Here is a 54,735-nt window from a genome sequence, read left to right as displayed (position 1 = left end):
GAGGAACAGTTCGCGCCGTGTTTTGCGTTTCTTGATAGTGTATTCGGCTTCGGCGAAGGTCAGTTGGCTCATGATTGAATCTGTGTATGTTGGAAATGGGGTAAATTATGCCAGACTGGAGCAGTTTTTCAGAGGTTCCCTAACATCCAGCTAGTTCTGTTTAACAAGCTGAAATAGCTAACTTTCTTATCAGTGTATTTGATTTCAGCTAGCGGAAACGATCATAAATTGAGCCATTTTGTCGAAATTTCGCTGCATCCCTCCAGCCATAAAAATAGGCTATTCGGGAAATATGGAGCTAAAAATAACTTGATTCATTGATTTAGGCAGGTATTTTTATAGTTTGAAGCTAAATCTTCCAAACAATCGCTCAGGATCTATATGCGCGCCTTTGTCACCGGCGGTACCGGCTTTCTCGGTGCCAACCTGATTGAACGGCTGATTGAGTGCGGCTGGCAGGTCACAGCCCTACATCGCCCCGAATCCGACACCCGACTGGCGCATAGTTTTGGCGCGGAGCTGGTGGAAGGCTCTTTGACAGACATCAATTCCCTGCAGCGGGCAGTGACGGAAAATATCGATGCGGTATTTCACCTGGCCGCCAATACCAGCATGTGGCGGGGCGGGCAGGCCCAACAGTGGCGCGACAATGTGGAGGGCTCGGCCACTCTGGCGCGGGTGGCGCGGCAGAAAAACGCCGGGCGAATGATAGTGACCAGCTCCATCTCCGCCTATGGCTATCAGAAAAACCCTATCGATGAGCAGAGTCCACAATTGGCTGATGATCCTCGCCACGGCTACCTCTACACAAAAAAAAGGGCCGAAATCGCCGTTCGCAAAGAGATAGAGCAAGGGCTGGATGCGGTTTTCCTGAACCCCTGTGCCATAGTGGGCAAGTACGATGTGACCGGCTGGGCGCAGACTTTTCTCCTGATGGCCGGAAACCGGCTTCCCGGGGTACCGCCCGGCAGTGGCTCTTTCTGTCATGTGGCGGAAGTGGCACAGGCGCATATCGATGCTTTTGCCCGGGGGCGCTGTGGGGACAATTATATTCTGGCCGGCATCGACGCCAGCTTTCTGGAGTTTTTTGCCACCATCGCCCGTTTGCTGAACAAGCCGGAACCAAAACGCACCACACCTGCCGCCGCAATTTACGGGCTTGGCTGGCTATCCGATCTTGTGTCGCGCTTTACCGGCCGCGAACCGGCGATAACCCCCGAGAAAGCCACACTGGTCAACCGCTGTCTTATCGCCCGCTGCGACAAAGCGCGCCGCGAGCTCGGCTATAGCGGCGACGTACCTCTCGAAACCATGTTGCGCGAAAGCCGCGACTGGCTGCTCACACGGGGCCTGTTGCCGTCTGACGAAAACCAAACCGTGAAGGAGACCTCTCATTGAATCGGGGCAACATCATTTTTGTCCTGGTAATGCTGCTGCTGGTTTTGCAGCTGATCCAGCACTATTTTTTTTCCGCCGGACAGTGACCGGACCCAACTGAAGGGAGATGACTCTTTGGCAGATAAACGCTGTGGCTGGTGTCTGTCCACGCCTTTGTACCAACAATACCACGATGCAGAGTGGGGTCGTCCGGTAACTGACGATGCCACCCTGTTTGAATTTTTGCTGCTTGAAGGGGCCCAGGCCGGTTTATCCTGGATAGCGGTGCTCAACAAGCGGGAGGGTTACCGCAAGTTGTTCGACCATTTTGACGCGGAGAAAATCGCCCGCTATACGCCGCGTAAAATAGAGCGATTGCTGCAGAACCAGCGTATCATCCGCAATCGTCGCAAAGTGGAGTCGGCGGTTGGGAATGCCAGAGCCTACCTGGCCCTGCGCGATGCGGGTACCAGCCTGGCGGACTTCCTGTGGCAGTTTGGCGACGGGCGCGTCAAGGTGAACCGGTTTCGCAGCCTTGCGGAGGTACCCGCGTCCACCCCGGAATCCGATGCCATGAGTCGCGCTCTCAAGAAAGCCGGCTTCAGTTTTGTCGGCTCCACCATTATGTACGCCCATATGCAGGCCACCGGTATGGTGAACGATCACCTGGTCACCTGTCCCGGTCACCGTCGCTGCAAAGAGGAAGCGAGGGCAAAAAACCTTCTCTGAGTCGCTGCAGGAACTGCGCAACACAGGGGGCAATCGCTGGTCCCGGGATTCCTTCGCCTCGACGCAAGTGCCTTGCACAGCCCCGGCTTTGGGTCGACGTCAACCCTGTTTCATGTCAGAGTAGCCACGTTTTTCCGTGTGCACAATTTGACCGAGATACACCCATGCTTAAAGAACTGCATAGCCCCTTGATCCCCAGTCTGCTCGCACTCGCCATCCTCAGTGGATGCCAGGGTGATGAGGTTGCCCAAAACAGCAACGCTGTACCGGCTGAGAGCACCCTCGTCGCCGAGACTACCGCTGCGATGGATCCCGCCGCAGAGAGCAAACGCTTGACCAAATGGCTGGACGAGCGTTACGAGGAGCAGTTGCAGTTCAGCCCCATACAACTCAGCTATCTGGGCCGCAAGGAGAAGTACGACCAGATCGACGATATGAGTGAGGCCGCGGAGGCCCGCCGGCTGGCCTGGTATGGCAAGACCGTCGAGGACCTGAAGCGGGACTTCGACTATAACGAGCTGTCGGACATCGGCAAGGAATCCTACGATCTGTGGATTTTTCAGTACAAGCAGGCCAAAGCCGCGGAACCTTTTAAACGCTATTCCTATTTCGCCGGTGAGCTGGGTGGCCCGGAAGCGGACCTCCCCACCTTCCTGATCAATATTCACAAGGTCGATTCCGAACAGGATATGCGGGCTTACGTGTCCCGTCTCGACGGTATCTCGCGGGCCATGGAGCAGTTGCTGGAGCGTGCCAAGCTGGCCGCCGCTGACGGCATCCGTCCGCCGCGCTTCGCCTACGATCTGGCCATGGAGCGGGCACAGAAAGTCATTACCGGAGCACCGTTTCAGGGCGAAGGCGATTCGCCGCTGTATGCCGACGCCAAAGGCAAGATCGAAGCGCTGAAAAAAGACGGCAAGATAGATGAGAAGACCGCGCAAGACCTGGAAGTCCAGGTGCGCAAGAGCCTGATGGAGCGGTTCAAGCCGGCTTACGATGCGTATATCAGCTGGGTACAGGAGGACCGCGACAATGCCAGCGAGGAACCCCAAGGCGTATCCAGCCTGCCCAACGGCAAAGCCTTCTACAACAACCGCCTGGCCAATTACACCACCCTCGACCTGACTGCCGACCAGGTCCACCAGATTGGTCTCGACGAAGTCGCCCGCATCCGCAAGGAGATGGAGGCCATCAAGGAGCAGGTGGGCTTCGAGGGCAGCCTGCAGGAATTTTTCACCTTTGTGCGCGACGACGACCAGTTCTATTACCCCAACACGGACGAGGGCCGCAACGGCTACCTGAACGACACCCGTGCCTTCCTCGGCCAGATAGAGCACAAGCTGCCGGATTACTTCGGCATACTGCCAAAAGCCAAGCTGGAGGTTAAGCGGGTGGAGCCATTCCGCGAAGTGGACGGTGGAGCCCAGCACTACCAGCCCGGCACTCCGGACGGTTCGCGTCCCGGTGTCTACTATGTGCACATGTCGGATATGAGCGCCTACTCGAAAAACGATATGGAGACCACTGCCTATCACGAGGGCCTGCCCGGTCACCATATGCAGATCTCCATCGCCCAGGAACTGGAGGACATTCCCCAGTTCCGCACCCAGGCCTTCTTCACACCCTACATCGAGGGCTGGGCACTCTACTCTGAAAAACTCGCCAAGGAGATGGGTCAATTCCAGGACCCCTACAAGGACTTTGGTCGCCTGACGGCGGAGATGTGGCGGGCCATCCGCCTGGTGGTGGATACCGGTCTGCACGCAAAAGGCTGGTCCCAGGAACAGGCGGTGCAGTACTTCCTCGACAATGCCGCGGTCCCCGAGAGCGCAGTGCGGTCCGAGGTGCGCCGTTACCTGACTCTGCCCGGCCAGGCCACCTCCTACAAGATCGGAATGCTCGAAATTCTCGAACTGCGCGACAAGGCCAAGAAAACCCTCGGCGACAAGTTCGACATTCGCGGTTTCCACGACGCCGTCCTGGGTGGCGGGGCATTGCCGCTGCCGATGTTGGAAGAGCGGGTAAACCACTGGGTGGAAAGCGTACAGCAGTCCTAACCCCTCCCATACCTGCAAGCATAAAAAGCCGGGGTTTATCACTCCGGCTTTTTTTGTGCCCCCTTTTGTCTTTTATTGTGTGCGCCGTTAGCATCCGCTTATTAATCAACAATGGAGTCCACTGTCATGAAGCAAACTCTGGCCTTATCGCGATTCGGCTTTGCGGCCACCCTTATGCTCGCCTGCGGCACCGCAACCGCGGCCGATGTGATCCTGGACCGCATCGACAGTGACCGGCAGGCGTTCCGGGTTGTGCGCCTGGCCGGCGACCTGCACCACCCCTGGGCAGTGGCGCAATTGCCCGATGGCCGCTTTCTGGTGAGCGAGCGGCGGGGCAAACTGGCGCTGGTGGAAGGCGACAAAGTGCAGTATCTCCAGGGTGTGCCCGAAGTATCCGCACTGGGCCAGGGCGGACTGCTGGACGTGGTGCTGCACCCGCAATATGGGGACGGTGAGCACGACTGGATATACATGACCTTCTCCAAGCCCGGAAAAGGCGGAACCGCCAGCGCCGTGGCCCGGGCGCGCCTGGGGGATGGCACCCTGACGGATTTTGAGGAGGTCTTCGTACAGAATCGTTTCTCCACCCCCGGGCGCCACTACGGTTCGCGCCTGGCGTGGCTTGCGGACGGCACCCTGCTGATGACCATCGGCGATCGCGGCGTGGAACCGCCGCGGGCCCAGGATATCAACGACCACGCCGGCAGTGTGCTGCGAATGACCGAAACCGGTGCCGTGCCCGATGACAACCCTTTTGCCGGCGATGTGCCCGGGGCGGATGAACTCTACAGTTTTGGCAACCGCAACATTCAGGGGCTGACCGTAACCGCCGACGGGCATATCTGGGCCAGTGAGCACGGGGCCCTGACCGGAGACGAGCTGAACCTGATTCAGGCCGGTGTCAATTACGGCTGGCCCAAGGTCACCCGCAGCAAGGACTACAGCACAAAGGAACCCATTGGCGTACCGTCTATGGCAGGTGTGCGCGATGCGGAACTCATTTACGACGGCCGTTTCGCCCCCTCGGGTCTGGACCAGGTGGAGAGTGAACAGTTTTCCAGTTGGAGCGGCGATTTGCTGGCGGGCGGCCTCGGCAGTGAAAAGCTGCTGCGGGTCGCGCTCGATGGCAAACAGATAAAAGACTCCGAAGTCCTACTGCAGGGACAATTGGGGCGTATACGGGATGTGCGCCAGGGCCATGATGGTTATATTTACCTACTTACCGACCGCACCGACGGCGGTCTCTATCGCCTGGAACCGGTCGAATAATTAAAACCACAGCCGTCAAAGGGAGGCTAACTGTGAAAAAACTGCAGTTTCTGCTGCTGGGTTTGCTAATGGCCGTCGCTGGCGTTGCCAGCGCGGAGCCCACGGATATCGTGGTGCGGGCCAAAGCCAGGGATGCCAAATTTATCGGCACTTCCATTGGGGGGGCCATGGTGCGTATCCGCGCGGCGGACACTGGCGAGCTGCTCGCCGAAGGCCTGACCCGGGGCAGCACCGGCAGTACCGACAAAATCATGCGACAACCCCACCGCCGCTTCGAATCCTTTGCCGAGGGCGCGGCGTCCTTCACTGCGACACTGGACATCAGTGAGCCAGTGTTTATAACCATCGAGGTGGCCGCACCCTATATCAAGAAGCAGGCCCGGGTGCTGTCCCAGACCCAAACCTGGCTGATCCCGGGCAAACCGATCGACGGAGATGGCATCACTGTGGAAGTGCCGGGCCTGATCGTGGATCTGCTGAGCCCGCAGACCCACAGGTACACCAGCCCGGACGAGGCTCCGTTCGAGATTCGCGCCAATGTGGTAATGATGTGCGGATGTCCCATCACGTCCGGGGGACTGTGGAATGGCGAAACCCTGGAAGTCGCGGCGATGGTGCAAAAAGATGGAACCCCTTTCGGCACAATTCCAATGAAAATGGACGGTGACAACACTTTTACCGCGTCGCTGCAAACCGATGGCGCCGGTGTCTATCAATTGCTGGTCTACGCCTATGACCCGAAAACCGGCAATACGGGTGTCGACCAGGTGAGCTTTATCGTGCGCTAGCACAACCCAGTGAGGATACTTCCAGCGGGCCCGACCACCAGGGCGGGCGGGGCAAGCCACTGTTTGTTAACCCGGCAACTGAATAGATTCGCGGGTTAATGTGATACAGGAAAGCGAGGGCCTCCAAGTAATTGGCTAGGCTTAGGGGATACTCAATACCCCAGTGGAACAGTGCCATGAAAAAACTGGGCCCAGAGGCCCTTCAACGCGCTCACAGACCTGAAAATATCGCCGCTCGGCTGCGGCAGCCTCCGCCCTCGCCAAAAATCTCCGACTTAGTACTGGGTGCCATCGACGGTTGCGTGACCACCTTTGCGATTGTCGCCGGTGCTTTCGGTGCCGGTTTCTCCGCGACCGTAGTGGTGGTTCTAGGCCTGGCCAACCTGCTGGCCGATGGCTTTAGTATGGCGGTAAGCAATTACGAAGCGGTGGACGCCGAACTCGCCCATGCGGAAGCTGCGCGACGCACGGAGGAACAGCATATCCAACTGGTACCGGAAGGGGAGCGCGAGGAAATCCGACAGATCTTTGCCGCCAAGGGGTTTCACGGTCAAACCCTGGAAAAAATAGTCGCCACCATCACCGCTGACCGGCGCCTGTGGATCGATACCATGTTGAGCGAAGAGTACGGAATAGGGCGCTCCCGCAGCAGCCCGCTGGGCTCCGCCCTGGTGACTTTTTTCGCATTTGTCACCGTCGGCGCTATGCCGTTGCTCCCCTATTTCCTGTCCACAGCAACACCCCGGGAACAGTTTCTCAGCAGCTGCGTACTGGCCGCCGCCATGTTCTTCCTGACCGGTATGTGCAAGAGCCTGGTATACGCAACCAATGTTGTTACCGCCGGCCTCAAGACGCTTTTACTGGGCGGCGCGGCGGCTGGGTTGGCTTACCTGGTCGGCTTTCTGGTACGCGCGGCGGTACCCGCGCCCATCTGAGCGGCAGCAGTGGTTCAGCTGTCTTTCACTCCCTGCCGTTGGAATCCCATTGGCAGGGCGCGTTTGACGGAGCCTTTGCAGCCTCAGGTCGGTATGACTCCCCCTATCAATAACGGCCAACTGCACGTTTAGTCAGAAGAGGCCACAAGTACCCAGCTCCTGGTTACAGGAGCAGGGCACCTGTGGGGCCTTCAATATTGAAACCCTCAGCCCCGGCAGCAGAAAAGGCTATCAGTGAACCGGTGCCAATTCGCGCAAAATACCCGCCACTGTGGGCGCCTCGTCGATATTGATCTCCGCGTGCAGACGCTGGCCAGTCTCGGCGGCGCTGATCAGTCCGCGCACATGGTGCATCTCTGTATCCACCACCAGGCAGTCCTTTTGCCCATCCCGGCGCATAGCCCCCAGTACTTCGCGGATCCTGCTTTTAGACACCTGTTCGTAGCTGAGCATTTTCAGTTGACTGCGGGGACGCATCAGGTCAGCAACCGTCAGCTCATCCCGCTTCATGCCCGCCGCCACAAATTGCATGACACGCTGGGAACTGATGTCCTCCGCAGTCAGCAAGCCGCTAAAACGGCCCTCATTATCAACCACCAGCACCGTGTTCAGGTGCCCCGCCTGCATCACTTTTGCGGCATCGGCGGCGGCCACGGACGGGGTCAACAATGGCGGATGGTGATCTTTGAAATCCGTGACAAAGCTGAGTGCGGGGGAATCCAGGGACAGTTCGCTGAAATTCTCCGGGTAAACCAATTGATCAAGGTCTTCAAGTTGTAAAAAATCCAGGTTTTTCATGGCGTTAACTCACATCATTCGATTCTGCGACCTAAGCGTCGCTCCGACAGCGCGCACAATGGTTGCCAACGGTGGGGAACGCCACCGCGCGGCTGCTGTGTGTTTAGATGGGGTTACGCCAGGGGAGGAGCCCTGATGGCCTTGCTGCCCCGAGTGGCGGGCAGGGTGGGGCGGTTATAAGGGAGAGTATATGGACAGAATTTGCAGGGGCGCTGGAAGCTGAAAACAGTGGCCGGAGGGCTGTCCTCAACACCCTCATTGCGGGGGGTGGACCGCTCTTCGGTCTGCTGAGAGCCTGTGTAAGCGATTGTGTCCCGCGAGTCGAGCAGGCCCGTCTCCGCGCGCACCGCGTCAACCATCAGCAGCGATTGCGATACCAGGAGTAAAAGGAGCCAACTTCGCATGAAAGCTTTCCTACAGTGCAGGGGAAGAGACCTGTGACAGTAGACTGCAATTGCCCTTGCAGGGTTCCCGCCCGGCCATCACCCAGGGTGCGGTGACATCAGCTTCATAGTTACAAACATCTTGCGCCTTTTTCCTCCCACCGTCCAGTTTCCACCCCTGGCGTTTCTTGAACAACAACGGAGACTTGGTCATTTCACAAGATCATCAAGTCGGCAACTCTATAAATTTCCGGGTTAATAGTGACCGGTAACTTGCTACAGAGTGCTTTCCTTCAAGTTTGTCGTCCACTCCCAGGATAATGACTCGCCGGTCGGCGATAATAGGCGAACAGGTCCTCGCTTGGTCACTAGTTCATCCACACGATAGGTGGCAACGAAGTGAGCAAGGCAAGCGCCACTTTTAGCTGCAGCCCTTCCCTTGTATTTCTCCAACCGTTATCTTCACAGACTGGATGCCCCACCATTGAGGGTGGTGCCGAACGCTTTGAGTTCCGGTAACAGGTATGGGGTAATCCGAGTAGTGCCGGCTGGCAACTTCTGAGCCTTTCTGTGCCAGCGATACGAGTGTGCACTGAATGCTATCGAAAGAGATGTATCGCAATTGTTGCGCCCTTGAATCCGTACACCAAATAAAAAATCAATCATTTGGCCAGCGGCCACCTGGCCAGGTCCGAACAATGAAGCCACTTGCAGCTGCTATCTGAACTGCGCACTTAAAATAAAAGCAAATATAAATACCCAATACGCAGTCCCCATTAAATTACCCAACATATTGGTTGGTGGCGATACCTCTATTGCTTCCGGGCCAGCCGTACGCAATCTATCGCTTCGTATCAGTCGCGTATTACCCGTGCAATCGCTGTCGTGGTGCGCTACCGCCAGAACAGATTTAGGAGAATCCTATATGCATATGGGAAAACTCACGCCATTGATTTTCGCTGCACTAATCACTCAGCCGGCGTTCGCCCAACTGCTCGACAAATCGCTGGTAGATGAAAACAACAACATTAAGGCCCCGGGCGGTACCATCGGAAAATCATTACAGGGACAAATTGGCGCAGGCCAGGGTGCCGTCGATATCCCAGGGTCATCCATATATTTGATCAAACGTGATCCCGCCCGCTCGATCAGGCGGGGGCGTCAGCTGTTTCAGCGCAAATTCTCAATAGCAGAAGGTGTCGGGCCGCGCGTCAATCCACCATCGAATGGGGACGTTACCCAGATGCGGGCACTGGGCGCCGGGCTGGCCGACAGCTGCGCTGCCTGCCACGGCAGACCCAGAGGGGCTGCCGGATTTGGTGGCGACGTGGCCACCAGGCCGGACAGCCGCGATGCCCCACATCTGTTCGGGCTTGGACTTATGGAGCAATTGGCCGATGAAATGACTGCCGAATTGCGCGCTATAAGAGCCATGGCAATCGACGAAGCCGTCAACGGCGTGCCAGGAGAAACTTTTGTCGAAGCAGACTTCGAGGGGGGCACCGACGGCTTCCAGTTCGTGGATGACCCGTTTGGCACCAACCAACCTGGATATAGTTCCGGTCAGCTGTCCGTCGACGGCACCGATACACGCGCGGTTACGGTTTTGGGCGGTATCGACGATGCGTTCGTAACGGGTATGTCGGGTGGCTGGTCCACCACCTTCACCTTGACCGCCGCCGCTGAGGTGGTCTTTGACTTTGACTTTCGATTGATCCAGTCGTCCGAATATGAAAGCGATGAGGTCTCCAACGCAATTATCGCTATTGACGGACAGCAGACGGTACTCGCTTCCTTCACCGGAAATGGCAATGGCGGTGGGGACATGAATACCGGCATTACTAGCAGATCAATCAGCCGGACCCTGTCCGCAGGACAGCATACGGTGGTGCTGGGTGGCTCCAATACTAAGAAGACCTTCAATGACGAAGTCACTTTTATCAGCTATGGCCGGGCAGCTGTGTCCATCCCTGCCAGTGGCCCCGGCACCGTTACCAAGGATCTGTTGGCCAAAAGTGTGGAGTTCGGCTCCATCACCGCCTTCGCGGATGGCAGTCTGGACACCAGCGGTGTAGTGGGAGTCAACAACGACCTGCGTATCCGCCCCTTCTTTGCCCAGGGCGGCACCGTATCCATGCGTGAATTTATTGTCGGCGCTTTCAACGATGAAATGGGTATGCAGACGGTGGACCCGATCCTTTGTGCCGTCACCGACCCGGCGAATCCCCAGGCCATGCTCAGTCCGTCCGGTTTCCTGTACGATCCCGCCGCAGACACTTTTGAGAGACCCCCAACCTGCAGTACCGGTGCCGACCCGGACGGCGATGGCAAAACCAACGAAGTAGACGCCGCACTGCTGGATCATATGGAGTTCTACCTGCTGAATTACTTCAAACCCGGCCAGTACAAAACCAGCGCCAGAACCCAGGCCGGCAGCCAGCTGATGGACGATATAGGCTGTACCGGTTGCCATACGCGACAACTCACCATCGACGCCGACCGGCGTGTGGCCGATGTGGAAACCCAGTACGACCCCTTCCGGGGCATTTTTAACAGTTTGTTCTCCACCGCAAGCACCAGGTTTTTTCAGGTGGATGACGGCGACCTCTATCCCCTGCTACTGCCGGAGGAGAATCCCTTTGTGGTGGAAAACTTTTTCTCCGATTTAAAGCGGCACGATCTCGGCCCGGCCTTCCACGAACGGGAATACGATGGCACCAAGGTAACCCATTTTGTAACCGAGCCCCTGTGGGGCGTTGGTTCCACCGCACCCTACGGGCATGATGGCCGCAGTATCAACCTGGACCAGGTTATCAGGCGCCACGGGGGTGAAGCGGAGCTTGCCAGAAACGCCTATGTGGGACTGTCGGAGGACCAGCAGGCACAATTGCGCGAATTCCTGCAAACACTGGTGCTGTTTCCCCCGGACGACACTGCCTCCAACCTGAACCCCGGCAATCCCGGCACCAGTAATCCCCAGGATCCAGCGGAACATGGCTCCATCAACCTGGGGGCATTGTTTCAAATACCAACTGAAGGGGCGGAATAACAAAGGAAGTTTATCCCCTGGAGTCCGGGGTTGGGTTTTTCACCAGCCCCCTGGTAGCTGTCAAATAACTGAGCGGGAAGCGGCGTCCGCCGCTTCCCGCTGGGCTTGACCTTTAGTGGGCCCATGAGGCTGCCTGGTGCCCATTCATCCGGCAACTTATCTGGCCGCCGGGTGACTTCTAAAGTCCGTCGGGACCACAACTGTCCTTGAGGTAGGCAATCATCGACTCATACAGGTTTTTTTGATGGCGGTAGAAAAGAGTGTTGCTGAAGTGGTCCGCCCCCTCCAGTTCCACATATTCAAACGACTTGTTGGATTTAGCCAGAGCCTGGCGATATTTCTCCGCATGCTCCGGGGGCACACGCTGATCCACATCCCCGTGTATCAGCAAAATGGGTATATTGACCTTGGTCACCTCCTCCAGGGGGGACAGACTGTCATCCCACATGCGCAGCTGTTCTATCTTGCCCGCGCCGCGTAACCGCGAGCGATAGTAATTGACCTGCATTTGGTTATCGGATACCGCCGCACCGGCAATGGCACACTGGTAAATCTGTGCTTCCCTGCTCGCGGCAACAAGGGCGGCATAGCCACCGTAGGACCAGCCGAAGATCGCCAACCTTTCCGGATCAGCCCAACCCTGGTCTACCAGGTACAGCATACCGTCGTCTTTATCATCCTGCATCTTTTTGCCACCCTGGCCGCCGTCCATAAAGGCCGACTGGTAATGCTCCAAACCCAGGCCGCGGGAGCCACGATACTGGGGCTGCAACACCAGGTAGCCATTGTTGGCTAGCATCTGCGCCCATTCGTCGTACAGGGCCAGTTCAGACACAAAAGGGCCCCCATGGGGCATCACTATGGCCGGAAATGGCGGCTTGCCGTTGGGGATAGTCATATAGGCGGGTATAATGCGGCCGTCTCTGGCTTTATATTTGATATAGCGCACATCCGCCAGCCGGTCCGCCTCCAGCAATGGTTGGCGACTGCCGAGTTTGGTCAGCTTGCCCCTGTGAAGCAGGTAATAGGTACCCGGATCCCGGGGTCCGACATTGTAGATGGTGAGGCTTTTGCCATCCCGGGAGCGGCTGTTGATTCGTACATAGTGGGCGTTGGGAACCACCTGTTCCAGCTGTTGTTGGGTCGCCATTTCCACTTCGTCAAAGTATTCAACTTCCACATTCCCCGCCTGGTAAACCACGCCGACTACACTGTCGGCGTGCCGCCAATCATTGCTGTGAAAGCGCACCCCGGATACATCCACATCGCTGCGCCGGTATACAAGTTCGCCAAAACTATTGGAATCTAGATCGAATTCCCATAAACCCGCCTTGTCATCGCCATTGTGGGCCACTACAAACAAAGTCGACGGGTCCTCGGTATCGAAACCGGATACCGTGAAGGTCTCGAAGGAGTCTTCGCTCTGGCGATAAAACTCATTCCATCTGGCCAGGTCCGTCAGGCGCTGGTACCAGACGAACTCACCCTCGCCGATATCAAAGCCGCGCGCCAGCCAGGGATCGCCGTCGCCGTCAAACTCCATTTGTCCCATATCCAGCTTGCCGCGCAGCAACAGCTTTTTGGTCCCGGTCTTTACATTTAACTCATAGTAGGTGCGGGGCCGGAAAGCGGCCTTGAGTTTGCTTTTTTCACCACCGGGGAGATAGGAAAAGACAATGCGGTTCTCTTTGCCCGGCAGTACATTCTCAATTTCCGCACCAAGTTGGTCGTATTTTTTAAGTTTCTGACGCTTGATATCCACTGATGCCAGCAAATATTCATAGACCCCCTCATTGAAGCCCTCTATTTTGTCGCGTACCTTTTGGCGCAGTCGCATTCCCAGTACATCATTACCAACCCAGAAGAATTGTTGAATCTCCATGGGATCCGAGTTAATTCGATAGGGCTCCCCATCGAGTTTATCGGTCCGATAGACTTCAATAATCGGGTCGCCATCCTTGGTGGGTATTTTCATCAGGGCAACATGGTTGCCATCGGGGGAAATCGCCACATTGCTGATCACATGGCGCAGGGCCCAGTAATCCAGTGGATAGGGCTTGTCCTCCATAGCTAAAGCTGTAAAGCCAAGCAGCGCCCCAACTGTCAGCAGAAAGTATCTTCCTAGTTGCATAATCCTTTCTCAATCAAACCAGACGTTTATCACAACCATCGATAGAAACTAGCGAAAAAGCCCGCAAAAGCGGGCTCTTCAGTACTTGTTGTCAACTAAAAGTTTCTTTGCAGGTTCAGGAATAGAGTGCGCCCCTGCAAGTCATAGCCATAGCCTATAGGGGTATTGTTGACGGCCAGTATCTCATTGCCATCCACCTGGGGCGGTTCCTTTTCGAACACATTATTCAGGCCCAAACCCGCGGTCCAGTTGTCACCGTAATAATACAGCGAGACCGAGTGAACCACATAGTCGTCGGCAAATCCTATATCCCGGCAGTCAACCCCGCCTTGTGCAGGACCCACACAGCTATCGGAAGGCTCTCCTGTATCGGCGCTATCGAAAATATCGTTGAACTCGTCGATATCAGTGTCATCCTGCTCTACATTACCGATATATCGGGAAGTCCAGGTAAAGCGATAGTTATCGTATTCCACCCGGAATTCACCGCGCCCCTGCCAGCGAGGAAAGCCAAATGTACCGGTAAATCGGTCGATATCCGCTACCCCTTCATCATCGATATAGGTGAGGGTACGCTCCAGAACCCGGTTAAAGATCAAATTGGCGGACAGATCCAGAGGCGCACCAAACAGCGTAACCGGTTGTTCATAGCGCAGGTTGTAGTCTATGCCCCGTGCGATTTCACTGTCGCGGTTAACAAATGCCGCATCAATGAAGTCAAGGAAGCCATCAGCACCACGCACCAGCTGGGAGCAGAAAGCACTGGTTCCTTGCACATCGTTATAACAGTCATTAACCAGGAATTGGGCCGAAGGCTCGATAATGGAGTTTTCAATCTCTATATCATAGTAGGTCATGCCAAATGTCAGATTAAAATCATCAAAAAACGGCTGCTCATAGGAAAAGCCGACGGTAAAGGATTCGGAGGTTTCCTCTTCCAGGTCGAGACTTCCCCCTTCCCCCACTTCTACGCTATATGTGTTAAAACCGCTGTTTTCAAAGTTGGTGGGGTCAACTCCGCTGGCGCGACAATTTGCCAATACATAGTCCGCTCGGTTGTCCAGTTCAGGTATATAGCCTCCCGTACGCGGATCCAGCGCTCTATCTGGAATTAAACAGGGATCGAAGACCCCACCAAAGCCGGTCTGGTTTCGCAGAAAATTTTCCCGCAGATTCGGTGCGCGGTAGGAGGTGCCATAGGTGGAGCGCAATAGCAATGAATCTACCGGGCGATAGGCCAGCTTGGTGGTATTGGTCCAGGCGCCGCCGTAAAGCTCGTCTTTGGTATAGCGGGCAGACACGTTGGTTTTTAACTCCTCAGCTAAAAACCTGCCCGCCAGTACTGGAAGCTCTATCTCCACATAGGCTTCGTTGGTGTTCTTGTTGCCGGTGGCGCCACCATCGGAAAAGAAACCAAAAAACAGGCCATCCCGCGCTATATCGTCCGGCAGGGACTTGATGCGGTCATTCCGATGTTCCAGGCCCAAACCGAGGATCACATCCCCGGCGGGCAGGGTCAGTACCTTGCCGCTCGCGTAGGCGCTGAAAATCGTCTGGTAGTAGCGGGTATCAAAGTCCCGGCTATCGAACAAATAATCCCGCTCCGCCTGAGTGGCGAAGTCGCCGATTATCCCCTGGTAGAGAGAATCGGCAAACATATCCACCGGTACGCAGGTGCTCTCGCCAGGCAGGGGTGTGCAGATAAAATTGCCGGGATTGTCCGGGTCCTCGATAGTGGTTTCCAGCGACTGATCCAGACGATCTTCGCGAATACCAATACGGCTGGCTTTGCCGTCCGACTTGGTCAAAGAAGCCGCAAGCTCAAAGGACCAGTCAGACAGAGTGCCCACGTTCAGCATCGGCAGGTCACCGCGGAGGCCAGTCACAAACCTCAGCTGCGCAACCTCCACATTCGTCCGATTGCGATCACCCTGTACCGCCACTACCGGCCGTATGCGGAGCGGCCCCAGGGCGCCGACCAATTGGCCATCTTCTTCCGGAGTGACACCGTATGCGTCCACATACTGGGCAACAAAATTCGGGTTGGTCATCAACGCATCCCAGGCTAGGCCACAGTCGACGCCCCGCACCCCATCCGGGTTGCAGATGCTGAAAGGGTTGTCCGCCGGCACCCAGGGGAACAGCTGGGGCGGTCCGGAATCGATAAAATTCTCGCGCTTGGCGTAGAGGGTTTCAAAGAAGGGGGTCAGGTTGAATTCACCATCGAAAGTATACTCCCCATAGGCCATAAAGCTGCCGCGCTCCCGCTCCGGCAGCAGATGGGAAAACAGATCCCGGCCGTTGAGATCGTAGTCGTGAAAATTGATATCGGTAACCCCGTCGCCATCGCCGTCCACGCCAAACGCGCTCGAGAAGTTGGTCTCGGAGAAGCCCGGCCAGCCACCATTGCTGCTGCCGGGTGTGGAGTAGATGCTACCTCCAATTACCGTCGGCACTATCACCCTTCCAGTCAGTAGCCCGCGCCCGCAACCGCCGGTCTCCATACCATAGACCTCCCTATCGAAGGCCTCGTCGGTATAGATTCTGCCATCGGTGCCGATTTCACGGTTGACACTACAGCCGTCGGTCCACTCGCGGTCTGCCAAAGTCACTGCATTGGCGCGAAAATACTCCAGCCCCATGCCGATAAAACCGCGATCGAAGTTCTCACCCCAACTAAAACTGAGAGTGTTTTCTTCCCCCGCACTTTGTTGGGGCTTAACGCTAAACACCTCGAAATCCACACCTTCGAAGTCCTTTTTCAGGATCACATTTACAACGCCTGCGACCGCATCCGAACCATATACCGATGAGGCACCATCCAGCAGCAGGTCGTACTGTTGTACCAGCGACGCCGGTATCAGGTTGAGATCCGGCGCAACCGGTGCACCCTCCACGCCCGCCGGCGCCAGGCGGCGCCCATCCAGTAACACCAGAGTGCGCCCGGCACCGAGACCGCGCAGATCCACGGTGGATGCACCGGGACCGTTATCCAGTACAAAGCCGGCAAAAGTCAGGTCTATCTGCTGGCCAGTGGCGACGCCACTGGATTGTAAAATCGTGGAGGTATCTATGGCTCCGGCCTCCCGGGCCCCCTCCGCATCAATGATCTGAAGTGGCGCAATACTGGAGAAAGTATCGCGCCTTAGCCTGGAACCGGTGACCACCACCTGCTCTATATCACCATCCTGTATAGTGTCGGCCCCCGTCGATCCCTGCAGTTCAGCGGTCACCTCCTCTTCACTTAACGCGGTTCCTTCAGTCTCCTGGGCCAAGGCCCACGGGCTGAGCACCACCACAAGCACCGCTGTGGAGACACTCGTCAAAAACGGTAGTGTTGCGTCGTTATCTGATTTTTTCCTGATCATTTTCACCAACCCTTTGGTTTATTTGTTTTGTGATAGAGGTACCTTTCAGCCTCCTCTCTAAAACTTTTGTGACGCTTATGAGACTATTATTTGACGCCTAAAGACAAAACAACCTGAATAATGGGTTGACAAAGTGGCGCGGATTACTTTTTAGAGCGTTATTTTTAAATTTGTGTCGCGAATTTCTCTATTCGCAATTCGACCAGAAGGTAAGGTAAGGGGTGGTGAAATTAGAGCAGGGGATTACATTGAAGGTTGATTAGCCGGGGCTTGCAGGCCGCCGTCTCGAATATGAGTGTTCGGGGGGCAAATCAAACGTGTAAATGCTCGGAGTGTCGCAGCCAGTTTCCGGTCTGTATCGCTACCCCGGGCTGTGAAAAGCAATCAACTCCACTTAATTGGTCAGCCTTTCGGGGATGGCAATCCAGTCGATGAGAAATCCTGCATTGGAATGCCCGGTTAATAAATAAGTGCAATAAAAAAGCAGCCGAAGCTGCTTTTTTACCACCTGGCGATTCAATCAATCACCGGGAAAATTATGGCTTACTTGCCGGCCGCCTTGCGGATGGCCTGCAGGGTGCGGAGCCGCGCTTCAGCCTCCGCCAGCTGGGCGGAGATCCGCGCATAGTCCACTTCTGCCGGTGCCTGGTGCAGGGCGTGTGCCGCCTCTTCACGGGCTTTCTGTGCGGCCTGCTCATCGATCTCGCGCTCGGCGACATCGGCGAGGATGGTAACCATATTCGGCTGCACCTCAGCGTAGCCACCGCTGACAAAAAGGACTTCCTCTTCACCACCCTGCTTGATGATACGCACCGGTCCCGGCTTGAGCATGGTCAGCAGCTGGGCGTGCCCGTAGGAGATGCCCAGCTCGCCCTCGACACCGCTTACGACCACCATCTCCACCAGTCCGGAGAAGAGGGATTCCTCAGCGCTTACAATGTCGCAATGTACAGTCATAGCCATCTAGGCTACCTCATTTTGTGGTAGTTGGCTCGAAAGACCCGCCTGGGCGGAGCATCGCGTGGCGGGCCTTTGCGCTTACTTGGCTTTTTCAGCTTTCTCCACCGCCTCGTCGATGGTGCCGACCATATAGAAGGCCTGCTCGGGCATATGGTCATAGTCGCCGTTGAGAATACCGCGGAAGCCGCGAATGGTTTCCTTCAGGGACACATACTTGCCCGGGGCACCGGTAAATACCTCGGCGACATGGAACGGCTGGGACAGGAAGCGCTCGATCTTGCGCGCGCGCGCCACTATCTGCTTGTCCTCTTCGGACAGCTCGTCCATCCCCAGGATGGCGATAATGTCCTTGAGTTCCTTGTAACGCTGCAACACCGACTGTACGCCGCGGGCCACTTCGTAGTGCTCCTGTCCGATTACCAGCGGGTCCAGCTGGCGGGAGGTGGAGTCGAGGGGGTCCACAGCCGGGTAGATACCCTTGGCGGCGATATCGCGACTCAGTACCACAGTGGAGTCCAGGTGCGCGAAGGTAGTGGCCGGCGAGGGGTCGGTGAGGTCGTCCGCGGGCACGTAGACCGCCTGGATAGAGGTGATGGAGCCGGTCTTGGTGGAGGTGATACGCTCCTGCAGAACCCCCATTTCCTCCGCCAGGGTCGGCTGGTATCCCACCGCAGAAGGCATACGGCCCAGCAGTGCGGACACTTCAGTACCGGCCAGGGTGTAACGGTAGATATTGTCCACGAACAGGAGTACGTCGCGGCCTTCGTCACGGAATTTTTCCGCCATGGTGAGACCGGTCAGTGCCACGCGCAGGCGGTTACCGGGCGGCTCATTCATCTGGCCATAGACCATCGCCACCTTGGACTTGGAGAATTCCTCCACGTTGACCACGCCGGCTTCCTGCATCTCGTGGTAGAAGTCGTTGCCCTCGCGGGTGCGCTCACCGACACCGGCGAAGACGGACAGGCCGGAGTGCTCGGTGGCGATATTGTTGATCAGTTCCATCATATTGACGGTCTTGCCCACACCGGCGCCGCCGAACAGGCCCACCTTGCCGCCCTTGGCGAAGGGGCACACCAGGTCGATGACCTTGATGCCGGTCTCCAGCAGTTCGGTGGAACTGGACTGCTCTTCATAGGTGGGGGCAGGGCGGTGGATGGAAGCGCGTTCCTTTTCGCCGATAGGGCCGCACTCATCGATGGGGTTGCCGAGCACGTCCATAATGCGTCCCAGGGTCTCGTGGCCCACAGGTACAGACACAGGGGCACCGGTGTTGGTCACTGCCAGGCCGCGGCGCACCCCTTCAGAAGAGCCCATGGCAATGGCGCGAACCACGCCGTCACCCAACTGCTGCTGCACTTCCATGGTGAGATCCTTGTCCTCACACACCAGCGCATCGTATACGTTCGGTACAGAATCGCGCGGGAACTCCACGTCGATAACCGCTCCGATCACTTGCACAATTTGCCCGTTACTCATTTACGCATCCTCAAATCAAAATTCTTTCGGCCGCTCTTAAACCGCGGCGGCTCCGCCGACAATCTCGGACAGTTCCTGGGTGATAGCGGCCTGGCGCGCCTTGTTGTACACAAGTTGCAGTGCGTCGATCAGTTCACCGGCATTGTCGGTGGCACTTTTCATCGCAATCATGCGCGCGGCCTGTTCACAGGCCTTGTTTTCCACAACCGCCTGGTAGACCTGGGACTCAATGTAACGCGCCAGGAGTCCGTCCAGCAGTTCAACCGGGCCCGGCTCGTAGAGATAGTCCCACTCGTGCTTGAGCTGTTCGCTCTCGTCCCTGGGCAGCGGCAGCAGCTGCTCGACCCGCGGCTGCTGCGACATGGTGTTGACGAACTCATTGGATACCAGGAACAGGCGATCTATCTCACCGGCGGCGAAACGGTCCATCATGACCTTCACCGAGCCGATCAGTTTGTTTGCCTGGGGCTGGTCACCGACATCCCGCAGTGCGGCCACCACTTTGCCGCCGATAGCGTTGAAAAACCCGGCGGCCTTGTTGCCCACCGCGCAAATCTCCACATCCACACCCTGTTCAGACCAGGCCTGCATATCGCGGATAGCGGCCTTGAACATATTGATGTTGAGACCGCCACAGAGGCCGCGATCGGTGGATACCAGGATGTAACCCACCCGCTTGGCTTCACGCTCCTGCAGATAGATATGCTGGTATTCCGCCGAGGCGTTGGCGACGTGGCCGATGACTGCGCGAATGCGCTGGGCATAGGGGCGCCCCAGTGCCATGCGGTCCTGAGCTCTGCGCATCTTACTGGCCGCAACCATTTCCATCGCGGAGGTGATTTTCTGCGTGCTCTTGATGCTGGCAATTTTTGTGCGTACTTCTTTTCCGCCTGCCATAGTTGATTACCCTGCCGGGGCACGGCGGTCTGTGCGGAGACGCGCCGTACCGTTAGTCGTGTTTACCAACTGCCGGTGGCGATGAACTTCTCGACAGCAGCCCGGAAGCCGGCTTCGATTTCATCGTTGTAGTCGCCACTGCTGTTCACTTTTGCCATCAGCTCCGCGTGTTCGCTGTTCATGTAGGCGAGCAGGGCGGACTCGAAATCCAGCACTTTGGCAACGTCCACATCTTTCAGGTAGCCCTTGTCGGCGGCGTACACGGAAACAGCCATATCGGCGATAGACATGGGCGAGTACTGCTTCTGTTTCATCAGCTCCGTCACCCGCTGGCCGTGATCCAGCTGGGCCTTGGTGGCCTCATCCAGATCCGAGGCAAACTGGGAGAAGGCCGCCAGTTCGCGATACTGGGCCAGAGCGGTACGAATGCCACCGGACAGTTTTTTGATGACCTTGGTCTGCGCCGCACCACCCACACGGGACACTGAGATACCCGGGTTGATTGCCGGGCGGATACCGGAGTTGAACAGATCGGTTTCCAGGAAGATCTGACCATCGGTGATGGAAATCACGTTGGTGGGTACAAACGCGGAAACGTCACCGGCCTGGGTTTCGATGATCGGCAGGGCAGTCAGAGAACCGGTTTTGCCTTTCACCTCTCCCTTGGTGAAGTTTTCCACATACTCGGCGTTGACCCGGGCGGCCCGCTCCAGCAGACGGGAGTGCAGGTAAAAAACGTCACCCGGGTAGGCTTCCCGGCCCGGCGGGCGCTTTAGCAGCAGGGAAATCTGCCGGTAGGCCCAAGCCTGCTTGGTGAGATCGTCATAGATGATCAGGGCATCCTCGCCGCGGTCGCGGAAGTACTCGCCCATGGTGCAGCCCACATAGGGAGCCAGAAACTGCATGGCGGCCGGATCGGCGGCGCCGGCGGCAACCACAATAGTGTGCTCCATGGCGCCGTGCTCTTCCAGCTTGCGTACCACGTTGGCAATCGAGGATTGCTTTTGTCCGACAGCGACGTAGATACACTTAATGCCGGTGCCTTTCTGGTTGATGATGGCATCGATGGCAACGGCGGTCTTGCCGATCTGGCGGTCGCCGATAATCAGCTCGCGCTGGCCCCGGCCGATGGGAATCATGGTATCCACGGCTTTCAGACCGGTCTGCACCGGCTGATCCACAGACTGACGGGCGATAACGCCGGGCGCCACCTTTTCTACCGCGTCGGTCAGCTTGTTGTTCAAGGGCCCCTTGCCATCGATCGGGTTGCCCAGTGCATCCACCACCCGGCCCAGCAGTTCCGGACCAACCGGCGCCTCCAGGATGCGCCCGGTACAGCGGCAACTCTGGCCTTCCGCCAGGGACTTGTAGTCGCCCAGGATGACCGCGCCGACGGAGTCCCGCTCCAGGTTCAGCGCCATGCCGTAGACACCGCCCTGGAACTCGATCATTTCGCCGTACATCGCTTCGGCCAGGCCGTGGATACGGATGATGCCGTCCGATACGGAAACAATGGTGCCCTCATTTTGGGCTTGGGTGCTCACATCGAGACTGTCGATGCGGCTCTTGATAATTTCACTGATCTCAGAGGGATTCAGTTGCTGCATGCTCTGTTCCTCAAACTCCCGGGCAGCGGCATGCGCTGTCCGGGAAAGCAATTTAGGAGTTCATCGCCTCGGCGAGTTTGGTCAGACGACCGCGTAGAGTGCCGTCGATTACTGTGTCACCGGCGCGGATGACCGCGCCCCCCAGCAGACTCTCGTCCACTGAACTGCGCAGGTGCACTTCCCGTGCAAACTTCTCGCCCAGAGCCCGGGTTAGCCGCTGTGCCTGTGCTTCACTCAGCGGGTGCGCAGACACCACTTCCACATCCAGGGTGGCTTCCGCCTGCGCCTTCAGCTCCTCAAACAGGGAGGAAATTTCCGGCAGCAGCCGCAGGCGGTGATTCTCCGCCAGCAGCCGAATGAAACGCTTGCCGGGTTCGCTGAGTTTGTCGCCACAGACAGACAGAAAACTGTCTGCGCGCGCTTCGCTGGTAAGCTGTGGATTGTCCAACAGTTCGCCAACCTTGTGGCTTTGGCTGACCGCCGCCGCCGTCGCCAGACCCGCACTCCAACCCTTCAGGTCGGAGGCTTCACTGGCGCTGGCAAACGCGGCTTTGGCATAGGGCCGGGCCAGAGTGCTGAGTTCCGCCATGGGGTTCCTCGGTTATAGGTCCGCTGCCAGTTGTTCGATCAGGCCATCGTGCGCCGTAGCGTCGATATTGACCGCAAGAATTTTCTCCGCGCCGGCCACAGACAGCGCCGCGACACGGCTGCGCAACTGCTCTTTGGCACGGTTAACTTCCTGTGCTATCTCCGCCTGGGCGGCAGCTTTCAGGCGGTCACCCTCGTCCAGAGCGGCCTGTTTGGCCTCATCGACAATCTGATTGGCACGCTTGTTGGCGCCTTCAATGATTTCCGCCGCCTGTTCCTTGGCTTCGCGCAGCTGGTCAGCGGCTTTACGCTGGGCCAACTCCAGGTCTTTGCCCGCGCGCTCGGCCTCTTCCAATCCGGTGGCAATCTTTTGCTCGCGCTCCTGCATGATGCCAAGCAGGGGCGGCCACACGAACTTCCAGCAAAACCATACAAAGGCCAGGAATGTAATCGACTGGCCGATAAGAGTCAGGTTGATGTTCACACCGACACCTCTTGCTCGCTGTTCTTGTTCACAAGAACTTGGGGGTTAAGGGCAATTGGGAAGGTGCCATTAAACAAGACCGGGAGCGACGGCGAAGATCAGGTACATGGCAATACCGACACCGATCATCGGTACCGCGTCCAGCAGGCCCGCCATCAGGAACATCTTGCCCTGCAGAGCCGGAGCCTGCTCCGGCTGACGTGCGGAACCTTCCAGCAGCTTGCCACCCAGGGTGCCGAAACCTATGGCGGTACCCAGCGCGCCCAAACCGATCAGCAGTGCGCTCGCGATGTAAACCAGACCAAGTGCTTCCATTGTGTTCTCCATTTATAAGACTAAGAGTTGGTAAAAAAGTCGGGTTGATTAACGGGTGTAATTCAGTGGTCGCTCTCGTGTTCATCTTCCCGGTCGTGGGCCATGGCCATATACACCGTAGTGAGCACCATGAACACGAATGCCTGCAGAGTGATGACCAGAATGTGGAAAATCGCCCAGCCCATATGCAGCAGACCGGCGCCAATAAAGCCAGCCACGCCCACCCCGAACACTATGGCGATCAGGATGAAAATCATTTCGCCCGCATAGAGGTTGCCGAACAGTCGCAGGCCGAGGGAAATCGGCTTCGCCAACAGGGACACAGTTTCGAGCAGGAAATTAAACGGGATCAGAAGAATATCCACATACCACTTGCCGAAGTGGAAGGGGTGCAGGGTCAGCTCTTTCACAAACCCCAGGAAGCCTTTTTCCCGGATACTGAAGAAGATCATCAGCATAAACACCGCCAGCGCCATCCCCAGGGTGGCGTTCAGATCGGTGGTGGGCACCACTTTGAAGAACAGGTGGTCATTGCCTGAGGCCTTGGCGGCGGCCATGGGCAGCCAGTCCACCGGCACCAGGTCCATCAGGTTCATCAGGAACACCCACACAAAGATGGTCAACGCCATGGGGGCGACCATGCTGTTGCGGTGGGGGAAGGTCTCCTTCACCAGCTTGTCGATAAAATCCACCACCAGCTCGACAAAGCTCTGCACACCGCGAGGGACACCGGCAGTGGCCTTGCGTGCGGCGCGGGCAAAAATAAAGCAGAACAACATGCCCAGCGCGGCGGACCAGCCCAGAGTATCCAGGTGGATGGCCCAAAAACCCATATCCGCAGCCTCCTGGGAGGAGTGCGCAAAGGTCCAGGTGCCCTCGGTGAGCACACTGCCGTCAGCACGGGTATAGCCGGCCGGCAGCTTGCCGTAGGCCATATTCTGCAGGTGGTGCTGGATATAATCCGTTGCGGTTTGAGCTTCGCCTGCCATAGATCCTCAGCAATCGTAAAATTATGTATTCTTTGCCGCGCCGTTAGGCGCCGGCTCGCGACGCGGGCGATCACCTCACCAATCGCGCCACCATCCCCCACTGCACCGCCAAACAGAGGCCGTAGCTGGCAAACAGTGCCGCCGGGTTCAGAGGCTCCACCAGCGCAAACACCGCAGCAAATCCCACCAGGGTAAGGGCAAATTTTCCTGTCTCTGCGCGGTAAAAATTCGATACCACGCGGTGGGCTGCGCGCGCGCCGCCATGGCGAAAGGCACGCAGCCCAAAATAGGCGTTGGGCAGTGCACACAGGGCACCGCCGATAACCACCGAAAGCGCCGTCACTGGCTCGCCGGAAAGATGTAATGCTGCACCGGCGAGCGATACCAGCAGCAGCTGTACCGCGGCAACGATCAACACCGGGGGTTTGAGCATAGGCGGGACTAAACCGACCGAGATATAGCGCTTTACGCCCTAAATTTGGGCGAGCGAATTATAGGAGTAAGCCCTAGGCGGTTCAACCGGAAAATCTCACCAAGTTGGTTAAGTTTCGCCGATGTTCGATCCATGACAGGATTTTAGTGAGCACTTACAGGCTTAAAAAAGTGTTATAGCTGTCATTAGTGCATTGGCGCTCCGGTCAACCCTCCTGATAACCCAGGTGGGCGAGGATACCGTCCAGTTCGTCGAGGCTGCTGTATTTCAGCACCAGGCGCCCGCCTCCGCTGTCTTTGTGGTCGATGGCGACCGGCACGCCGACTTTCTCCGACAGGCGCTCGCTCAGTCGGCGGATATCGGCATTTTCCCCAGCAGCCGGCGCCGGGGGCACTTGCGACTGCCGCTGCAGGCGCCTTACCAGGGCCTCAGTCTGGCGTACGGTAAGCCCGCGATCCACTACCTGGCGCGCAGCGGCGCGCTGGGTCTCGCCGGCCAGCCCCAGAAGTGCCTTGGCGTGTCCCAGCTCCAGGTCACCGCGCTCCAGGAAGCGCCGCGCCTCGGCAGTCAGGCTCAGCAGGCGCAACAGGTTGGTGACGGCGGTGCGGGATTTGCCCACGGCGTCGGCCACCTGCTGCTGGGTAAGGTCAAATTCGTCCTGTAGCCGTTTGAGCGCGGTGGCCTCCTCCACCGGATTCAGATCCTCGCGCTGGATGTTTTCGATCAGCGCCATAGCGATGGCAGCTTCGTCCGGCAGGTCGCGAACCAGCGCCGGCACCCGGTCCAGCCCGGCCATTTGCGCCGCCCGCCAGCGGCGTTCACCGGCAATGATTTCGTAGCTGCGATCACCCAGGGGGCGTGCCACTATGGGCTGCACTATGCCCTGGGCTCGAATGGAATCCGCCAGTTCGCGCAGAGACTCCTGGGGAAATTCACTGCGGGGCTGATAGCGGCCCCGCTGCAGAAACTCCACCGGCAGTTCGCGCAGCTCACCCTCGAGCTGGGCTCCGGAGGCCTCACCGGTGGCCAGAGCTATAGCCTGACCGGCGTCACCGCTAATCAGGTGTGACAGATTTTTACCCAAACCTTTGCGGCGGCCCGCCATAGTGTGTACCTCGAATCAGACTGCGGCCGCTTGCGCGTGGCCGGGGCTTTGGTTAGTGCCGTGGCGGCGTGTCATCTCGCCCGCAAGGGCCAGGTAGGCAATGGCGCCCTTGGAGTGGCGGTCGTACTCCAGCGCCGGCTTGCCGAAACTCGGCGCCTCCGCCAGGCGGACATTGCGCGGGATACAGGTACGGTACAGGCGCTCGCCAAAGTGGTCGGTCAACTGCTGCGAGACATCGCTGGTAAGGCTGTTGCGGGGATCGTACATAGTGCGCAGTATGCCCTCGATCCTGAGCTCAGGATTGACCGCACGCTGGATCTGGGCAATGGTGTCGATAAGTGCCGACAGCCCCTCCAGGGCATAGTACTCACACTGCATGGGAATCAGCACCCCGTTGGCGGCGCAGAGGGCATTGACGGTCAACATGTTCAGGGACGGCGGGCAGTCGATCAGTATATAGTCGTAATTATCCCGCAGTTCCCGCAGCGCCTTGCGCAGCTGCGACTCGCGCCCATCCATTTCCAGCAGTTCAACTTCCGCGGCGGACAGGTCACCATTGGCCGGCATCAGGTCGAAACCACCAACGGTGGACTGAATCGCCTTGTGGGCGGGCAGTCCCAACGCCAGCACATCGTAGCTGGAAAGTTGCAGGGTATTCTTGTCCACACCGCTGCCCATGGTGGCGTTGCCCTGGGGATCCAGATCCAGCAGTAACACGCGGTACTTGCCGGCAGCCAGGGAAGCGGACAGGTTCACGCAGGTGGTGGTTTTGCCCACGCCACCTTTTTGATTGGCTACCGCAAATATCTTGCTCAAGGTTGTTTTCCTTTATTCTGCCCCGTGTGCCGGCCCCCAATACAGCCCTCCGTCAGGTGCGCTGCGCAGGTAAAACGGCGGCGCCCAATACAGGGCCCCGGCGGGCCTCTTCGACCGCCGGGTGAATGTCTCACCGTTGTAAAACGCTGGGGTTGCGGACTACGCCGGGTTGCCGCGCGCGGAGTCGCGGGCCAGTACAATGAGGTGGCGATCCGCATCGCAACCTGGTACCGATAGTGGGCGCACCTGCTCGACCTTAATCCCTTTTGGAAGAGCGCTCAACTCGCCTTCCGGCCACCGGCCTTTCATAGCGTAAAACTTACCATCGGGCGCTAGCAAGTGCTCACTATTCTCCACCATATCGGCCAGGGTCGCAAAGGCGCGGGAGACCACACCGGCGAAGGGTTGCGATGGAATGAACCGCTCGACCCGCTCATTGACCACAGTGATATTGGGCAGCGGCAGCTGCGTTGCCACCTGGAACAGAAAGCGGGTTTTCTTGCCGTTGCTGTCCAGCAGGGTGAGCGCCCGCTCCGGCTGCATGATAGCCAGGGGGATGCCGGGCAGTCCGCCGCCACTGCCCACATCCACCAGCGACTCGCTTTCACCACCGCACAGATCCACCACACTGAGGCTATCGATTATATGCCGCTCCAGCATCTGTGCCGGATCGCGGATGGCGGACAGGTTGTAAGCGCCATTCCAGCGCACGAACATATCCAGATAGCGCAGCAGAAGCTCGCTCTGCCCATGACTCATGCTGATGGACATCTGCGCCGCAGCCTCCGTCAGCCGCTGCCGCAGTGTCTCTATCTCGCCGCGGGCGGTAAAGATCCCGGCCACCCTGGCTAGACGGCTTTTTTGCGCGTCAGGAGGCCGCGCTTTTTCAATTGAATGAGCAGCAGCGATACCGCCGCGGGGGTGACGCCGGGGATGCGGGCGGCGCGGGCCAGGGAATCCGGGCGCACCTCGCCCAGCTTCTGCTTAACCTCACTGGACAGGCCGGACACCGCCTGGTAGTCGAAGTCCACCGGTATTGGGGTGTCCTCGTATGCCTGCAAGCGGGCGATCTCCTCTTGCTGGCGGTCGATATAACCCGCATAGGTGGCTGCAATTTCCACCTGCTCCCCCACCCGGCGGTCGGATACCGGCTCTCCCTTGAGCCCCGCCACGTCGGTGTAACCCAGTTGTGGCCTGCGCAGCAGATCCAGCAGACTGTAGGCGCGCGCCAGTGGCTGGCCCAGGACCTGTTCGGCCGCGGCAGCCTGGGGTGTTCCCGGCTGCACCCAGGTATCCCGCAGTCGCTGCTCCTCGCGGGCTATGGCTTCGCGCATATCGCTGAAGGCCCGCCAGCGGGCCTCGCAGACCAATCCCAGTTCGCGCCCCTTGTCGGTGAGGCGCAAATCGGCGTTGTCCTCCCGCAGCAACAGCCGGTGCTCGGCGCGACTGGTGAACATGCGGTAGGGTTCTCTGGTTCCATTGGTAATCAGATCGTCAACCAATACCCCCAGATAGGCCTGATCGCGGCGCGGAGACCAGGGGTCGCGCCCCTGGACCTGCAGTGCCGCATTGGCGCCCGCCAGCAGGCCCTGGGCGGCCGCTTCCTCGTAACCGGTGGTGCCGTTGATCTGTCCGGCGAAATAGAGCCCCTGGACAAACTTGGTTTCCAGCGACGGCAGCAGGTCGCGGGGATCGAAATAGTCGTATTCAATGGCATAGCCGGGCCTGGTGATATGGGCCCGCTCGAACCCCCTGATGGAGCGCACCAGGGCCTGCTGCACGTCGAAAGGCAGGCTGGTGGAGATACCGTTGGGGTAGAGTTCGCCAGTGGTCAGGCCTTCCGGCTCCACAAAGATCTGGTGGCTGTCCCGGTCCGCAAACCGGTGCACCTTGTCCTCGATGGACGGGCAGTAGCGCGGACCAACCCCCTCGATAACCCCGGAGTACATCGGCGAGCGGTCCAGTCCACCGCGAATAATCTCGTGGGTTCGGGAGTTGGTGTGAGTGATCCAGCAGCACACCTGGCGCGGGTGCTGGTCGCGGTGTCCCAGGTAGGACATCACCGGCACGGGACTGTCGCCCCACTGTTCCTCCAGGACACTGAAATCCACTGAGCGGGCATGGATGCGGGGCGGTGTGCCGGTCTTGAGGCGCTCCACCCGGAATGGAAGTTCGCGCAACCGCTGCGCCAGAGCCAGCGCGGGCGGATCTCCGGCCCGCCCCCCGGGGTGCTGTTCGAGGCCGATGTGAATGCGGCCGCCGAGAAAAGTTCCGGTGGTGATGACGACGGTTTTGGCCCGGAAGCGGACGTTGGCACTGGTGACGACACCGACAACCCGCTGCTTCTCCACCAGCAGATCGTCGACCGATTGCTGGAATATATCCAGGTTCTCCTGTCGCTCGACGATGTCGCGTATGGCACTGCGGTAGAGGGCGCGATCCGCCTGGGCGCGGGTGGCCCGTACGGCGGGCCCCTTGCGGGCATTGAGGACGCGAAACTGTATGCCGCTGAGATCGGTGGCCTGGGCCATGGCTCCACCGAGCGCGTCTACCTCCTTGACCAAATGGCTCTTGCCGATGCCGCCGATTGCGGGGTTACAGGACATCTGTCCCAGCGTATCGATATTTTGGGTCAGCAGCAGAGTGCGGGCACCCATGCGCGCTGCCGCGAGACTGGCTTCGGTGCCGGCATGTCCTCCGCCGACCACTATCACGTCATAAGTGTTGTGGGAATCCATCGCCTCGGTACGCCAGGGTGAAAATGATCGCGCATTTTATCGCCAGCAACCCCCGGGCAGCAAATCCTGCTGGGGGAAGGGCGCGGTCAGATTCTCTGGTCCCAATGAAAAGTTTCGTTTTGCCTGTCTGGATTAAAACAATTCAAATTAATACTTATCCTGACTAGATAGAATTTTGTATTTGTTGTTGTTATTAGGGCTGGCCACAGCTGGGTATAACCCAAAAAACTTCATATTTATCAAGAAGTTATTTTGATTATAACTGGCTGGTCAACCCCTGTGTTTGAGGGGGCACAACCCCTTGGGGCCCCTGTGGACAAAAAGGATAAGTTAGACCCTCTACCGTTAAATCTATACTTGTTCCAGCTCTGTACCGGGGAAACCGGGTGTTTTTCCCACAGATTTGTACACACTGAGTAAGAGGTTGTCGTGGAATCATTCAACCGATTGCTAATTATTGGAATTTTTGTGGATATTCTGTAGTTATTGGATAAGTCTGTGGAAAGCTGTGGGCAACTCTTGTGGTTGGGGAGTGGTTGTTATGGGGAGAGGCAGTAGTGTCGCGGAAGCTACGACAATAGCGGGGGGCTGCGGGAGAGGGGGCTTTTCTGTTCGGAGTTTATTTGCCGATACAAAAGCTGCCGAAGATCTCCCCCAGTAACTGGTCTGCGGAGACCGCGCCGGTGATTTCCCCCAGAGATTGTTGGGCCATGCGCAGATCCTCTGCCAGCAGTTCGCCGGCAGCCTGCTCGTGAAGCTGGCTTGCGCCGCGGGCGACAAATTCCCCAGCGCGCCTCAGGGCATCCAGGTGGCGTCGGCGGGCGTTGAAAGTGCCCTCAGCGGCACCGCTGTACCCCATGCATTGCTTCAGGTGCTCTTTTAGCGCATCCAGCCCCGCGCCGGTTTTGGCGCTGATGGCGATAACCGGCACGCCATCTGTGTGTGCCTGCAGGCCGGGGGAATAGTCTGTCAGGTCGATCTTATTCAGTACCAGGGTGAGGCTGGCGTCCGCCGGTAATTGCGCGGTGAATTCCGGCCAGGCTTGGTCCGGATCCAGTTCCCGCACCTGCATAGCGTCCACCACCAGCAGAATGCGGTCCGCCTGATGGAACTCCTCCCAGGCGCGTCGAATGCCTATCTGCTCCACTTCATCCGGCGAATCCCGCAGTCCGGCGGTGTCGGCAAATTGAAGGGGCAGGCCGTCGATATGGATCTGCTCGCGGAGAATGTCCCGGGTGGTACCGGCGGTTTCTGTGACGATAGCGGCGTCGCGCCCGGATAAGGCGTTCAGCAGGCTGGACTTGCCGGCGTTGGGGCGACCGGCGATGGCCACCCGCATTCCCTCCCGCAGGATACTGCCCTGGCGCGCCCTATCCTCCACCTCCGCCAGTTGCCGCAGCAGCTGCGCCAGTTCCGCAGCCACTTTGCCGTCGCTGAGAAAGTCCACCTCCTCCTCGGGAAAATCGATGGCGGCTTCCACATAGACCCGGAGCTGTAGCAAGGCGTCACACAGCTCGCCGATTTTCGCTGAGAACGCCCCCTGCAGCGATCGCACGGCGTTGCGAGCCGCCTGTTGGCTGCCGGCATCGATCAGGTCGGCGATGGCCTCCGCCTGGGTCAGATCGATCTTGTCGTTGAGAAAAGCGCGCTCGGAAAACTCCCCCGGTCGGGCCTGGCGGGCGCCCAGCTGAATGACCGCGCGCAGCAGCTGGTCGAGAATTACCGGGCCCCCGTGCCCCTGGAGTTCCACCACATCCTCGCCGGTGAAGGAATTGGGGCCGGGAAAATACAGGGCCAGTCCGCTGTCCAGCAGCTGTTCCCCACTGGTGAAGTCGCAGTAGTGGGCGGTGCGCGGTTTGAATGTCCTGGTACAGAGCCGCTCGCCAATTGCCCGGGCCCTGGAGCCGGACAGACGGATCACGCCTATGCCGCCGCGCCCCGGAGGGGTGGCGACGGCGGCGATGGTGTCGGAATCGACACTGCCGCTTTTTGTCGGGGTTTGCCTGGCCATGAAAGCAGTTTACTCGAGCGGGCCGCGGTTGCGGCCCGGGCTGAGAACACCGCTGCGGCTGTGAATGTTTACTTGCCGCTGGTTTCCACCTGTCGGTTGATATACCAGGTCTGGGCGATGGAGATCAGGTTGTTGGCGATCCAGTAGAGCACCAGGCCGGCCGGGAACCAGAGGAAGAAGAATGTCATCATCACCGGCATCAACTGCAGTATCCGCGCCTGAGTGGGATCTGTTGGCTGTGGGTTCAGCTTCTGCATAAACCACATGGAAACCCCCATGATGATGGGCAGTATAAAGTAGGGGTCTTTGGCGGACAGATCGTGAATCCACAGTATCCAGGGGGCGTGGCGAAGCTCGACGGTTTCCATCAGCATCCAGTAGAGGCCGATAAATACCGGCATCTGCAGCAGTATCGGCAGGCAGCCCCCCATGGGGTTGATCTTCTCCCGACGGTAGAGCTTCATGGTCTCTTCCGCCAGTTTCTGACGATTATCTTTGTACTGCTCCTGCAGTTTTTTCATCTGCGGCGCAAAGGTGCGCATGCGGGCCATGGATTTGAGGCCAGCGGCGGACAGGGGATACAGCAGTGCCTTGATAAACACCGTGAGCAGGATGATGGACCAGCCCCAGTTGGCGACTATGTGCTCGTGGATAAAATTCAACACCCAGAACATGGGTTTGGCCAGCCACCACAGCCAGCCGTAGTCCACGGTCAGGTCGAGGTAGGGGGATATCTCCTCCAGGCGGAAGACATCCTTGGGCCCGGCGTAGAAAGACGCACTGATCTCGCCGCGGCTGTCGGCGGGTATCTCTACCTGGGGAGAAGTGAAGCCGAGACGGAACAATCCGTCGGAGAGCTGGCGCAGCTCGAACTTGTTGGACTCCTGCTGGGGTGGTATCCAGGCACTGATAAAGTAGTGCTGCACCATGGCCACCCAGCCCCCCTGCACAGTTTCGCGGGTCGGCTTCTCCGCTATTTCCTCGAAGTCCTGCTTGAGATAGTTATCCTCGTTGCCGTGCATGGCGGCGCCCAGAAAGGGAGAGATGCCGATGCCCACGTCCACGGGGGGCTCCTGGCTGTCGCGCTTGATCTGGCCGTAGAGCGCTGCGGACCAGGGGGCTGAACTTGTGTTGTCGATCAGGTAGGAGACCCGGATCAGATAGTCGCCGCGGGTGAAGGTAAAGCGTTTGGTGATGGTCGCACCCTGTTGTTGAAGGGTCAGGTCCACCTGCAGGGTGTCGCTGTTATCGGCGAGGGTAAATTCTTTGGCGCTGACGCTGTACAGTGGTCGCCCCTTGGCGCTGTCGGTACCGTTGCGGCCGATGAGCCCACTCTGGGCAATATAGGTGTTGTGGTCGCGGGTCTGGTTCAGCAGGATGAAGGGGCGATCCACGGCATTCAGCTCTTCATAGTACTGGCGCAGGGCCACCTTGACGATGTCGCCCCCGCGGGTGTCGATCAACAGGCTGAATACGTCGGTGTCGACGGAAACCAGCTCCCGCTCAGCACTGGGCTGCTCCGCGGGTGCCTCTATCTGGGGTACATCGTCAGCGGCGGCGGGTGGGTTGTTGGTACCGGGTACTGTCACGCTTTCGCTGCGCAGAACTGTTTCCCGATCCACTGCCGGGGTGTGTTCCTGTTTAAATTGGTTCCACTGAAAAACCAGAGCCAGTAATACTGCGACTATGCAGCCCATTAGCGTATAGCGTTGCCAATCCATCTTAATTCCTAGGGTTTGCTCCCGGTGGGGTTGTTGACCGGGCCGGAAGTTGCGGTGATGCGGGGGGAACCGGATCCAACCCGCCGGGATGCCAAGGGTGGCATTTTATAAGGCGGCGCAGGGTTAAATAACCCCCTTTCAGGAATCCGTGGGTTGTTAATGCCTCTTCCGCATAAAAAGAGCAAGTGGGATAAAAGCGGCACTGATTGCCGACCCAGGGGCTGGCAATCAGCCGATACAAATGAATCAGTTTGATCGCCAACCTGGTCACCGCGGAGGCTTCCCTTTTTCGCCCGCGGTACTTTGAGCGCGCTTGGTGAGCTTGTGCCACTGCTTGTTGAACAGCGCGATCAGGGCCTGGTTATCCAGCTTGTCCAGGCCGGGCCGGGCCAGGACTACGGCATCCAGGGCCGGCAGCCGGTGTTGCCGCAGGCGAAAGGTTTCCCGTGCAACCCGCTTGATACGGTTCCGGTTGGTTGCCAGGCGAACGGACTTCTTGGCGATCACCAACCCCAGGCGTGGGTGCCCCAGTGTATTGTGGCGCGCCAGTATCAATAGGTTGGGGTGTGCGGCACGGACTTGTGTGTCGTTGAAGACTGAGCGGTAGTGCGCCGCGTTGAGCAGGCGCAGCGGCTTGGCAAATCCGAAGTCGCTGCACTCTGGTTGCATAAGTGGCGGAGGCCCTTTATTTGACCGGGGACTACCTATGCGGACAGGACTTTGCGGCCCTTGGCGCGGCGGCGGGCCAGGATCTTGCGGCCGTTTTTGGTTGCCATGCGCGCACGAAATCCGTGGTTGCGCTTGCGCTTCAAGTTGCTGGGCTGAAATGTACGCTTCATAGTCTTGCTACCTGGGACCTTTTATACGGAGACCGGGGTGCCCCTTTTCGTTGCGGGGCGGCCCCCTGCCGCGGCTTTGTGCAGGCTCTTATCGGCGGAGCCAAGCGCTGCGAAGGCGGCGGATTGTACAGAAACACAGCAGGCAAAGCAACGCGATTGTGCGGTCTCCGGCGTTCCAGCACCTGCCCGTATGTCCGTGACTTACCAGTCCGGTTCGACTGTCGGGTTGGGGCGCCGGGGCAGGTGTTGTGATCCACTGATTGACACCAAGATATTCACAGCTTATTCAGTTTTGGCGGCTGTGAACTTGTGCGCTCTGGGCGCAGTTGGGTGGCAACTCGTTGAAAATCGGCGGATTTGCCCGGAGAAATATCCACCAGCGTGCAGTTTCTTGTGGATAAAAATAGGGCTTAGGGGTACACTGATCCGCTGCTGTGGGTAGAGTCCCGGTTGTCTAGTGGTCGACGTTTCTACTCTTCTCCGATCTTTTGATGCGTTGCCAACTGCGATAGGGGTTTTTCTTGACTGAATCCGTGTGGAAGCTGTGCGCCAGCTGTCTCCAGGAAGAGCTGCCTTCGCATCAGTTCAACACCTGGATACGGCCACTGCAGGTGGACCCGGCCAGCAGCGGCGGTCAATTGCGCCTGTTGGCGCCCAACCGCTTTATTCTGGACTGGGTGGGAGACAAATTCCTGGGCAGGATTCTCGAACTGGTGCAGCAGTTTGGCGGCGAAGCGCCACCGCAGGTGGTGCTGGAGATATCTGCCCGCAGGCCGGCGCGGTTTCAGCGGGGCGGCGCATCGGCGGGGCTCGGTGGGCGCATGCCTGTGGAGCACAATGTGGCGCAGACTGCGCCCGCAGTTCCGGAGAGGTCGCCCGCAGCACAGAGTAATGGCGGCGAGGTGGCGCGGACAAATCTCAGGTCGAGCCCGGCTCAGCGCCCCCCTGCGGAGTCGCCCCCCCGCAAGGTAGAGGTAGAGGGTGCCATTAAACGAGGCAGCGCCCTCAACAACAGTTTTACCTTCACTTCTTTCGTCGAGGGCAAGTCCAACCAGCTGGGGCTGGCGGCGGCCCAACAGATCGCCGACAACCCCGGTGGTGCCTACAACCCACTGTTTATCTATGGCGGCGTCGGCCTGGGTAAGACCCACCTGGTGCACGCGGTGGGCAATGCTTTGCTGGACCGAAATCCCAACGCCAAAGTGGTGTATCTGCATTCCGAGCGCTTTGTGGCGGACATGGTTAAAGCCCTGCAGCTCAATGCGATCAGTGATTTCAAGCGCTACTACCGGTCCGTGGACGCCCTGTTGATCGACGACATCCAGTTTTTCGCCGGCAAGGAGCGCTCCCAGGAGGAGTTCTTCCACACCTTCAATGCACTGTTGGAGGGCGGGCAACAGATCATCTTGACCAGTGACCGATACCCTAAGGGGATTGACGGCCTCGAGGAGCGTTTGAAATCCCGCTTCGGCTGGGGGCTGACGGTGGCGGTGGAGCCCCCAGAACTCGAAACCCGGGTGGCCATTTTGATGAAGAAGGCGGAGCAGGTAGGGGTGGAGCTGCCCCACGACTCGGCATTTTTTATCGCCCAGCGTATTCGCTCCAATGTGCGGGAACTGGAAGGGGCCCTGCGGCGGGTGATTGCCAACGCCCAGTTTACCGGGCGGCCAATCGACGACATTATGGTGCGCGAGGCCCTGAAGGACCTGTTGGCTTTGCAGGACAGGCTGGTGAGTATCGACAATATACAGAGGGTGGTGGCCGAGTATTACAAGATCAAGGTTGCGGACCTTTTGTCCAAGCGCCGCAGCCGGTCAGTGGCGCGGCCGCGACAGGTAGCCATGTCGCTGGCGAAGGAACTGACCAATCACAGCCTGCCGGAGATCGGGGATGCTTTTGGCGGGCGGGACCACACCACAGTATTGCATGCCTGCCGCAAAATTCGCGAACTACAGGAATCCAGTGCGGATATCCGCGAGGATGTGAAGTTATTGACGCGCTCCCTGACTACCTGACCGGGCAGGGGAGGGCGATGAACAAAAGATGGAATAAGGCGAAGTGACCGATGAAATTCAATGTTAACCGGGATGCCCTTCTGAGACCGCTGCAGCTGGTGGCCGGTGTGGTTGAGAAGCGGCAGACGATGCCTGTGCTGGCCAATGTGCTGATGCAGCTGCAAGGGCAGCAACTGTCCCTCACAGGTACTGACCTGGAGGTTGAGATTGTGGGGCGGTTACCGGTGGATGGGGTCGAAATGGAAGGGGAGGTGACGGTTCCGGCACGCAAACTCCTGGATATCTGTCGTTCCCTGCCGGATGGCGCCGAGCTGAAATTTGATCGGGACGGCGAACGCCTGGTGGTTCGCAGTGACCGCAGCCGCTTCCAGTTGTCGACGCTGGCAGCGGCGGACTTCCCCAACCGGGAGGAGATGAGCGTGCAGACCCAGTTCGGCATCTCCCAGGGGGAGATCCGCCGCTTGATCGATGCCACCAGCTTCGCTATGGCCCAGCAGGATGTGCGCTATTACCTCAATGGCCTGCTCCTGGAGTGTCGCCCGCAGCAGTTGCGCGCCGTGGCCACCGACGGCCACCGGCTGGCCATGTGCGACCGGGATGCGGCGGGTTTGAATGTCGAATCCCCGATACAGGTGATAGTACCGCGCAAAGGTGTTTTGGAGCTTGGCCGCCTGCTGGAGGACGGCGAGGCGCCGGCGGAAGTGGTGCTTGGCAATAACCATATCCGCGTCGTCTGTGGCCAGTTCACTTTTACCTCACAGTTGGTGGATGGCAAATTCCCGGACTACGAGCGGGTTGTTCCCCAGTCGACCGGCGCCGAAATATTTGCCGATCGTCAGGCTTTGCGCCAGTCGCTGTCCCGGGCGGCAATCTTGTCCAATGAAAAGTACCGGGGCGTCAGGTTACGGGTCACCGAAGGGTTGCTGCAGATAGTGGCCAACAACCCGGAGCAGGAAGAGGCGGAAGAGCAGCTGGTGGTGGATTACGTGGGTGAGCCTCTGGAGATAGGTTTCAATGTCGGCTATCTGCTCGACGCGACGGGCGCTATTCACGGGGATCAGGTGCGAATCGGCCTCGCTGATGCCAATAGTAGCGCCCTGTTGCAGCAGCCGGATGAGGCCGGCGATTCACGCTATGTCATTATGCCGATGCGGTTGTGAGCTGGGTTTGCGTTCTTATTTGATCAAATTTGCGGTCTTTGGCATGTGGAAGGGTGCTCGGCGGTCCTCCGGCCTCTGGTTCCGGATAGCCTTATCGCAGACTTTTGGGTTGGGTGGCGGTGGCAAGTCTCCGGCGACTCTCCCTTAGCGCTTTTCGCAACATAGAACAGGCGGATTTACGCCTGCAGGCCGGCACCAATGTATTTTATGGCGCTAACGGCAGTGGTAAGACATCTCTGCTTGAAGCGGTGCACCTGCTGGCCAGTGGAAGATCCTTTCGGTCGCGGCTGTTGCAGTCGGTTGTGCAGGAGGGAAAGGCCGGGCTGACTGTGTTTGGCGAGTTGGAGAGTGGTTTGACCCTTGGGGTGCAGAAGCAGCTCGGGGGCGGCAGCCGTATCCACATTAACCAGGCGCCAGCTACCTCCAGTTCTCAGTTGGCCACGTCGTTGCCACTACAGGTCATACATAGCGAGAGTTTTGCCGCTTTGAATGGAGGCCCGGGGGTCCGGAGGCGATTGCTGGACTGGACAGTGTTCCACGTGGAACATCGGTTTATGGAGGTGTGGAAGCGTTATCAGGTCGCATTGCGGCAGAGAAACGCTTTGTTGCGGCAGGGCAGGGTCGATGTCGGCCTCCTGTCACTATGGGAACAGCGGTTGGCGGAGAGCGGTACCGAAGTGGATCAGCTGAGAACCGGTGTCTATAGCCGCCTTTCGGCGGAGATAGTGGGACTGCTGGAGCAACTGGAGGAATCTCCTCTGAGACGGATAGTTATGTCCTACCGCCGGGGCTGGAAAAAGGATCGTCCGTTGGCGGAGGCGTTGCGTGATTCCCGCGACGCCGATATGGCCCAGGGGTTTGGTCGTTCGGGCCCCCATAGAGCGGACCTGCACTTTAGCGTCGGCGGAGAGGCGGTCCACAATATCCTGTCCCGGGGTCAGCAGAAAATGCTGGTGTGTGTTTTACGGGCGGCAATGGCGGCAGTAGTGCGGCGGGAGGGGGAGAAACCCCTGTTCCTTATTGATGACCTGCCGGCAGAACTGGACCAGGATAACCAGTTACAATTCGCGCAGTGGATAAGTCGTTGCGCCGCGCAGGTGGTGGTGACGGGCATCGATGGGGACATCACCAGCCGTCCATGGAGAAGACTGGAATCCCCCTGGAATCAGCCCGCAATGTTCCACGTGGAACATGGACATATCAATTCAAGGCCCGAAATGGGCAGCCAAGTTGAACGGAGTGACTAAATGTCAGAGCAGAGCAGCTATGACTCCAGCAGTATCAAAGTGCTGAAGGGCCTGGATGCGGTACGGAAACGCCCGGGAATGTATATCGGTGATACCGATGACGGCACCGGGTTGCACCATATGGTTTTTGAGGTGGTGGACAACTCCATCGACGAAGCCCTGGCGGGGCATTGCGATGAGGTCCGCGTCATCATTCATCCGGATGAGACAGTTACCGTCTCCGACAATGGCCGTGGTATCCCCACTGAAATACACCCGGAGGAAGGCGTCTCTGCAGCCGAGGTCATTATGACCGTGCTGCACGCCGGCGGTAAGTTTGATGACAACACTTATAAAGTGTCCGGAGGCCTACACGGTGTGGGCGTTTCCGTGGTCAACGCCCTATCGGCGGAGCTGAAAATGACGATCCGTCGTGACGGCAGGATTCACGAGCAGACCTACCGGGATGGTGTACCCCAGGCACCCCTGGCGGTAGTTGGGGAAACCGACACCACAGGCACCACGGTACACTTCAAGCCCTCCCCGGATACCTTTAGCAACATCGAATTCCACTTCGACGTACTGGCCAAGCGCTTACGTGAACTGTCCTTTCTGAACTCCGGCGTGCGTATCCTTCTCAAGGACGAACGCAGCGGCAAAGAGGAAATTTATGAATACGGCGGGGGTTTGCGCGCCTTCGTGGAGTTCCTCAACCACGCCAAGACGCCAATCAACAAGGTATTGCACTTTCAAAGCCAGCGGGACGACGGCATTGGTGTCGAGGTGGCCCTGCAGTGGAACGACAGCTTCCAGGAAAACATCTACTGCTACACCAACAATATTCCCCAGCGTGACGGCGGCACCCACCTGGCGGGCTTTCGTGCGGCCCTGACCAGGGGACTGAACAACTACATCGAGAAGGAAGGGCTGGGTAAAAAGGACAAAGTGAATACCACTGGCGATGATGCCCGCGAGGGGCTCACTGCGATTATCTCGGTTAAGGTCCCGGACCCCAAGTTCTCTTCCCAGACCAAGGACAAACTGGTTTCCTCGGAAGTAAAAACTGCCGTTGAGCAGGAAATGGGCCAGCATTTTAACGACTATCTGCTGGAAAACCCCCAGGAAGCCAAGTCAGTGGTCACCAAAATGATTGACGCCGCCAAGGCGCGGGAGGCGGCGCGCAAGGCCCGGGAAATGACCCGGCGCAAGGGTGCCCTGGATATCGCCGGGTTGCCCGGCAAACTGGCGGACTGCCAGCAGAAGGACCCGGCGCTGTCGGAAATCTACCTGGTGGAGGGTGACTCCGCCGGCGGTTCCGCCAAACAGGGTCGCGACAGGCGGACCCAGGCGATACTGCCCCTCAAAGGCAAGATCCTCAATGTGGAAAAAGCGCGTTTCGACAAAATGCTCTCCAGCGCCGAAGTCGGCACCCTGATCACCGCTCTGGGGTGTGGTATCGGCAAGAGTGAGTTCGATGCAGATAAGATCCGTTATCACAGCATCATTATCATGACTGACGCGGATGTGGACGGCGCCCATATCCGTACCCTGCTGCTCACCTTCTTTTTCCGCCAGATGCCGGAGCTGATAGAGCGAGGGCATATCTATATCGCCCAGCCGCCCCTGTACAAAATCTCCAAAGGCAAGCAGGAGCAGTATCTCAAGGATGAAGCGGCGCTGACCCAGTTTCTCACCAACGCCGCGCTGGAAGGCACCACCCTGTTTGTAAACCCCGAGGCCCCGGGGCTGTCCGGGCAGTCCCTGGAGAGTCTCGTGGGGGAATACCGCGCTGTACTGGCCACGATCGACCGGTTGGCACGCCTGTACCCGGAAGAAGTGTTGCGCAGTATGATTTACCTGCCCCACCTCACCAAGATGGATCTCCAGTCCCGGGAAAAAATGGAATCCTGGTGCGCCGAACTTCAGAACAAGCTGGAAGGGGAGGCCGACGACGGCCGCAGCCATCAGGTGTCCGTGCGGGAAAATACCGAACGGGGACTGTTCCTGCCCCATATCCATGTAGTGGCCCATGGCGTGGGCAGCGATTATCAGGTCAGTCACGAATTTTTCGATTCCGCCGAGTATGCCGCTATCTGCGCCCTGGGTGAAAAGATGGTGGATCTGTTGGAAGAGGGCGCTTATGTCCAGCGGGGAGAGAAACAGCAGGCCGTTAGCAGCTTCCCGGAGGTCATGGACTGGCTGATGAACGAGAGCCGCCGTGGCTATGGCATCCAGCGCTATAAAGGGCTGGGGGAGATGAACCCGGAGCAGTTGTGGGAGACCACTATGGATCCGGAGAGCCGGCGCATGCTACAGGTCACCGTAGAGGACGCTATCGCCGCAGACCAGATTTTTACCACCCTGATGGGGGACCAGGTGGAGCCCCGCCGGGACTTTATCGAAACCAATGCATTGGCGGTGGAGAACCTGGACGTATAAAAGCAGGTAGACGCTATTGGGCCTGGGTATCGTGCCCGGTCCATAAGCTGCAAAAGTGGTCTAGTGCGTACAGAGAAACTATCCCTGTAGGGAATTTGGCTCCAAAGAAGGGGCGCAATTATTTATTGGCCGAAGGGCCAGGGCCACGTGAAAAATGGCAATTAACAGTAAAAGTTCAACCCGAAGTTAATTTCAATCAGTCCGCTCTAACCTCTGAGTTGGATACTTGTTCATTTCTCCTGGACAATTCGCAGCCAATTCAATCGCACCCATAGATTATCGATATTCAGAATAACGAATCACTGGTAGAAGCCTTTGGGCTTTTTATTCACAGGCCACCTGGTAAAGCGAACCCAATTTCCAGTGCTAGATGGCGGGGCCCACCAGCAGGGGTCGACAATCCGCTTGAGAAATTTTTTGAAAACTATCGGGACAGTAATGGAGAGACTGAAACACAATAGAAATATTTTTAAGTATAGCCCCCCCGACTCTCTATTTTCCGACTGTAAGCCTATTGGCCGTGGAATTATTAACCCTACAACTTACTCAATTACCAGTTCAATGATAATAGAATGGGTTTACTCAGAAAGTTTCTGCTTAGTTATTTATTAGTGATTTAGGTGGTTTAGCAGAAAAAACTTCAAGTCTATTATTTATCCAAGTAGTTAAAAAAGTTCGTTGATTTACTTTCTCAGATTTATTGCTCTAGCAACAGGACAACTCACCTACAGACATGTTGGACAGAATAAATCTTTTACACGCCACTATTTTTCCTTTTGTTATCTCGACCGCTTTAGGCGTGATAACTTAAATTGGTGCCTGATTTTCCTATGTGGTTTCCTCAATAGTCAAAATAGAGATTGGCACTTAACCAAAGCGGCCACTGGCCCCTGTTAAGTTTACTTAAGGAAATAAGGATATATAAAAAATGTCGAAAAAGAATAAGGTAATGGGTGGAGTTCTTGTAATATTAGTTGCACTTTGCGGGTCAGCGATTGCGCAGCAACCGGGAACTGTCGACAATAACGCTTCTCACCGGGGAGCATCCCCATTTATGGAGTGTTTTGTAGATACAACCCTATACGATACTTACCAACAATTTGCTTGTTTTGGCATAGAAAGACAGCCGGGCCGGACTACAAGTACGGCACATTTCAGGATTCAGCATGCTCCCACAAACTTTAGCATCATCTGGTCCGATAACCGTTGCAGCCAGAGTAGCACTATGTGTATTCTTCCCATACAACTCTATACAAGTATTACCCTGGAAGCGACGGTGCTGGATCACAGCAATGGCACCTTCACTACCGTTTCGGCCGTTGCATTTTATGACGATAATTTGTAACCAGTAAGTCAGTAACCCCTGGACTGAAAATAATCAGTAGCATTTTATTGGGCGGATGGCGGGGGCCGCCGCCGTCCAATTTCATACCGCCGTATTGATTTTGAAAACGGATTCCACAGCTTTTCCGTGGCCGGAGTAAAAAGGCCAACACCAAAATATTGCAAGTGGACATTTAACGATGGCTGAATTCTACTAAACACAAGAAAGGATTAGAAGCTAATGGGCTGATCACTATAAATATAACAATCAATACAATTATTTTGCCGACACAGCGGTTCTATTACTTACCTAAAAGCTCGTCTGGTGTCGCGATAATTATGCAGTTCTCTTAGAAGCCAAGAAGAAGTTAACTGTCTTCTGCCTTCACCGTCACACTGTGTGAAGTAAGGCTTCCCGGTAAAAACACTTTTGGTTGCGCTCAACGTAATAAATTTCTCAGTACTATCTATTTCGGCTTTGAAATGGTTGTATTTCCGCTGGATGTGCTTTGCAGCTTCTTCGGCGGCATGAGACTTGCCATTTCGAATAAATAAACAGTTGGAACTGGAGACGAAAGAGAGTAGATAGTCAATTTCCTGTTTTATAACCTCGGAAGACAGACAGGCAGGACTTAAAGAGAATAAACCCATAAAGAAAAGAAGCTTCCTTTGCTTCAAAAATAAATCTGCAATTTTTCCAACGAACCATCCCCGATCCATATCATTACTCCCGGCAAATATGGCCCGATAAAATACAGGTTGAAAAATCTTCAATTTTAAAAGTGCGCCCATAAGGGTAATAACCCTCGCAAAAAAGGCTATCTATAACAGTTTATCCTCTTGTCTCTGCAATTAAGTGATTGGATCAGGTTGCAGGCAGTCCAACCATTTTGGCACTTTCCTGCCAAAGACTGTCCCGAGCATCGTCATCACTAGCCAGTTCAGATGGATCGGGATAAGTGAGCTCACCGCGTACCAGTGAAGCGTAGACGCGTCCCTCTGGAGGAGTTGCTTCACCGAGGGTGAGTTGAGCTAGTGCTTCCCCAGCACGCTCAGGTGAGCCGGGGTACATCATGGGAATAAAGTTGCTGCCCAGGCGAAGCAATAGATGTACAAGGCCATTGTTCATAAGGAGGCGTTGCCATTTGGCGGAATGGCGGGATAGGGAAGTTCGCACCGTTAAGCCCGGGTTGTAAGCGATAATCTCGCACTCCCTTTCCCTGGCGATCTCCTGAAGCGTCAGTGAGCGCGCGGTCAACAGGTTACATAATTTGGATGCAGCATAGGCTTTCATCCCCGAGCCATCCGCCCTGGCGCTGGACCACACGCCAATATTCAGGGGTTTGGGTGCCTGGGCGTGAACATCGCTGGTTGTGATAATTAACCTTCCGCGGTGCGACATTTTTGGTAGGAGCAGCCTGGCCAATAAATAGTGAGACAAGTGATTAACGGCGAAGGTTATTTCAAACCCATCTTCTGTCGACTGCGTCGTGTCACTGAAGGCTGTACCCGCGTTTAGAACGAGCGCATCTATGGACTCGTCTTCAAGAGTTTCCTGAACCATACCGGCAAATGCCCACACACTTTCCAATGAGGAGAGGTCCAGTGGCAGCGATTCACCAAATTCAGGTGCGGTTCCCCTGGTACCCACAATGATGCGACAATTTGAGGCAGCGAGCTTTCTCAAAGCGTGAGCTCCAATGCCTGCGGTGGCTCCGGTCATCACCACGACAGGCGATTTGGCTTTAGTATCTGATTGTGACATAAATATATTTCCTGTATTGATTACAGATATACCGAGTGTGCACCAGTAGATGCTGATGTTCGGCCTACTGCTTATTTAAGACTTGCGCTGCTAGCAGGTGGCCCGGAAGCCAACTCAAAAGGTTGTCCAATTTTCAAAGTGATGAATTCCGACGGTCCGATGTTGGCTTCCTTTTTGGCTTGTTCGAGGAAGTTCACTGGCTCATTGATAGCTTCAGCCGTGAGCTGAAAGGTGCCGTAGTGCATTCCAATTGATATGCCAGCCCGGAGGTCGAGGTGGGCCTGGACAGCATCTGAGGGGTCCATATGGACCTCCTCAAAGAACTCTCTGGGTGCATAGGCGCCAATCGGCAAAAACGCAATGTCGACTGGGCCAAATCGCTCGAAAGTGCGTTTGTAGTGGTCCGCGTAACCGCTGTCACCACCAAAATAGATTTTCTGGCCAGCGATTTCCAATAGAAAACCACCCCAGAGGGTCGAATTTCGATCCGTTAACCAACGGCCGGAAAAGTGTTGTACATCGACAAACCAAAGCTGGAAGTCGTCAGCAACTCTGGATGACTCCCACCAGTCAAGCTCAATAATTTGTTCCGATCCTGACAGGCGTTCACCGACCCCAAGTCCCATGTATATTTTTGGGTTATCCCGCTTGGCTAGCGCCCGGATGGAATCAAGATCCAGGTGGTCATAATGATCATGGCTGATGATAATAACGTCAATTGGCGGTAGGTTTTCGATCGCTATGCCCGGGCTATGAACACGCTTTGGCCCCAGGAATGAAAACGGGCTCGTACGTTCTGAAAAAACAGGATCCGTAAGGATGTTAAACCCTCCGGTCTGCAATAAAAACGTAGCGTGGTTGATAAAGGTGATACGGGTATTTGAGTTGACAACCTTTTTGACTGGAGATGTATCGGCACTAGTATCCACCCACTCCGGCCAAACCGAGGGTTCCACATCCGACTCAAGTACAGACTTAAACATTTCCCAGAAGGAGAGAAATTTTACCGAATTGGTATTCTTAAAGGCATCGTTTTCGAAGTTGGGAGACGAATGTCTTGTGTCCATATAAGAACTTGCACAAGCTACGAAAAATACAGCAAGGAAAATGACAGTAAATTTTTTCAAATCAAGAACACTCACAAGTATGAACCGTATAAAATTGGATTGTGTTGTCGGAAACAGCTATATTCCCGTTTCAAATTAACAACTTAGCTTTCCATCTTTTGTGCGTTAATTAACTCGCACGCTTTTCTTGGGCCAGAACCTCAGGCCAATGCATCCACACGACCACCATCACCAATCATCGAGCGCATTTCACTCAGCGGAGAGGACAGATCTGCACAGGCCCTGATCCATAATGTTCGCTGAAACATATCGCTGAACCAGAGGGTGCAATACGGGATATGGGATCTTATCGCCTGGCATATCAGCCACCTGTACTTATTGCCTGTGGTGACGGGTTGTAGACAATACTCGCCTGAGACCTGCTGCCCCACATCGCCGCAATCATGGATAGCAGACCTGCAACCATAGCGCCAAACATCAGGGACTGAACGCTCATGTTTAAGATTCCGCTAATCAACCAACCAAAAGCCAGAGCAATACAGCCGGAGAGGAAACTAATAGCCGAATTTGCCAGCCCTGCAACATGGCCCAGAGGCTGCAGGGCAATAGCGTTCATATTTCCCATAATCAAGCCAAAACAGAAAAAGATGGCTGATATGGCCCCCAGGAAAGCATAGAGCGGCAAGGGTGTGAAAAAGCCAAAGATGTACATCGAACTACTGACCGCTATCACGCCGACGAGCGCAAATCTGCAGATATCCTGTAAGCCAAAGTGCTTGACCAGTTTTGCATTCAGAAGGCTGGCAATCCCGATCGAGACAGCTGCCAGTGCAAAGAAAAATGCAAACAGGTCGGCAACCTTGAAAACGCCCCGATAAATCTGTTCTGCGGACATGAGGTAAGCCATGAATACCCCCTGAATCAGTCCCATTGCGATCAGGCAGCTGCTCGTGATGCGGTTGGACAGGGTGGCACTCAGCCCTTCGAGAATCGGTGTAATACCTCCGGGCTGGCGTTTGTCATGGGGTAGAGTCTCCGGCTGACGCAACCAGCCCCAAACCGCCGCTATGCAGCTGAGGGTGAACAATAGCCAGAATATGGCTCGCCAGCCTGCCAGCGATAAGATGCTCTGGCCAAGCATAGGAGCTATACAGGGTACCAATATGAAGACCGACATGGCCCAGGACATGATTCTCGCCATTGGTGCTCCTTCGAAGCGATCACGCACAATAGCGAGCGGGACTATCCTCAATGCTGCAGCGCCTGCGCCCTGCAGAAAGCGGCCGGTAATAAAAAGAGTCGAGTTTTCAGCCAGGACCGACACCAGGCTCCCAAGGATAAATACCAATACTCCAGTCAATAGAGTTGGCCTGCGCCCGATACAGTCAGAAACCGGGCCATAGATAAGTTGCCCGATCGTCATCCCAAGGAACATAACACCGACGATCAGCTGCGCTGCATTGCCTTCCGACAAACCAAAGGTTGCGGCCATTTTCGGCATGGCAGGCAGGACCGCATCGATTGAAAGGGCGCCCATAGAGACCATAATGGCAACCAGGGATACGAATTCAATTTCGTTCCGCTTACTGATGGTGGACATAGTACTACTCCCAAATCTTCGCCCAAATCGAACTGATCTCATCCGAAAATTCAAGGTTTTCTACATCTCCGCTATACATTTGAGCGCCGCTGAGATTGAGCCTCTCATCGAATTCAAACAGACCACCAAAAAATGAAGCGGCAGGATCGAAGGTAAAACCGAAACGCATATCCGTTAGTATCACCTGGGGGCTTCCATCTTTATCAGATTCTCTGACCTGTGCCCTTAACATATCGGTTGAAAACCACTTGAGAACTTTTCCCTGCTCACTACCTAGAGCTTTGTCAACCAATTCGCCAGATTCACTTTCGTAGTGATGCAGCTGAATGGAATTACGTGCCACTGTGCTAAAAAATCCCACTGCATAACGACCATCACTGTCTTTGGCAACCACGCGCCATAACAAAATATTAAACATCGTTGGTGATGCACGTACATCAGTTGGGTTGAAATCCTTACTTGAAAGCTGCTCAATCAAAGCTGCTCTCGCGTCCCAGGAATTGTGTAATCCCAGGCCCAAATACAAACTTGAGAAAATGAGGGCACTGACTGCCCACAGGCGAAACCTGTTTTGTTGTAGAGGTTTGACCAAACCGTAAATGACTGCCGCTACCAAGGGCAAAGTGTATACAGGGTCGACAATGGATATTCCATCCAATGTAAAGCGTTCGTTACTTAGGGGTGTCAGGATTTGTGTGCCATAGGTAGTGAAAAGGTCGAGCAGTGGATGTGTGATTAGTGCCCACAAACACAGCTGATACCATGTCCAGAAATGGCCTACAGAAGGGCCCGCCGGATTGTCAGGGGTGCTGTCTTTCCACATACCCCATTTCATAGCCAGCCAGGCTATTGGCACTGCGAAAAAAGGCAGCAATAAAACGGAATGACTTAATCCCCGGTGGGTTGCCATATAGGCGAAGTCGTCGCTACCAATACTGAATAGGAAGTCCATATCCGGTAACAGTCCGCAGACTGCACCGACGACAATGGCCTTGCGGCCCAGCTTGTTACTGAAAGCTGCCTGCCCTATGCAGGCACCGAGGGCTATTTGGGTAAGCGTATCCATGACTCAGCAGTCACCTCCAGAAGGGCCGATAGTGTTGGCATTCGTGTGTCCATTTCCACGGAAATAGGTACTAAAGCCCCCCAAGAAAGCGGTTTTTGGCGGGAATATGGCAATTGGGTCCAAAATCATAAGTTCTCCTGACGGCCGGGCTTATTGAAGTCAGCATAGGTTGACGAGAATATTAATCCAGATTAATATTCTCGTCAAGCATTTCGCTCGGATTCGCCGGGTAAACATATTTACATTTAGGGAATAACTGCTAGTTTATGAAGCCGGCTGGAGTACGGGATCCATTTGAAGAGTCACAGCTCTGCTATCTGTTCAATGAGTATGTATGAAGAAAATCAAGCCCCCATCGCCTGAAAGGCTCACACAAATTGAAGCAGCCCACCAGATTTTGCTGCAAGGCATTCAGCTTCGGCAAAACCTCAATACGGCTCTACTGCAAAAGTGTGATGTCACTCTTTCAGAGAAAGAGGTTTTGGCTAAGATTTATATGTCGGGGGAAAAGATACGCATGAGTGATGTTTCCAAAACGCTCATGTTTACCGAAGGTGGCGCAACTAAAATAATAAAGAGGCTCGTTGAGCGCGGATTTGTTACGCGGCAAAAATCTGAACAGGATGGACGGGTATTTCTGATTGACATTACCGATTCCGGTGCGGAAAAGCTTGCCAAAGCCCTGGAAACAATGGAATCCGTGGCCTACCCACTGATGAAAGAGACATTCACTGCCAAAGAATGTGAAACCCTAACAAAGTTACTAAAGAAGCTTGGCGCAAACTTCCCGGGGTTGTGACAGTCCAATTTTTGTCCAGTCATGCTGCCTTAGCAACAGTACTAAAAGCTCATTTGTGAATAAGCGTCCTGGGCTGTTCAAGACGGAAGAAATACCTGAAGTTGCTAGTGGACACAGAGAGGCTCAAAGAATAAAGGGCTAAAATCTTTTGTCATGAGTCACCAGCCTGGTCCAAAATGGCAATGGTGCGTTCCACAAATCTTACCTCCGCGCTTCTGGGTAGGAACTGGGGTCTATTTGTGAAATTAAGACTCCTGAGAATACGCTGTAGTTTCCGGTCCAACAGCATTTCGTCAACCGTTTTACCAGCCTTTTGAAGCACTCCGACACGCTCTATCCATCTAAGCGTACTCTCTTTATAAGCTTTAACAACATCCTTACCTGCGGGCTCACCATGTCCAGGAATAACCAGGCTATTCTCACGGCCTACTTTCAAAATAGTATCAATTGCGTGGACAAACCCATCCACACCACCAGCGTAAAACGTAGGATGCCAATTAGTGGAAAAAACATCACCCGTGAATATGGTATTACTCTCAATATGATAAAATATTTTGTCACTCGAACTATGGGAAATTACCGGATAGGTTTCCAAGGAAGAGAAATCGGCTTCATTTATTGTAGCTCCCAGAGCGAGAAAGTAGTCATTGCCTCCCGAGTGATCACTATGCCCATGGGTATTCAAAATATGCAGATCGCTGATCTCATAGGACTTGCGAATAATTTCCTCCAACTCTCGAAGCCTGTCTTTGCCTGGAGAAGGGTCGATTAAAATTACCTTATTCCCAACTTCAAGAACACCGATATTTGTAATATTATTGTTTTCAGCACTAGTTAAAAGCAGTAATCCATTACCAAGTTTTCTTTCAGAAAATTTAGCATTTGCATTAGCAAAACTTAACGATGCAATCGAAAGGGCAAAGAAACCAACAAGAATTTTCATTGAATTATCCAAAACAATATTAGATATAACAAAGTTTGGTCTAGGAAATAAGCTATCTAAAATCGGTGCCGCCAGTAACGTCGGCTTACGTAGCTTTTAGCGATTTCCTACACCATGTTGCTGGAGAACGGCAGTTTTACATAGTATGTACCCTTTTTTGTTCATATACAACTTACTGTACAAAAGCCGGCAGAATTCTCTCTGCAACTATCTGCAGGTAATTAGTATCGTTATCATGACCAGTGAACACAACCTGAAGATCGAGTTCCTTAAGCAGAATGATTTGCTGGCCATAACCCCCCTGAGCAGATGAGCTGAAATAGCTTTTGTCGCCGTGTCTCATATCAGCACTCCACCAGAAATAACCATATCCCTGATTAAAGGTATCTTTACCGCCGTAATGAAATTCTTCATCGCTGGTATCAACGATCCTATCGATTGCTTTGGTGATAAAGGCTTTAGGGAGCAATTGTTCACCATTCCATTTTCCTTTGTTCATGGCCAGGGTTCCCAATTTGACCATATCGCGTGATGTCATGCTCGCGCGAGATCCCGCTTGCGGCAACCCGCTATTACGATTGGTGCTCCAAGCATAATTCGTTATGCCTAATTTATTGAGAAGTTCATTTTTAATAAAATTGTCGGCCGTCCCCGGAACGACTGCCTCAATGACCTGCATTACCAGATCCGGGTTGAAGTTGCCATATGCAAATTTCTGGGATGCCGGGGTAATAGGAGCGCTTTGCTCGAAAAGGGCCTGAACCAGGCCCTGGCCTTTCAAAGCATCCGGTTTTTCCTCAAGTTTTTTCCATTTGTCTTCACTGATGCGAAGTCCCCCGCGCATGGTCAATGCCTGATTTAAGGTAATCTGTTCTGCGCCTTGGACGAAATTTGTTGGGTCCAGTTTCTTGAGAAAGCTGACCACCGGCTTGTCTAAATCGGCCATGGTCAGATAGCCCAATTGGATTGCGCGGCCGAGTGCTAAGCCGGTGTAAGCTTTAGTCGCGGAGGCTTGCGGATGTGGCAGATTGATACGGCCGCGCAAATAATAGGATTCAAACAAGAGCTTGCCCTTGTGAGCGATCAGCATACTGTCAAATTTTCCGTGGTCGCCGTTGGCAATCTCGCGAGCCAGCTCAACAATCATGCCTTTATTGCCACCATCGACGCCTAATTCACCCACAACAAGTGCATCCTTTCTGTACACCGGAGCTACATCAATAAAGGACTTGTGGAGATAGGGAATATCCCGGAAGGAAAGTCCTGCTTCAGCAGCCGTAGCTTCTGGTGCGGCCGTACTATTTTCTTTGGTAGCCGCCGGGGTAAAGCAGCTGAAACTGACCAATAACACGACAGCGAGTAAGTTTATAGGGTTTAAATTGATGGTCATATTGCCCTTCCTGTTGTTAACGGGACCAAAGAAGTAAGACCAGCACTTACATTGAGTCCCTCTGCGAAGTTGACTTTGTTTAGATATATTTGAGCAGGGGGTCAGTGTATGCAGACCAGCTTGAGAATACCTGACGTGCTTATGACTTTTGATTGACTTTATTCTGACGGCAATAGTCTATTAATTGAATATGGCTTAGATCTCAGGTACAGGGCCCGGTTTGTTGTCTGCCGTGTTTTGTTTGTTAAATTTGGTTGTATATTTCATATCATATGGCTACCTAAAAAATAATATCACGTCAGAAATGGTAGATCTCATAGGTTTTATTGAGCGTCAGTGACCGATACAGTAGGGCGCCTTTTGTTCGGCTGCCGGGCGATTTCAAAGCCAAACTAGTCGTACTGCATATCCACTTTGTTGAAGTTACGGTGATTTGCAGTTCATTACAGTCGAGTTCTTGTCCAGTATGACACCCAAACAAAAGAATTTTTACATACAGCATACTCGGCCGGCTTGTGAGAAAAATCTATATTGGGCAGTTGTTCCTGGGGGAGACTATATGAAGAAAACCGAATTGTTGCTTATTGCGCTGTTCCTTGGCGCCAGCCCATTTGCCGCCAGTGACACAGAGCTTGCCGCTGATATCGCTTTTCAGGCACAGGACCGCATAGACAAAGGTTATCATCTCGGTACAGTGATTGGCGTGATTGATCGAAACGGCCCACGCTATTATGGCTTTGGCCGGTTATCGCTAGGGGGCAATGCGAAGCCCGATAAAAATTCAATCTTTGAGATCGGCTCTATAACCAAGCCTATTTCCGCGGCCTTGATGGCAATCCTGGATGACTCTGGTGACATTTCACTGCAGGCGCCAGCTGTTGACTTTATGCCCGTGCTAAGCAAGTCAGCTGATCCTGATGGCGCGATAAGCATCACTGATCTTCTGAACCATACATCAGGTTTTGCCAGAAATCCGCTCGATATTGATACGGAAGATGACCATCGCTTTCGAAACTACAGCCTTGACCAATTTCACCAGTTTCTCGCGGGTTATAAGCCAAAGGTAAAGCCTGGCACTTACAGTTATTCAAACCTGGGCTACATGATTATAGAGCTTGTAGTTGAACAGTCTTTTGAAACTGACTTTGAAATCTTGATGCAAAAGCAATTGTTCGATCCTCTTAAGATGAGCGACAGTCATTTTGCTGTACCAAATGAAAAACAGTCGAGGCTTGTTACCGGTTTCAGGAAAGGGGCTGAAACCGATGCGCTCAACCTGGGGCGTTACTCATCCTTTGGCGGCTTGCGATCAACTGCCCAGGATATGCTGTATTTTATCGGTGCACAGATCGGGCTTTACAAAACGCCTGTGGATGCAGCGCTCAAGGAAACGCAACGCATTCGCCTGCGCCAAGGTAAAAGGGTACTGGCACTTGGTTGGGAAGTGATGGAGCGGCAGGAAAGCGGTAAAACCCTGTATTTCCATCGCGGTGGGACCAATGGTTTTGTCAGCCTGGCAGCATTTGACCTTGAAAACCAGAAAGGCGTAATCGTATTGGTGAATGGCCGCAATTGGTTCAGTGACCTGGGCTTTAGGATTCTGGACTCCAGCTATCCCCTTAAGGAGGATTTACCCAGTATTGTGGAGAACTAAGAAATTCCGTCCTGGTATTTAGTGGCTTTGATCCGCGACTGGTGCAATGGCCTAAAGCTTTCGGACATAGCGCCAAGATGGTAGAAGTCCCTAAATTTATCAGGAATCAACCTTCCTACAACGCAGTTTCAAGTAATAACTGTTTTTTTTTGCAGTGAGTAAATCCGCTCGAAGCCCCATAAACAGTTCGTCTGGTGATAAGCAATCTCTCGTCTCTCCCTCGACTGTTGCGTCGATCCCTCACCGCTACGCCTCTTCATCCGTGACTTCTCTGAAGTCGGTGCTTTTGGGATAATACTGTCGAATAAAACCGTTTATGCTCGGCCGGCCCCCATTCACCGCTATTGGGCTCATCCATTGTTCCATCCCCGCCTGGTGGTTGACTAATGGATGATCCCAATAATTTACAGCTACTGAATCATCGCTGAATAGGTTGAAAACATACTCGCTGGAAACCGGGCGGCATCATTAGTATGTACTTCGAGATACTTCGCACCCAGGTTTATACCGCTCTGCAAAACGACTTGATACTCCGCCTGAGTACAAACGTGATGGGTATTGCCACAACCAGTGGTCGCTGTGCCGGCCCGTGTATTCAATTGGAATCCAATCTCTCCGGCAGGATTTGCCTGCAAAACATTGGATTGGAGTTCGGTATATATCCCTGAGTTGGCGTTTATGTTGGTACCAAGCCCATCCCAGGCAGCATGAAAGCGCCCCGCATAGGTGGATGTACCTGCCGCGAGTATGTCTTCCGTCAATGGATCCAGGAAATCTCCAGTGGACGCATTGGGGCCGACGATCGGGTTGCCCTGGTTGTTTAGTTTTGGAAAGGCTTTATAGCCTGTAATAATCGAAACCGCGAGGTGCTTGGCCGAGTAGGTACTGGCTAGGCCCGCAGCAATGGTCCCCCATGCCGACAGAATTTTGATCGGCTGGTAGCCGGCGTTTTTCCATGCAGTGGTGTTATCGATCCCACTCGCGGGCAGACAGTAAGTATCATTCACTGAATTACTGACCGGTAGCTTGAGCTCTGTAGTGGAAACATTTATACCCGCCACTTTCACTATTTCAAGTCTACTCAGAGCACTCCCGGAGTATCCGGGCACGGTAAAGCCTTGCAGGTAGCTTCTGAGTGAAGTCATCATATTCAGGTATCTTGATTTGTAGTATGCGTTCCAGGGGACAGGAAATTCCTTATACTCGCAATCACCACCTACTTTTCCATCCTTGTCCCAGCCCAGGCTCACTGTTGGTACATTGTATGGTGGCTGTGCCAGCCAGCTGGGTGCATCTCGTCCACCCACAACTCCAATGGAGAGTTTTTTGTCATGCTGTATAGAAAGGGTTAGCCAGTGATCAAGGTTTGACCAGTCGAACGTATTCGGCATTGGTTCGACTTGATCCCACTCCTCAACAAGAAATACTCCGTCGATGCCACTGTTCGTGATTGAATCTTCTAGTTCAGTGTACCGAGGGTTACTGGGTGACATGTCTGGAGTATAGATGTAAGAATAGATACCGTTTTCTGAGTTACCTGTTGCGATAGCCTGTTGCGAAATCAGCAGGGCCGGCAGCACTACTTTAAAAAAAACTTTAAGTGAATGGATCAAAAGTATTTCTCCTTTGAATCAAAAATGAAAAGGCGAAGAGTCCTGAATTATTGGAATCTTGGTATCAGGATTTCCATCATTATTAATCTCTATGAGCTTATTGGACAGAAGATAATCGTAGAAATAGATACCGTCATCATGGCTATCATAGGTCCTCATAAAATGATCTATCGTTATTGTTCCGCTATTGTCTTCTGATGACAATAATAAAAGGATACCCATACCGATATCCGGCTTTTTATATTGCTTTGAATGTCTCCTAGCTAATCTCGTTAATATGCTACCTGTTTACAAAATCGTTAGCTATAGAAGAAAGTGGTGATAGAGAAAATACTAATAAGATAATGTATTGCATAGTTTGTCCTGACAAATTACCTAACGCTCACCGCACAGCCAAGCTACTTGTTGTACATTCAAAGCGCACAGGGGTACGAAAATCCAAACGGGACAGAAATCATTAGGGCCTTTCACCAACTTGATCTCAATCAGCCTTAATTTCGCAATCCAAAAGAGATTAATTCAAAATTCCTGCGAACTCGATGATCAGATTTGATGAGCTGGTTGAGCCACTGATGGACTTCCTACAATAAAAGCCCAGTACAATGCCCTTAATTTGCGTGGATCACACCATGGTTCAAGTGTTAAAAAAAATCGGCAGGAGTTAGGACTAGCAGGCTGTTGATTTTGTCGCCTGAGAACATTGGGTTAGATACAATACGGAAAACGATAACCCACAGAGGATTTTGGTTCAGTGCGCGGTATGGATGTTTTTCAGGAGTCTCTTTTCACAACAGTGCAGTTGGAATCGT

The 54,735-nt window shown here is 55.2% G+C and carries 43 protein-coding genes; 13 read left to right on the top strand and 30 right to left on the bottom strand.

The annotated features are described in order from the left end of the window. The first annotated feature begins 381 nt into the window (after positions 1-381). From AB1S50_RS12000 to AB1S50_RS11975, 6 genes are all read left to right on the top strand, one after another. Entirely contained in the window at positions 382-1,398 is a 1,017-nt protein-coding gene (locus tag AB1S50_RS12000) for an SDR family oxidoreductase (RefSeq protein WP_367150967.1), read from the top strand. A 114-nt stretch (positions 1,399-1,512) separates the two neighbouring features. Beyond that, the gene (locus AB1S50_RS11995; protein WP_367150966.1) at positions 1,513-2,106 is read left to right on the top strand and encodes a DNA-3-methyladenine glycosylase I; all 594 of its coding nucleotides are present in this window, start codon (positions 1,513-1,515) and stop codon (positions 2,104-2,106) included. Between the two features lie 164 nt (positions 2,107-2,270). Further along, positions 2,271-4,163: a DUF885 domain-containing protein gene (locus AB1S50_RS11990; protein WP_367150965.1), complete on the top strand. Its 1,893-nt coding sequence runs from the start codon at positions 2,271-2,273 to the stop codon at positions 4,161-4,163. Between the two features lie 126 nt (positions 4,164-4,289). After that, the gene (locus tag AB1S50_RS11985; protein WP_367150964.1) at positions 4,290-5,432 is read left to right on the top strand and encodes a PQQ-dependent sugar dehydrogenase; all 1,143 of its coding nucleotides are present in this window, start codon (positions 4,290-4,292) and stop codon (positions 5,430-5,432) included. Between the two features lie 32 nt (positions 5,433-5,464). Continuing rightward, a complete protein-coding gene (locus tag AB1S50_RS11980; RefSeq protein ID WP_367150963.1) occupies positions 5,465-6,220 on the top strand; it encodes a hypothetical protein in 756 nt (251 codons plus the stop codon). Between the two features lie 176 nt (positions 6,221-6,396). Beyond that, positions 6,397-7,155 carry a VIT1/CCC1 transporter family protein gene (locus AB1S50_RS11975; RefSeq protein ID WP_367150961.1) on the top strand — a complete coding sequence of 253 codons (759 nt, stop codon included), beginning with the start codon at positions 6,397-6,399 and terminating at the stop codon, positions 7,153-7,155. 231 nt (positions 7,156-7,386) lie between these two features. On the opposite strand, the gene AB1S50_RS11970 is transcribed toward AB1S50_RS11975, so the two are convergent. Beyond that, the gene (locus AB1S50_RS11970; protein WP_367150959.1) at positions 7,387-7,953 is read right to left on the bottom strand and encodes a CBS domain-containing protein; all 567 of its coding nucleotides are present in this window, start codon (positions 7,951-7,953) and stop codon (positions 7,387-7,389) included. A 113-nt stretch (positions 7,954-8,066) separates the two neighbouring features. Next, positions 8,067-8,357 (bottom strand): hypothetical protein, encoded by a 291-nt coding sequence (locus AB1S50_RS11965; RefSeq protein ID WP_367150958.1) that lies wholly within the window; start codon positions 8,355-8,357, stop codon positions 8,067-8,069. A gap of 904 nt (positions 8,358-9,261) precedes the next feature. Here AB1S50_RS11965 and AB1S50_RS11960 point away from each other — a divergent pair. Further along, entirely contained in the window at positions 9,262-11,385 is a 2,124-nt protein-coding gene (locus AB1S50_RS11960) for a di-heme oxidoredictase family protein (RefSeq protein WP_367150957.1), read from the top strand. Between the two features lie 178 nt (positions 11,386-11,563). Here AB1S50_RS11960 and AB1S50_RS11955 read toward each other — a convergent pair whose 3' ends face one another. The 20 genes from AB1S50_RS11955 to rpmH form a co-directional block, all read right to left on the bottom strand. Beyond that, positions 11,564-13,516: an alpha/beta hydrolase family protein gene (locus AB1S50_RS11955; RefSeq protein WP_367150956.1), complete on the bottom strand. Its 1,953-nt coding sequence runs from the start codon at positions 13,514-13,516 to the stop codon at positions 11,564-11,566. A gap of 95 nt (positions 13,517-13,611) precedes the next feature. Continuing rightward, entirely contained in the window at positions 13,612-16,884 is a 3,273-nt protein-coding gene (locus AB1S50_RS11950) for a TonB-dependent receptor domain-containing protein (RefSeq protein WP_367150955.1), read from the bottom strand. Between the two features lie 543 nt (positions 16,885-17,427). Further along, positions 17,428-17,847 carry a F0F1 ATP synthase subunit epsilon gene (locus AB1S50_RS11945; RefSeq protein ID WP_367150954.1) on the bottom strand — a complete coding sequence of 140 codons (420 nt, stop codon included), beginning with the start codon at positions 17,845-17,847 and terminating at the stop codon, positions 17,428-17,430. A 75-nt stretch (positions 17,848-17,922) separates the two neighbouring features. Next, positions 17,923-19,323, bottom strand: a complete 1,401-nt coding sequence (atpD, locus tag AB1S50_RS11940; protein WP_367150953.1) for a F0F1 ATP synthase subunit beta — start codon at positions 19,321-19,323, stop codon at positions 17,923-17,925. A 36-nt stretch (positions 19,324-19,359) separates the two neighbouring features. Next, positions 19,360-20,220, bottom strand: a complete 861-nt coding sequence (atpG, locus tag AB1S50_RS11935; protein ID WP_367150952.1) for a F0F1 ATP synthase subunit gamma — start codon at positions 20,218-20,220, stop codon at positions 19,360-19,362. Positions 20,221-20,282: 62 nt separating this feature from the next. Further along, positions 20,283-21,827: a F0F1 ATP synthase subunit alpha gene (gene atpA / locus AB1S50_RS11930; RefSeq protein WP_367150951.1), complete on the bottom strand. Its 1,545-nt coding sequence runs from the start codon at positions 21,825-21,827 to the stop codon at positions 20,283-20,285. A 52-nt stretch (positions 21,828-21,879) separates the two neighbouring features. Next, entirely contained in the window at positions 21,880-22,416 is a 537-nt protein-coding gene (locus AB1S50_RS11925; protein WP_367150950.1) for a F0F1 ATP synthase subunit delta, read from the bottom strand. A gap of 12 nt (positions 22,417-22,428) precedes the next feature. Further along, positions 22,429-22,899: a F0F1 ATP synthase subunit B gene (locus AB1S50_RS11920; RefSeq protein ID WP_367150949.1), complete on the bottom strand. Its 471-nt coding sequence runs from the start codon at positions 22,897-22,899 to the stop codon at positions 22,429-22,431. Positions 22,900-22,968: 69 nt separating this feature from the next. After that, on the bottom strand, positions 22,969-23,214 hold the full coding sequence (gene atpE / locus AB1S50_RS11915; RefSeq protein WP_020413895.1) for a F0F1 ATP synthase subunit C: 246 nt from the start codon (positions 23,212-23,214) through the stop codon (positions 22,969-22,971). A 62-nt stretch (positions 23,215-23,276) separates the two neighbouring features. Beyond that, complete coding sequence (atpB, locus tag AB1S50_RS11910) at positions 23,277-24,203, bottom strand: F0F1 ATP synthase subunit A (protein WP_367150948.1); 927 nt, start codon at positions 24,201-24,203, stop codon at positions 23,277-23,279. A 70-nt stretch (positions 24,204-24,273) separates the two neighbouring features. Beyond that, a complete protein-coding gene (locus tag AB1S50_RS11905) occupies positions 24,274-24,636 on the bottom strand; it encodes an ATP synthase subunit I (protein ID WP_367150947.1) in 363 nt (120 codons plus the stop codon). Between the two features lie 205 nt (positions 24,637-24,841). Then, positions 24,842-25,741 (bottom strand): ParB/RepB/Spo0J family partition protein, encoded by a 900-nt coding sequence (locus AB1S50_RS11900; protein WP_367150946.1) that lies wholly within the window; start codon positions 25,739-25,741, stop codon positions 24,842-24,844. A gap of 15 nt (positions 25,742-25,756) precedes the next feature. After that, on the bottom strand, positions 25,757-26,557 hold the full coding sequence (locus tag AB1S50_RS11895; protein WP_367150945.1) for a ParA family protein: 801 nt from the start codon (positions 26,555-26,557) through the stop codon (positions 25,757-25,759). A gap of 159 nt (positions 26,558-26,716) precedes the next feature. Continuing rightward, complete coding sequence (gene rsmG, locus AB1S50_RS11890) at positions 26,717-27,328, bottom strand: 16S rRNA (guanine(527)-N(7))-methyltransferase RsmG (RefSeq protein WP_455363751.1); 612 nt, start codon at positions 27,326-27,328, stop codon at positions 26,717-26,719. Between the two features lie 77 nt (positions 27,329-27,405). Continuing rightward, positions 27,406-29,295, bottom strand: a complete 1,890-nt coding sequence (mnmG, locus tag AB1S50_RS11885) for a tRNA uridine-5-carboxymethylaminomethyl(34) synthesis enzyme MnmG (protein ID WP_367150943.1) — start codon at positions 29,293-29,295, stop codon at positions 27,406-27,408. A gap of 619 nt (positions 29,296-29,914) precedes the next feature. Continuing rightward, positions 29,915-31,306, bottom strand: a complete 1,392-nt coding sequence (gene mnmE / locus AB1S50_RS11880; RefSeq protein ID WP_367150941.1) for a tRNA uridine-5-carboxymethylaminomethyl(34) synthesis GTPase MnmE — start codon at positions 31,304-31,306, stop codon at positions 29,915-29,917. 68 nt (positions 31,307-31,374) lie between these two features. Continuing rightward, on the bottom strand, positions 31,375-33,027 hold the full coding sequence (gene yidC / locus AB1S50_RS11875; RefSeq protein WP_367150940.1) for a membrane protein insertase YidC: 1,653 nt from the start codon (positions 33,025-33,027) through the stop codon (positions 31,375-31,377). Between the two features lies 1 nt (position 33,028). After that, positions 33,029-33,298, bottom strand: a complete 270-nt coding sequence (yidD, locus tag AB1S50_RS11870) for a membrane protein insertion efficiency factor YidD (protein ID WP_367150939.1) — start codon at positions 33,296-33,298, stop codon at positions 33,029-33,031. Further along, positions 33,295-33,696, bottom strand: coding sequence for a ribonuclease P protein component (gene rnpA / locus AB1S50_RS11865; RefSeq protein WP_367150938.1), 402 nt, complete (start codon positions 33,694-33,696; stop codon positions 33,295-33,297). Before rnpA ends, yidD begins: the two co-directional genes overlap by 4 nt. 35 nt (positions 33,697-33,731) lie before the next feature. Next, complete coding sequence (gene rpmH / locus AB1S50_RS11860) at positions 33,732-33,866, bottom strand: 50S ribosomal protein L34 (protein WP_067084833.1); 135 nt, start codon at positions 33,864-33,866, stop codon at positions 33,732-33,734. Positions 33,867-34,387: 521 nt separating this feature from the next. Between rpmH and dnaA the strand changes: the two genes are divergently transcribed. From dnaA to gyrB, 4 genes are all read left to right on the top strand, one after another. Then, on the top strand, positions 34,388-35,881 hold the full coding sequence (gene dnaA / locus AB1S50_RS11855; RefSeq protein WP_367150936.1) for a chromosomal replication initiator protein DnaA: 1,494 nt from the start codon (positions 34,388-34,390) through the stop codon (positions 35,879-35,881). Between the two features lie 50 nt (positions 35,882-35,931). Beyond that, complete coding sequence (gene dnaN / locus AB1S50_RS11850) at positions 35,932-37,041, top strand: DNA polymerase III subunit beta (RefSeq protein ID WP_367150935.1); 1,110 nt, start codon at positions 35,932-35,934, stop codon at positions 37,039-37,041. A gap of 119 nt (positions 37,042-37,160) precedes the next feature. Beyond that, positions 37,161-38,288: a DNA replication/repair protein RecF gene (recF, locus tag AB1S50_RS11845; RefSeq protein WP_367150933.1), complete on the top strand. Its 1,128-nt coding sequence runs from the start codon at positions 37,161-37,163 to the stop codon at positions 38,286-38,288. Beyond that, positions 38,289-40,706, top strand: coding sequence for a DNA topoisomerase (ATP-hydrolyzing) subunit B (gene gyrB / locus AB1S50_RS11840; RefSeq protein ID WP_367150932.1), 2,418 nt, complete (start codon positions 38,289-38,291; stop codon positions 40,704-40,706). A 1,629-nt stretch (positions 40,707-42,335) separates the two neighbouring features. On the opposite strand, the gene AB1S50_RS11835 is transcribed toward gyrB, so the two are convergent. The 5 genes from AB1S50_RS11835 to AB1S50_RS11815 all read right to left on the bottom strand — a co-directional run bounded on the left by AB1S50_RS11835 (position 42,336) and on the right by AB1S50_RS11815 (position 47,527). Further along, positions 42,336-42,821, bottom strand: coding sequence for a DUF5329 family protein (locus AB1S50_RS11835; RefSeq protein WP_367150931.1), 486 nt, complete (start codon positions 42,819-42,821; stop codon positions 42,336-42,338). Positions 42,822-42,894: 73 nt separating this feature from the next. Continuing rightward, positions 42,895-43,794 (bottom strand): SDR family NAD(P)-dependent oxidoreductase, encoded by a 900-nt coding sequence (locus tag AB1S50_RS11830; RefSeq protein WP_367150930.1) that lies wholly within the window; start codon positions 43,792-43,794, stop codon positions 42,895-42,897. Between the two features lie 71 nt (positions 43,795-43,865). Next, complete coding sequence (locus AB1S50_RS11825) at positions 43,866-44,936, bottom strand: MBL fold metallo-hydrolase (protein ID WP_367150929.1); 1,071 nt, start codon at positions 44,934-44,936, stop codon at positions 43,866-43,868. Positions 44,937-45,222: 286 nt separating this feature from the next. Continuing rightward, positions 45,223-46,461 (bottom strand): multidrug effflux MFS transporter, encoded by a 1,239-nt coding sequence (locus AB1S50_RS11820; protein WP_367150928.1) that lies wholly within the window; start codon positions 46,459-46,461, stop codon positions 45,223-45,225. A 4-nt stretch (positions 46,462-46,465) separates the two neighbouring features. Beyond that, complete coding sequence (locus tag AB1S50_RS11815; protein WP_367150926.1) at positions 46,466-47,527, bottom strand: metal-dependent hydrolase; 1,062 nt, start codon at positions 47,525-47,527, stop codon at positions 46,466-46,468. Positions 47,528-47,861: 334 nt separating this feature from the next. Here AB1S50_RS11815 and AB1S50_RS11810 point away from each other — a divergent pair, with 334 nt between their 5' ends. Continuing rightward, the gene (locus AB1S50_RS11810) at positions 47,862-48,326 is read left to right on the top strand and encodes a MarR family winged helix-turn-helix transcriptional regulator (protein ID WP_367150925.1); all 465 of its coding nucleotides are present in this window, start codon (positions 47,862-47,864) and stop codon (positions 48,324-48,326) included. A 151-nt stretch (positions 48,327-48,477) separates the two neighbouring features. Here the strand turns inward: AB1S50_RS11810 and AB1S50_RS11805 are convergent, their stop codons facing one another. Further along, entirely contained in the window at positions 48,478-49,269 is a 792-nt protein-coding gene (locus AB1S50_RS11805) for an MBL fold metallo-hydrolase (protein ID WP_367150924.1), read from the bottom strand. Between the two features lie 172 nt (positions 49,270-49,441). Beyond that, the gene (locus AB1S50_RS11800; protein ID WP_367150923.1) at positions 49,442-50,659 is read right to left on the bottom strand and encodes a serine hydrolase domain-containing protein; all 1,218 of its coding nucleotides are present in this window, start codon (positions 50,657-50,659) and stop codon (positions 49,442-49,444) included. Positions 50,660-51,218: 559 nt separating this feature from the next. On the opposite strand from AB1S50_RS11800, the gene AB1S50_RS11795 reads away from it, so the two are divergent. Continuing rightward, positions 51,219-52,313 carry a serine hydrolase domain-containing protein gene (locus AB1S50_RS11795; RefSeq protein WP_367150922.1) on the top strand — a complete coding sequence of 365 codons (1,095 nt, stop codon included), beginning with the start codon at positions 51,219-51,221 and terminating at the stop codon, positions 52,311-52,313. Between the two features lie 410 nt (positions 52,314-52,723). On the opposite strand, the gene AB1S50_RS11790 is transcribed toward AB1S50_RS11795, so the two are convergent. After that, complete coding sequence (locus tag AB1S50_RS11790; RefSeq protein WP_367150921.1) at positions 52,724-53,926, bottom strand: hypothetical protein; 1,203 nt, start codon at positions 53,924-53,926, stop codon at positions 52,724-52,726. Positions 53,927-54,735: the final 809 nt, after the last annotated feature.

This window comes from Microbulbifer discodermiae (assembly GCF_040742695.1).
Lineage (GTDB): Bacteria > Pseudomonadota > Gammaproteobacteria > Pseudomonadales > Cellvibrionaceae > Microbulbifer.
Note: the sequence above shows the minus strand (reverse complement) of the source record. Positions and strands in the feature narration are given on the sequence as shown.

What these genes read in the sequence shown, in the direction of transcription:
- AB1S50_RS12000 (WP_367150967.1), top strand. Translation starts at nt 382, where the DNA reads ATGCGCGCCTTTGTCACCGGCGGTACCGGCTTTCTCGGTGCCAACCTG.
- AB1S50_RS11990 (WP_367150965.1), top strand. Translation starts at nt 2,271, where the DNA reads ATGCTTAAAGAACTGCATAGCCCCTTGATCCCCAGTCTGCTCGCACTC.
- AB1S50_RS11985 (WP_367150964.1), top strand. Translation starts at nt 4,290, where the DNA reads ATGAAGCAAACTCTGGCCTTATCGCGATTCGGCTTTGCGGCCACCCTT.
- AB1S50_RS11975 (WP_367150961.1), top strand. Translation starts at nt 6,397, where the DNA reads ATGAAAAAACTGGGCCCAGAGGCCCTTCAACGCGCTCACAGACCTGAA.
- AB1S50_RS11970 (WP_367150959.1), bottom strand. Translation starts at nt 7,953, where the DNA reads ATGAAAAACCTGGATTTTTTACAACTTGAAGACCTTGATCAATTGGTT.
- AB1S50_RS11965 (WP_367150958.1), bottom strand. Translation starts at nt 8,357, where the DNA reads ATGCGAAGTTGGCTCCTTTTACTCCTGGTATCGCAATCGCTGCTGATG.
- AB1S50_RS11960 (WP_367150957.1), top strand. Translation starts at nt 9,262, where the DNA reads ATGCATATGGGAAAACTCACGCCATTGATTTTCGCTGCACTAATCACT.
- AB1S50_RS11955 (WP_367150956.1), bottom strand. Translation starts at nt 13,516, where the DNA reads ATGCAACTAGGAAGATACTTTCTGCTGACAGTTGGGGCGCTGCTTGGC.
- AB1S50_RS11950 (WP_367150955.1), bottom strand. Translation starts at nt 16,884, where the DNA reads ATGATCAGGAAAAAATCAGATAACGACGCAACACTACCGTTTTTGACG.
- AB1S50_RS11945 (WP_367150954.1), bottom strand. Translation starts at nt 17,847, where the DNA reads ATGGCTATGACTGTACATTGCGACATTGTAAGCGCTGAGGAATCCCTC.
- atpD (WP_367150953.1), bottom strand. Translation starts at nt 19,323, where the DNA reads ATGAGTAACGGGCAAATTGTGCAAGTGATCGGAGCGGTTATCGACGTG.
- atpG (WP_367150952.1), bottom strand. Translation starts at nt 20,220, where the DNA reads ATGGCAGGCGGAAAAGAAGTACGCACAAAAATTGCCAGCATCAAGAGC.
- atpA (WP_367150951.1), bottom strand. Translation starts at nt 21,827, where the DNA reads ATGCAGCAACTGAATCCCTCTGAGATCAGTGAAATTATCAAGAGCCGC.
- AB1S50_RS11925 (WP_367150950.1), bottom strand. Translation starts at nt 22,416, where the DNA reads ATGGCGGAACTCAGCACTCTGGCCCGGCCCTATGCCAAAGCCGCGTTT.
- atpE (WP_020413895.1), bottom strand. Translation starts at nt 23,214, where the DNA reads ATGGAAGCACTTGGTCTGGTTTACATCGCGAGCGCACTGCTGATCGGT.
- atpB (WP_367150948.1), bottom strand. Translation starts at nt 24,203, where the DNA reads ATGGCAGGCGAAGCTCAAACCGCAACGGATTATATCCAGCACCACCTG.
- AB1S50_RS11905 (WP_367150947.1), bottom strand. Translation starts at nt 24,636, where the DNA reads ATGCTCAAACCCCCGGTGTTGATCGTTGCCGCGGTACAGCTGCTGCTG.
- AB1S50_RS11900 (WP_367150946.1), bottom strand. Translation starts at nt 25,741, where the DNA reads ATGGCGGGCCGCCGCAAAGGTTTGGGTAAAAATCTGTCACACCTGATT.
- rsmG (WP_455363751.1), bottom strand. Translation starts at nt 27,328, where the DNA reads ATGTCCATCAGCATGAGTCATGGGCAGAGCGAGCTTCTGCTGCGCTAT.
- mnmG (WP_367150943.1), bottom strand. Translation starts at nt 29,295, where the DNA reads ATGGATTCCCACAACACTTATGACGTGATAGTGGTCGGCGGAGGACAT.
- mnmE (WP_367150941.1), bottom strand. Translation starts at nt 31,306, where the DNA reads ATGGCCAGGCAAACCCCGACAAAAAGCGGCAGTGTCGATTCCGACACC.
- yidC (WP_367150940.1), bottom strand. Translation starts at nt 33,027, where the DNA reads ATGGATTGGCAACGCTATACGCTAATGGGCTGCATAGTCGCAGTATTA.
- rnpA (WP_367150938.1), bottom strand. Translation starts at nt 33,696, where the DNA reads ATGCAACCAGAGTGCAGCGACTTCGGATTTGCCAAGCCGCTGCGCCTG.
- rpmH (WP_067084833.1), bottom strand. Translation starts at nt 33,866, where the DNA reads ATGAAGCGTACATTTCAGCCCAGCAACTTGAAGCGCAAGCGCAACCAC.
- dnaN (WP_367150935.1), top strand. Translation starts at nt 35,932, where the DNA reads ATGAAATTCAATGTTAACCGGGATGCCCTTCTGAGACCGCTGCAGCTG.
- gyrB (WP_367150932.1), top strand. Translation starts at nt 38,289, where the DNA reads ATGTCAGAGCAGAGCAGCTATGACTCCAGCAGTATCAAAGTGCTGAAG.
- AB1S50_RS11835 (WP_367150931.1), bottom strand. Translation starts at nt 42,821, where the DNA reads ATGGGCGCACTTTTAAAATTGAAGATTTTTCAACCTGTATTTTATCGG.
- AB1S50_RS11830 (WP_367150930.1), bottom strand. Translation starts at nt 43,794, where the DNA reads ATGTCACAATCAGATACTAAAGCCAAATCGCCTGTCGTGGTGATGACC.
- AB1S50_RS11820 (WP_367150928.1), bottom strand. Translation starts at nt 46,461, where the DNA reads ATGTCCACCATCAGTAAGCGGAACGAAATTGAATTCGTATCCCTGGTT.
- AB1S50_RS11815 (WP_367150926.1), bottom strand. Translation starts at nt 47,527, where the DNA reads ATGGATACGCTTACCCAAATAGCCCTCGGTGCCTGCATAGGGCAGGCA.
- AB1S50_RS11810 (WP_367150925.1), top strand. Translation starts at nt 47,862, where the DNA reads ATGAAGAAAATCAAGCCCCCATCGCCTGAAAGGCTCACACAAATTGAA.
- AB1S50_RS11805 (WP_367150924.1), bottom strand. Translation starts at nt 49,269, where the DNA reads ATGAAAATTCTTGTTGGTTTCTTTGCCCTTTCGATTGCATCGTTAAGT.
- AB1S50_RS11800 (WP_367150923.1), bottom strand. Translation starts at nt 50,659, where the DNA reads ATGACCATCAATTTAAACCCTATAAACTTACTCGCTGTCGTGTTATTG.
- AB1S50_RS11795 (WP_367150922.1), top strand. Translation starts at nt 51,219, where the DNA reads ATGAAGAAAACCGAATTGTTGCTTATTGCGCTGTTCCTTGGCGCCAGC.